This window comes from Rhizobium sp. L51/94, assembly GCF_019355555.1.
Lineage (GTDB): Bacteria > Pseudomonadota > Alphaproteobacteria > Rhizobiales > Rhizobiaceae > Rhizobium > Rhizobium rhododendri.
The window spans coordinates 2,320,855-2,375,616 of sequence record NZ_CP072141.1; the positions used below are offsets into that span (position 1 = coordinate 2,320,855).

The window sequence follows — 54,762 nt, forward strand, 5'->3', positions numbered from 1 at the left end:
GACCGTCGGGCCTGCCGATCAGGGTTTCAGGTAGGACCGCGCCGCATAGAGCGCGATGGCGGCGGCATTGGAGACGTTGAGCGACTTGATGGCGCCCGGCATGTCGAGGCGTGCGAGCACATTGACTGTCTCGCGCGTCTTCTGACGCAGGCCCTTGCCTTCGGCGCCGAGCACCAGCGCAACCTTGTCGCCGGAGAACGTGCCCTCGAGCGGTGCCGGCCCGTCCGAATCAAGGCCTATCGTCGTGAAGCCGAGTTTGTTCAGTTCGCCAAGCGTGTCGGAAAGGTTCGTCACCTGGATATAGGGAATAAGCTCGAGCGCACCGGATGCGGATTTGGCAAGGACGCCCGATTCGGTCGGGCTGTGGCGGATTGTGGTGATGACGGCACCGGCGGCGAAGGCAACGGCGGAGCGCATGACGGCGCCGACATTGTGCGGATCGGTGACCTGATCCAGCACCAGCAGCAGCGGACTGTCTGTCAGCGCCGAGAGCTTGCGCACAGGCAGCGGCCGGGTTTCCAGCATGACGCCCTGATGGATGGCATCCGGGCCAAGGATCTTGTCGAGGTCCTGCGGCGTGATCATCTCGACGGGGTAGGGCAACTGGTCGACAGGGCCGATATCGAGGCGCACCAGCGCGTTCTGGGTAACCGAAAGCTTCAGCAACTTGCGTTCGGGATTGTCGAGTGCAGCGCGCACGGTGTGCAGCCCGTAGAGCTGGACGAGATCGGGGGCGATCGGCGCAGGCTTCCAGTCGCCGCCGCCGGCGCGTTTGCGCTTCTGCGGCTGGGGCGTTGGAATTTCACCGCGTTCACGCTTGGCATCGCGATGGGCGCGGCGCAGCGTGGCGTAATGGGTATCCTTTTGCGAATGATCGCCGGACGTGGTTTCTGGGCCGGTAGGGCCGGGGGCTTTATCTTTGCTCATGCGGCTTTATACCCAGCGCTGCGATAAGCGCATAGTCCTTCTTTCATGTCTTGCTTTGATCGCGGGCCTTTCCGTTGGAGAGGAAATAATTTCGTCATTTTTGCACATTCCTCGTGTTGACAGACCGGAGCCGGGCGGTCATATACGCGGCGCAGTCACGGCGGCAACGTCGGGTCTGACAGACTTGGTAGCCAAGGTCCGGATGGAATCTGGAGGGATGCCCGAGTGGTTAAAGGGGACGGACTGTAAATCCGTTGGCTCAGCCTACGTTGGTTCAAATCCAACTCCCTCCACCATTCCGTCATTGGATCTTGCACCCGCGGGTATAGCTCAGTGGTAGAGCAGCAGCCTTCCAAGCTGAATATGCGGGTTCGATTCCCGCTACCCGCTCCAGGGTCTTGGAAATCCAAATCACAATTCCCATCTAACGAGTTGAACCGACAGGCGCTTATCGCTCTGTCCGGAACATCCGCTGCATTCCGTCAAACGGACTTCTGTCTAGCTGGCGGCGCGCGACAATCGCCGGTCGCGGGCGAAAATCCGGCTGTGCAATTAAGTCTTGCGCTCCCGCATCGAAAGCCTTAAACGGCGGCACTAAACCGGTTCGCCGGGGTCACCAATCCTACGTTCATCAGGAAGCATTCAAATGGCAAAGAGTAAGTTTGAGCGCAACAAGCCGCACGTTAACATCGGCACGATTGGCCACGTTGACCACGGCAAGACGTCTCTGACGGCAGCGATCACGAAGTATTTCGGCGAATACAAGCGTTACGACCAGATCGACGCTGCCCCGGAAGAAAAGGCACGCGGCATCACGATCTCGACGGCTCACGTCGAATACGAAACGCCTGCCCGTCACTATGCACACGTCGACTGCCCCGGCCACGCCGACTACGTCAAGAACATGATCACCGGTGCTGCCCAGATGGACGGCGCGATCCTGGTCTGCTCGGCAGCCGACGGCCCGATGCCCCAGACCCGCGAGCACATCCTGCTTGCCCGTCAGGTTGGCGTTCCCGCCATCGTGGTGTTCCTGAACAAGGTCGACCAGGTCGACGACGAAGAGCTGCTCGAACTCGTTGAGCTCGAAGTCCGCGAACTTCTGTCGTCCTACGACTTCCCGGGCGACGATATCCCGATCATCAAGGGCTCGGCTCTGGCCGCTCTCGAAGATTCGGACAAGAAGATCGGCGAAGACGCCATCCGCGCTCTGATGGAAGCCGTCGACTCGTACATCCCGACGCCTGAGCGTCCGATCAACCTGCCGTTCCTGCTGCCGATCGAAGACGTGTTCTCGATCTCCGGCCGTGGTACGGTTGTTACCGGTCGCGTCGAGCGCGGCATCGTCAAGGTTGGTGAAGAAGTCGAAATCGTCGGCATCCGCGCAACGACCAAGACGACGGTTACCGGCGTTGAAATGTTCCGCAAGCTGCTCGATCAGGGCCAGGCTGGCGACAACATCGGCGCGCTGATCCGCGGCGTCACCCGTGACGGCGTCGAGCGTGGCCAGATTCTCTGCAAGCCAGGTTCGGTCAAGCCACACAAGAAGTTCATGGCTGAAGCCTACATCCTGACGAAGGAAGAAGGCGGTCGTCATACTCCGTTCTTCACCAACTATCGTCCGCAGTTCTACTTCCGCACGACGGACGTGACCGGCATCGTCTCCCTGCCTGAAGGCACGGAAATGGTCATGCCTGGCGACAACGTCACCGTTGCTGTCGAACTGATCGTGCCGATCGCCATGGAAGAAAAGCTGCGCTTCGCTATCCGCGAAGGCGGCCGTACCGTCGGCGCCGGCATCGTAGCCTCGATCGTCGAGTAATAACGGACGATCTCTTGAATTGAACAAGGCCTCGCTGGCGACAGCGGGGCCTTTTCACGTCTGGAGTTTGCTGGACGTTCATGAGAAAGCCAGAGACGGTTACTGGCAGTCGATCCGGGTGACGATGCCGCCGTCCAGCGCGAATATCGCGTCCTGGGGCACATCCAGGCCCAGCGCATCCGCCTGCTCCAGGTCAGCGTAGATTCCCCGGATGACGCGTCCGGCGACGCCGTGCGAGACGATGATCTTGTTCGCGGCCGGGTGGCGCTTGACTTCCGCAAGCGCCTCCAGCAGGCGCTCCGCAAAGCCCGCGAAGCCCTCTCCGTCGGGCGAGTGGAAGAACCATTCGAAACGGCTGAGCCCGTCGAGGGCACCTGGCCATTCCATCTCGATTTCGTATGTTGTCAGTCCGTCCCAGCAGCCCATGCCGATTTCCATCAGACGCGGATCGAATACGATCTCGTCACCAAAGCCGGCGGCGCCTGCGATGATGGCGGCCGTGTCTGCGGCGCGCCCGAGCGGGCTTGAGAAGATGGCCGTGCTGTCGGGATCGATAAGACCCCGAAGCGTCGCGCCGACACGCTCGGCCTGCTGTCTGCCGAGCGTGGTGAGGCCGGAATCGACCTGGCCCTGCCAGCGGCCTGCAGCATTGAATTCGGTCTGGCCGTGTCTTACGAGATAAATCATTAGAGGTTATTGGCGAGGTAGTCCGGCATCTGTCAAGGGCGGCAATGGAGCGAAGGCGCGAAGCTCACGATACGCTCAACAACGCGAATGCGAATCGCATGCGCCGCCGACTTGTCCTGCCACGAAGCAGGCGGCTCAATCCTGGTCGCACCTCCTCTCCGTATGCGGCTGCCATCGCTTGCATCTCGTACCGCGCGTCTGAAAATATCCGGCAAGTTTCTCGCTTCCACAGGAGGCGTAGCTGGCGTCGCTCCTTGACGTCCCACAGCAAGGCGTCGTGGTGGCGGAAAAATCCAAAATCGGACTTGCCAATTTATGCCGCGCGCCGTAAAGGGAGCGCCATGCTTCCGAAGGGCATCCGGCGATATGCCGGCAGTGCCCGGAAAAAGCGTTTAGGGGTATAGCTCAGTTGGTAGAGCGGCGGTCTCCAAAACCGCAGGTCGTAGGTTCGAGCCCTGCTGCCCCTGCCATTTTCCAGAACTCTCGACCATAGCAAGTGCCTGGCAAATGCCAGGTCAGCATCGACATATGGCTCCTCACATCTTGATCTCGGCGCTGTAGCCTGCATCTGACGCGGCAAATATTTCGTCGGTATCTTGATCGGTATTCGATCGACCCACATCTGCTCCTCAGTATCCATGTCAGGCATTGACCGCGACGGTCCATGCCCGCCAATCTGCATTTGCATGGAAGCGTAGAGCCTTAAATGCCGGGTAATTGATCTTGGAGCCGAGACTGCCGTTGTGGCTCATCCCTGTCACCAACGCATAACCGTCAGGAAAATTGGATTGAAAACGGACTATGCCTTTCCAACTGCCGGTTCCCGTATTCGGGTCATAGATCTCGAAACCGGCGGCAACGGCCCCAATGATGTCTGCGAGATCGGCTGGCAGGATGTGAGGCTCGGGGTGGACGGTCTGTGGCATGTTGGAGAAGAGCGCGGCGGCCTGATGGTCAATCCCGGCCGCCCGATCTCAGCCGAGACGATGGCAATCCATCATATAATCGACGAGGACGTCTCGGACGCGCCATTGTGGAGGGATGTCGCCGGGCGTGTGCTGAGGCCGGAGGGCGGCGTGCTGGCCTTGGCGGCCCACCGTGCGTCTTTCGAGCAGCGCTACTGCACACCACGCCATAGCCGCGGCGCGGCTTGGATATGCACCTGGAAATGCTCTCTCCGCGTCTGGCCCCACCTTGCGAGCTTCTCGAACCAGATGCTGCGCTACCAGAGGATGCCGGAGGGCCTTGTCCGCGAGCTCGGCCTGCCAGCCCATCGGGCAACACCCGATGCCTATGTTACCGCTCACCATTTGCGTGACCTGTTGAACGCAGCCCCGCTTGAGCAGCTTCTTGCCTGGAGCATGGAGCCAGGGCTTTTGCCTCGGGTTCGCTCAGGACCCGACCGCGGCAAGGGCTGGGACCGTCTGAGCCCGGAAGCGCTGCGGGAATTTGCCAAAGACCGCGATGTCGATATCCGCTTCAGCGCCGAAACCGAATTGCGCCGCAGGGAAGGGACAGGTCCTCTGCCTATTGTTCCTCCAATAGGGCAGGGAAGCCTGTTTTGACGTACGGAGACGGTGATGATTCAAGGAGCGGAATCGCCGCAAATGGGCTGGACAAGCTTTCTTCGGGCACATGCATCTTTTTCGCGGGAATTGCGTTGTTAGGCTTTAGATTAAACCGAAAGGCAACGACCATGGATCCGATTACCAAAACCGCCGGCGCCGAAGACAAGCTGCAGTCGCATCTAGCCGAGATGGAAGCCCGGGCGATGGATGGCGGCCCAGCGCTGCTCGATGCTCCCCGCATCGACCGCCAGGCTCGCCTGCAGGCGCTCAAGGAGGAGGTTGCCGATCTGCAGCAGACGGTGGCCGGCATAAAGGCGAGGGTGGCCCGCACGCGGCAGCAAGCGGTATCGGTGGTGAAGTCGGGAGCGGAATGGGCGGATGCCAGCGCGCATGCGCAGCTCGGTTCCTACCCTTGGGCAAAGCTGGCTGGAGCCTCGGCCGCCACATTCGTCGGCACCAGGATTTTGCGCATGCTTCCCCTCGGCGGCATTCTCTCCATTGCAGCACCGCTGATCATCTCCCAGATCAAGGCAAGGAATGCCAAGCGCTAAATTTGAGTTCACCGATTTCCCGCCATGCGATCCCGTTTGAAATCGCATGGCGGGCGTGCCTCAGGCGAGAGGCCTTCACCTGCGGTGATCGCCCATCCGGACATAAAACGTTAATTATTACTCTTTGACGTTGACATCCCCGGTGGTTACGCCTATCTAGAGTTCATCGATCTTTTGCTTGCTGAACTTTGGTTGCCGCGCGATTAGCACCGCGCCTGACGAACTTCCCTTTCAAAATACATCGTTATCACCGCCTGCAGTGCTCATGGCATTGCGGTATTCTAAAAATGCTTTGAAAAGGGTTCATCATCATGACCACAGGCACAGTAAAATGGTTCAATTCCACTAAGGGCTTCGGCTTCATCCAGCCTGACAACGGCGGCGACGATGCTTTCGTCCATATCTCCGCTGTAGAGCGTGCTGGTATGCGCGAAATCGTTGAAGGCCAGAAGGTCAGCTACGACCTCGAGCGCGACAACAAGTCGGGCAAGATGTCTGCTTGCAACCTCCAGGCTGCATAATTTAAAGCTTTCTTCTTCGCCTTGACCACGGATGTACTGGCACTGCGACGAAAGAAATCTCTTTAAGGCCGGGTTTTCCCGGCCTTTTTCACGTTTTCTAATATTGCGATAGGACCCCGTCATGGCAAATGAAACATCGAAATCCCGCGAAGAAGCCGAAATCGCGTTCGCAGGGACGCAGACCCATTTCTATGCGCGCGGCCAAGCCGCTGAAGAACTCGACGCCATGGTCGCCGACCGCGAATCCAAGACCGCGCGCTTGCGCGAAGCCCGTCTCGCCAAGGATCGCCGCGATATGATTGCCGCGACCGCAGCAAGGCTTCAGAAGCGCTCTGCGAAAGCCTGAGCTCCCCAGTATACGATCTGCCGTCAACGTTATTTAGAGGCTGCGAAACCGTCGCAGCCTTTTTGCGTGAGACTGAATGCGTTGCAAGCGCGGTAGGTCCGCTGTGACGGCAGTTGACGCGATCCCGTCAGCGGCAACACTCCATCGCTGACAAAAGCTTCACTCAGCATTTCATTGAAATCTGTTCTACCGGTTCTGAAAATCGGTGTGGTCACAAGCAAACGCCGATATCTGAATTAACAGATACCGGCGCCGATAATGCTGACGGATTGTAGTCGGTCGGTGGCTCCGACTAGCGGGTGGCGCCCCAGATAAACGCCAATGCCGCGACGATCGAGACCGCCGTCAGTGGATTGCCAGTGACTGTGGTCTTCACATCGTCAAGGATACGGTTGAAGCTGGAACCGGTTGCAACGCTGGTCGGTTCGTCTTTCCAGTCGCGGACCCTTTCGGCCTCGCGCGAATCCGCCCGTCCCTGAGGGATCCCGCTGATGGACTGCGAGACCGGGTCGGACGCCGGAAACGTGTCTTCAAGTCCCTGTTCGAGAGAATCCTTGCCGAGCACGCGCTGGACATTCTGCTCCTTGAGCAGGGACGCAACTGCTGGCGAGATAGGGTCGTTCGGCATGATATTCCTCCTGGATTTAAAAACTCCCGCACTTATTGCAGGAGCCGAGCAAAGCTCTTTTCGTCTGGTACCTTGCCGTCTGGCGTCAGGTCATTGACAGCCTTGGGGAGATCCTGTGATAGGCGGCTCAGCAGTTCCTGCTCGCTCAATCCCGTCTTTTCCGTCAGTTCCCTGACGACATCCGGGCCGAGCGCCTGTGACAGCTGCTGGTTGTCGATCGGCGCGTTGTCGCCGGGCGATACCCATGAGTTTGCAGCATCGCCGTGACCGTTCTGTTGGAATTGCTCCAGCAATCCGCCAAGCCCACCGCTGAGGATGCCGCCCGCAGATCCACCGCCGAGCAAGCCTCCAAGGCCGCCTTGCGTCACACTGCCGAGCAAGCCACCGAGCCCGCCGGCCTGATCCTCGCTTTGTTGCGTTCCGGGCTGCTGGGGCGAGGGAGCCTGTCCGCTCTTGGTTAGGTTGCGCAGCACCTCCGCAATCTGGTCACGATGCTGATATCCTGCGACAGCGAGGACACCGAGGAGTGCTTTCATGGGGCCAAGGTTCATATTCATCTCCCAATGTTGATCGTAGTTAAGAATGCCGACGACGTCGGATTGTTCCGCCTGCCAGCCGCGCCGTCGCCGCAATCTCTAGTGCGGCAACGGGCATCTCGGTTGTATCCCTGAGAGGAGCGGTCAGGACATTTCATTGCGTGCGCTTTCACACGCAGTTCGCGGCCTGCCGGCGCTGCTCTAAAGCCTGTCCTCCCGGACCCAGACGCTGACGTTTCCGCCGTGCGTCGGAAACTGGCCCTTTCCGTCCTCGCCGACTTCTATCCTGTCGTCTCGTTGGCCAAGGAAATCCACGAACACGCCGCCGGCATGACCGGTGCCGAGCTCCACAGTCTTTTCGCCGGCCTCGCCATTCGAGAGGACCACCACGCAGCCCGGCGCATCGGCGGTACCGTGGCGCACAAAGCCGATGCAATTGGGATCGTCGAACAGGTCGGTCTGGGCGCCGTTGGCAAAGCGCTTCCTCGCTTCCACCAGTCGCGGCAGGCATTCGATCGCCGGCATGTCGACAGACCGCTCGTTGCCGTCCTTGTCATCCGTGTAGCTCGCGCCGTAGAGATCCGGATAGAAGACGCATGGTGTTCCCTGCTCACGAAGCAGGATGAGCGCGTAGGCAAGCGGCTTGAACCACGGCTCGACGGCCGCCTCGAGGGATTGCAGCGGCTGCGTATCGTGGTTGTCGACAAGGGTGACGGCGTGCTGGGGAAGGGCCGACACCAGCGATCCATCGAAGATCGTTCGCATGTCGAAATCGCCGCCCTGCTTCGACGCTTCGTGGAAGCGGTGGTGCAGCGCCACGTCGAACACCTGGAGTTGGTGGTCTACGAGCTCGAGATAGCTCTTCAGGACTTCCATGTCCGGATGCCAGTATTCGGCGACGACGAACAGGTCGCGGCCAGCGGTTTCCCTCATGTGCCCGACCCAGTCCCGGAAGAACCAGGCCGGAATGTGCTTCGCCGCATCCAGGCGGAACCCGTCTAGCGGTAGCTGCTCGGAGACCCAGCGGCCCCAGTATTTCAGCTCCTCATAGACGGCGTTGTTCCGGAATTCGACATTGGCGCCCATCAGGTAGTCGAAGTTGCCGTTTTCTTCGTCGACCTGCTCGTTCCATTCGCCGTCGCCATACTCGTTGACGAGCCGGAAGATGCCTTTTTCGTCAGGCTCCTCGGTGACATCGACGCCGCTGAAGCACTTCATATCCCAGATGAACTTGGAGTGCGCTCCATTGCGACCAGGGAAGGTGAAGCGTGTGTAGGCCAGCGCTTGGAATGCCTCGTCCTCGATCTGCGTTCTGTCCTCCGGATTGACGCGGCGAACCTTGACGCTTTCCTTTTCGTCGGCGCCCATCTTGTGGTTCAGCACGACGTCTAGGATGACGCAAACGCCGTTGGCTTTCAGGCTAGCGGCCGCGTTTTCGAGAGCGGCCCGGTCGCCGTATTTGGTCGCCACAGTGCCCTTTTGCTCGAACTCTCCCAGATCGAACAGATCGTAGGTGTCGTAACCGACAGAATAGCCGCCGGCGGCGCCCTTGTACGCTGGCGGCAACCAGACATCGGTAATGCCGATATTCGCAAGTCTTTCTGCCTTTTCAGCCACCTCGTTCCAGAGCCGGCCTCCGTCCGGATAGTACCAGTGAAAGAACTGCATCAGGGTGCGACCGGCCATGTTTTTCTATTTCCTCATGAATTGACGCGCCCATAACGGTCCGTCTCCAGATCTGTTCCGCTTCTTCGCGATGCAGGACGAAGTGCACCGCCCTGAAAGCGACCTCAGCGCGGCACAGTCTCGACATTCTTGCGGTCACCGGTCAGTGACAGCGCCAGCGCGGTGCAGATTGCGCCAGACAGCAGGTAGGCGCCGATTGCCCATATGCCGACATGGGTCGCCAGCGCGAGTACGATCAGGGGCGCAAACGCGGCACCCAGGAGCCAGGCGATATCGGAGGTGAACGCGGAGGCCGTGTAGCGAAATTGCGGTGCAAATCTGGTTGCAACGGCGCCGGACGATTGGCCGAAGGAAATGCCAAGCACGAAGAAACCGATCAGCAGGAAGACGTTCTGGCCGGCCTGCCCGAGTGTCAGCAGGAAGGGTGCTGCAAAAGCAAATATCGCGATTAGCAGCGCTCCCAGCAGCAGCTCGCGCGGCCGGCCGATCCGGTCGGCCAGCAAGCCGGAGAGGATGATGCCGACGACGGCAAACACCGATGCGCCAACCTGCCAGAGCAGCATATCGGCAGCACCGCGCCTGTCGGTGGCCACGCTCCAGCTCAGCGGAAAGATAGTCACGAGATAGATGGTCGCAAAAGCCGCGAGCGGCACGAAAGATCCGATCAGGATCTCGCGCCCTTGCGTGCGGATCGTCTCCAGCACCAGACGCGGCTGCAATTCACGCTCCAGCAGCGCCTGCTCGAAGGCCGGCGTCGCGACGATGCGAAGACGCGCAAAAAGGGCGACGACGTTGATGGCGAAGGCGACAAACAGCGGATAGCGCCATCCCCATGACAGGAAGTCATCGTCAGACAGGTTACCGACGAAATAGGCGAAGAGGACGGCGGCAAGAGCAAAGCCGATGGGCGCGCCGAGTTGCGGGATCATAGCGTACCATCCCCGCTGGTCTGCCGGTGCGTTCAAGGCGGAGAGCGAGGCCAGACCGTCCCAGGCTCCGCCGAGTGCGATCCCCTGAATAATCCGGAACGCCGCAAGCATGGCGATGACCGGCACGCCGAGCTCATCGTAGCTTGGCAGGAAGGCAACCGCTGCCGTCGATCCGCCAAGCAGGAATAGAGCAATGGTGAGTTTGGTGCCGCGACCATAGTTTCGGTCCACCCACATGAAGATGAGCGATCCGAACGGGCGGGCGATGAAGGCGAGCGAAAAGACGGCGAACGAGCAGAGGATCCTGTTCGTCTCGCCGTCGATGAAGGGGAACATCAGGCGGGGGAATACCAGAACCGATGCAATGCCGTAGACAAAGAAGTCGAAAAACTCAGACGTTCGCCCGATGATCACGCCGATGGAGACATTTGCCGGAGCGCTCGTCTCGCCGCGATGGAGGTCGCGGGCGTCTTCCTCCAGTGTCGATGACTTGGGGTTGGCATGATCTTGGCTCATCGTCGTCCCTCGCTCTTGCAGTCCGATATCAAGCCGCAACGCAGGCGGGCAAAATTGGTTGCGCACCATATCGAACAATATCTCTGCTTTTCACGCCAGCGCATCATTCGGTTCTACGAATGGAAGGCATCGCCGAGTAGGGGGCTTACGTGGGCGATCTGCAACCCAGGCTCTATTTCAGCGGGAAAGCACTTGAATGCCCGCAAGGTGGCGTGCTAAGGCACCCCAGCCGAAGCCGGCAGAGAATTCTCAAGGGGCTAATTTTAGCCGCGCCGGGGAGATCCTGCTGTTTAGGCCTGATAGATGCCGATCTGACCAGCGCGAAGGTTTCGCTGCTTCTCGGGTCGGTTTGCTGCATCTGCGGCAAAATTCGTGAGCGACTGATTCATCTCTTGTTAAAAAGGGAATCGGTCGTTATGTAAGGGTTCAACAGACACGCGGTGCGTGGGGCTGACTCGTTCAGCTTTACGCGCCGTAATTGCGTGGGCAGTCAATGGCATCCAAATCGAATCCGCTCGTGTTTCTCCGGCAGGTCCGCTCGGAGACAGCGAAAGTTACGTGGCCTTCGCGTCGTGAAACGGTGATCTCCACCGTCATGGTGCTGGTCATGGTGGTATTCGCGGCAATGTTTTTCTTTGCTGCCGACCAGCTTATTGGCTGGATTCTTGGTTACGTGCTGCAGGCCGGCAATTAATATCGAGTGGAGATGAAGATGGCGGCACGTTGGTACATCGTCCACGCTTATTCTAATTTTGAGAAGAAGGTTGCCGAGGATATCGAGAACAAGGCGCGTCAGAAGGGTCTGTCGCACCTGTTCGAGAAGATCCTCGTACCGACCGAAAAGGTGGTTGAAGTGCGCCGCGGCCGCAAGGTCGATGCAGAGCGCAAGTTCTTTCCGGGCTACGTCATGGTTCGGGCTAACCTGACCGACGAAGCCTATCACCTGATCAAGAATACGCCGAAGGTCACTGGCTTCCTCGGTTCCGACAACAAGCCGGTTCCGATCCCCGACAGCGAGGCTGATCGCATTCTCGGTCAGGTTCAGGAAGGTGTCGAGCGTCCGAAGGCCTCCATCTCGTTCGAGATCGGCGAGCAGGTTCGCGTTTCCGACGGTCCGTTCGCTTCTTTCAACGGCACGGTACAGGATGTCGATGAAGAGCGTTCGCGCCTCAAGGTGGAAGTCTCCATCTTCGGCCGCGCCACGCCGGTCGAACTCGAATACGCACAGGTCGAGAAGGTCTGAGTTTTTTAAATTCACCATCCGTCATTTGCGTGACGGATGGTGCGCGGCGTTTGCCGCAAGCGCGTGGAAGGGCAGGGCTCTAGCCGAACCTGACGTCCGTACCACGCAACCGCAGCCGCCGGAGCGATCCGGCATCAACGGCCGGGCAACCGGCCAACAGTGAAAGGCAGAGAGATATGGCTAAGAAAGTTGCAGGCCAGCTCAAGCTTCAGGTCAAGGCAGGATCGGCTAACCCGTCCCCGCCAATCGGCCCGGCGCTTGGTCAGCGTGGCGTAAACATCATGGAATTCTGCAAGGCGTTCAATGCCGCCACGCAGGAAATGGAAAAGGGCATGCCGATCCCGGTCGTCATCACCTACTACCAGGACAAGTCCTTCACCTTCATCATGAAGCAGCCGCCAGTCAGCTACTTCCTGAAGAAGGAAGCAAAGATCACTTCGGGATCGAAGCTGCCAGGCAAGACCAAGGCAGGCGAAATCTCCCGTGACCAGGTTCGCAGCATCGCTACGGCGAAGATGAAGGACCTGAACGCCGCGGATATCGAAGGTGCAATGGCCATGATCGAGGGCTCCGCCCGCGCTATGGGCCTGGAAGTGGTAGGTTAATCCGATGGTTGCGAAGCGCATCAAGAAAATCCGCGTCGGCGTCGATCCGACCCAGCTCTACGCTCTCGACCTCGCCATCGGCATGGTCAAGGAACGGGCTATCGCCAAGTTCGACGAAACTGTCGAAGTCTCCATGAACCTCGGCGTCGACCCACGTCACGCCGACCAGATGGTCCGTGGCGTCGTCAACCTGCCGAACGGCACCGGCCGTGACGTTCGCGTCGCCGTCTTCGCTCGTGGCGCAAAGGCTGACGAAGCTCGCGCAGCTGGCGCCGATGTCGTTGGCGCCGAAGACTTGGTCGAAATCGTCCAGGGCGGCAAGATCGACTTCGACCGTTGCATCGCAACGCCTGACATGATGCCGCTGGTCGGTCGTCTCGGCAAGGTTCTCGGCCCGCGCGGCATGATGCCTAACCCGAAGGTCGGCACCGTGACCATGGACGTCGCTGGCGCTGTCAAGGCATCCAAGGGCGGCGCTGTCGAGTTCCGCGTCGAGAAGGCTGGCATCGTCCACGCCGGCATCGGCAAGGCCTCGTTCGAGCCGAAGGCGCTGGAAGAAAACATCCGCGCATTCGCCGACGCCGTCATCAAGGCAAAGCCGGCTGGCGCCAAGGGCATTTATGTCAAGCGCGTCGCCATCTCTTCGACCATGGGCCCAGGCGTCCGTATCGAAGTTGCCTCGGTCACCGCACCGGTCTGATAATTCGGCCGGGCGCAAGTCCGGCCATCAAGAATTCCCGACCTCTCCGGAGGTTGGGATTTCCGGAGAAATCCGGAATTCCTGTCCGAGATTGCAGGTGGTTATCCCTTAATCACTGATGCCTGCATGAGACGGGTAAGACCCGAATTTGGATGAAGTTTTTGACTTCGATAAACTCGGTTCGAGCCTTGGATGCCTTGTGTTCTGCGATCCCCCGGGGTCCAGGCGCGAGGGGACAGGATCCTCAAGCGTCGCTTGGGATCTCATCGATCCCTTGAGGCAAAAGGCAACCCGGCAGGGCCGTCCTACACGGACCTGTCAACTGGAGAAAAGCAGTGGAAAAAGCGGAAAAGCGCGAATTCGTCACGGAACTGAACGGGGTCTTCCAGGCCGCCGGCTCAGTCGTCGTGGCCCACTATGCTGGTGTCACAGTCGCACAGATGAACGACTTCCGTTCGAAGATGCGCGCTGCTGGCGGCACCGTCAAAGTCGCGAAGAACCGCCTGGCCAAGATTGCTCTTCAGGGCACTGAGTCGGAAGGGATGTCTGATCTCTTCAAGGGTCAAACGCTGATCGCTTACAGCGCAGACCCGATTACGGCTCCTAAGGTACTCGTGGATTTTGCCAAGACCAATGACAAGATCATTGTTCTCGGTGGTTCCATGGGATCGACCACACTCAACGCGGACGCTGTCCGGTCGCTTGCGACCCTGCCTTCGCTTGATGAACTGCGTTCGAAGCTGCTGGCCATGATCCAGACCCCAGCTACCCGTATCGCAGGCGTCGTTGCAGCACCGGCAGCTCAGCTTGCTCGCGTGTTTGCCGCCTATGCCAAGAAGGACGAAGAAGCCGCTTGAGGCGGTTTTTCGCTGTTACATTAAACCAGATCGAACCGAATAAAAAAGGAACTATACCATGGCTGATCTCGCAAAGATCGTAGACGACCTTTCTGCTCTGACCGTTCTCGAAGCCGCTGAACTGTCGAAGCTCCTCGAAGAAAAGTGGGGCGTTTCCGCTGCTGCTCCGGTTGCTGCTGCAGCCGCTGCTGGCGGTGGCGCTGCTGCTGTCGTCGAAGAAGAAAAGACTGAGTTCGACGTCGTCCTCACGGACGTTGGCGCGAACAAGATCAACGTCATCAAGGAAGTCCGCGCAATCACAGGTCTCGGCCTGAAGGAAGCTAAGGACCTCGTTGAAGCCGCTCCTAAGGCTGTCAAGGAAGGCGTCAACAAGGCTGAAGCCGCTGACATCAAGAAGAAGCTCGAAGACGCCGGCGCTAAGGTCGACGTTAAGTAATCTTCAAACTGCGTTTGGGGGGTGGCTTCGTGCCGCCTCCCATTTGCCGTTTTTTCTGAACGCCTTACCTAAGGGCCGCATCTTCGGCTTTTCGGTAATGAGTTCTTCAAGAGGATAGTCTCCAGGCGAATACGACACGGCATCCGCGCCTGCGCATTCGAATGTGAGACGAGATTGAACCACTCATTGATAGACGGGATCGCCTGGCCAGCGGTTCCCGTCAGTTGCAGGCCCGGATGCAAGATTTTGAAGGAGCGACGATGGCTCAGACCCTTTCGTTCAACGGTCGTAGGCGCGTACGCAGATTTTTTGGTAAGATTCCTGAAGTTGCAGAGATGCCGAACCTCATTGAGGTTCAGAAGGCATCCTACGACCAGTTTTTGCTTGTTGATGAGCCCAAGGGCGGTCGCCCCGACGAGGGCCTTCAGTCGGTTTTCAAGTCGGTGTTCCCGATAACTGATTTTTCCGGCACCTCGATGCTTGAATTCGTCTCGTACGAATTCGAACCGCCGAAGTTCGACGTCGACGAATGCCGTCAGCGCGACCTGACCTACGCAGCGCCGCTGAAGGTGACGCTGCGCCTCATCGTGTTCGATATTGACGAAGATACGGGCGCGAAGTCCATCAAGGACATCAAGGAACAGTCGGTCTACATGGGCGACATGCCCCTGATGACCAATAACGGCACCTTTGTCGTCAACGGCACCGAGCGCGTCATCGTCTCGCAGATGCACCGTTCGCCAGGCGTGTTCTTCGACCATGACAAGGGCAAGAGCCACTCATCCGGCAAGCTGCTGTTTGCTGCCCGCGTCATCCCTTATCGCGGTTCCTGGCTCGATATCGAATTCGACGCCAAGGACATCGTCTACGCCCGTATCGACCGTCGCCGCAAGATCCCGGTAACGTCGCTGCTGATGGCGCTCGGCATGGACGGCGAAGAAATCCTCGAGACCTTCTACACCAAGTCGACCTATGAGCGCTCCGGCGACGGCTGGCGCATTCCGTTCATCGCCGAGACGCTGAAAGGCGCCAAGACGATCACCGACATGATCGATGCCGACACCGGCGAAGTCGTTGTCGAAGGCGGAAAGAAGCTGACCCCGCGCCTGCTCAAGCAGTTGACCGAGAAAGGCCTCAAGGCCCTCAAGGCGACCGACGAAGAGCTGTACGGCAACTTCCTCGCCGAAGACATCGTCAACTTCGAGACCGGCGAGATCTATCTCGAAGCCGGCGACGAACTCGACGAAAAGACGCTGCCGATCATCCTCAAGGCCGGTTTCAACGAGATCCCGGTTCTCGGTATCGACCACATCAACATCGGCGCCTACATCCGCAACACGCTCTCGGTCGACAAGAACGAGAACCGTCAGGATGCGCTGTTCGATATCTACCGCGTCATGCGTCCGGGCGAGCCGCCGACAATGGACTCGGCCGAAGCCATGTTCAACTCGCTGTTCTTCGACAGCGAGCGTTACGACCTGTCGGCTGTCGGCCGCGTCAAGATGAACATGCGTCTTGACCTCGAAGTCGAGGACACTGTCCGCACGCTGCGCAAGGAAGACATCCTCGCAGTCGTCAAGATGCTGGTCGAACTGCGCGACGGCAAGGGCGAAATCGACGACATCGACAACCTCGGTAACCGCCGTGTACGTTCGGTCGGCGAATTGATGGAAAATCAGTACCGCCTCGGCCTGCTTCGCATGGAGCGCGCTATCAAGGAACGCATGTCGTCGATCGAGATCGACACCGTCATGCCGCAGGACCTGATCAACGCCAAGCCAGCCGCTGCTGCCGTCCGCGAATTCTTCGGCTCCTCGCAGCTGTCGCAGTTCATGGACCAGGTGAACCCGCTCTCGGAAATCACCCACAAGCGCCGTCTCTCGGCTCTTGGACCGGGCGGTCTGACCCGCGAGCGCGCCGGCTTCGAAGTCCGCGACGTGCATCCGACCCACTACGGTCGTATTTGCCCGATCGAGACTCCGGAAGGCCCGAACATCGGTCTGATCAACTCGCTGGCCACCTTTGCCCGCGTCAACAAGTACGGCTTCATCGAAAGCCCTTACCGTAAGATCATCGACGGCAAGGTCACCTTCGAAGTGCTTTATCTCTCCGCCATGGAAGAGGCCAAGTACTACGTTGCCCAGGCCAACGCCGAAATGAACCCCGATGGCTCGTTTGCCGAAGAGTTCGTGGTTTGCCGTCATGCCGGCGAAGTCATGCTTGCTCCGCGCGACAACATCAACTTGATGGACGTCTCGCCGAAGCAGCTGGTTTCGGTCGCTGCCGCGCTGATCCCGTTCCTGGAAAACGACGACGCCAACCGCGCTCTGATGGGCTCGAACATGCAGCGTCAGGCCGTGCCTCTGCTGCGTGCCGAAGCTCCGTTCGTCGGCACCGGCATGGAGCCGATCGTTGCCCGTGACTCCGGCGCTGCCATCGGCGCCCGTCGTGGCGGCGTGGTCGACCAGGTGGATGCGACACGTATCGTTATCCGCGCTACGGAAGGCCTCGATGCTTCGAAGTCCGGCGTAGATATCTACCGCCTGATGAAGTTCCAGCGTTCGAACCAGAACACCTGCGTCAACCAGCGTCCGCTGGTCACCGTTGGTGACGTCGTCAACCGCGGCGACATCCTGGCCGACGGTCCTTCGACCGATCTCGGCGATCTGGCGCTCGGCCGGAACGTGCTCGTCGCGTTCATGCCATGGAACGGCTACAACTACGAAGACTCGATCCTGCTTTCCGAGCGTATCGTTGCTGACGACGTGTTCACCTCCATCCACATCGAAGAATTCGAAGTGATGGCGCGCGACACCAAGCTTGGTCCGGAAGAAATCACGCGCGACATTCCTAACGTATCGGAAGAAGCGCTGAAGAACCTCGACGAAGCCGGTATCGTCTACATCGGTGCCGAAGTGACGCCGGGCGACATTCTGGTCGGCAAGATCACACCGAAGGGCGAGAGCCCGATGACGCCGGAAGAAAAGCTTCTGCGCGCCATCTTCGGCGAGAAGGCCTCCGACGTTCGCGACACATCCATGCGGATGCCTCCGGGCACCTACGGTACCGTCGTTGAAGTTCGCGTTTTCAACCGCCACGGCGTTGAAAAGGACGAACGTGCGATGGCGATCGAGCGGGAAGAAATCGAACGTCTCGCCAAGGACCGCGACGACGAACAGGCGATCCTCGACCGTAACGTCTACGGCCGCCTGATAGAAAACCTGCGCGGTCAGGTGTCGGTTGCCGGTCCAAAGGGCTTCAAGAAGGGCGTCGAGCTCTCCAACGCCGTCATCTCCGAATATCCCCGCTCGCAGTGGTGGATGTTTGCAGTCGAGGACGAGCGGATCCAGGGCGAAGTCGAAGCGCTCCGTGGCCAGTACGACGAATCCAAGTCGCGCCTTGAACAGCGCTTCATGGACAAGGTCGAAAAGGTCCAGCGCGGCGACGAAATGCCTCCGGGCGTCATGAAGATGGTCAAGGTCTTCGTCGCTGTTAAGCGCAAGATCCAGCCAGGCGACAAGATGGCTGGCCGTCACGGCAACAAGGGCGTTGTTTCGCGCATCTTGCCGGTTGAGGACATGCCTTTCCTCGAAGACGGTACGCATGTCGACATCGTGCTGAACCCGCTCGGCGTTCCGTCGCGCATGAACGTTGGCCAGATCCTCGAAACCCATCTGGGTTGGGCCTGCGCCGGCATGGGTCGCCAGATCGGCGATCTTCTGGAAGCCTACAAGGCAGGTGGCGATATCGCGCCGCTGCGCAAGACGATCGACGACGTCGTCGGCTCTGGTCCGAAGGGCGACGAAGTCAGGGAGTACGACGACGAGTCCGTCGTTCGCCTGGCCGATCAGTGGAAGCGCGGCGTATCGATTGCAACGCCTGTATTCGACGGTGCCCATGAAGCCGACGTCAACGACATGCTGCGTCTTGCCGGTCTCAAGGAAAGCGGCCAGTCGACGCTTTACGACGGACGTACAGGTGAACAGTTCGACCGTCAGGTGACAGTCGGCTACATCTATATGTTGAAGCTGAACCACTTGGTCGACGACAAGATCCATGCCCGTTCGATCGGTCCTTACTCGCTCGTGACCCAGCAGCCGCTGGGTGGCAAGGCGCAGTTCGGCGGTCAGCGCTTCGGGGAAATGGAAGTCTGGGCACTGGAAGCATACGGTGCGGCATACACGCTGCAGGAAATGCTGACGGTGAAGTCGGACGACGTGGCCGGGCGTACCAAGGTTTACGAAGCGATCGTCCGTGGCGACGATACCTTCGAGGCCGGTATTCCGGAAAGCTTCAACGTTCTCGTCAAGGAAATGCGTTCGCTGGGTCTGAGCGTCGAGCTGGAGAATTCCAAGCTCGAGGATCTGCAGCCAGTGCAGTTGCCGGACGCGGCCGAATAACAATCGATAAGGTGCGCGCTGCCTTAGGCAGCGCGCATCGTCCCTCCGCCATCACGTTTTCGTTTGGCCTGGCAGGGACGATTCCGCCGCAATCTGCGGTTATTGTCGTTTTAAGGCGTCAGTCCGGTTCCCGGGAATTTTCCGGTACTGATCGCATTTGGGGGCGTTTCGCCCAAGAAGGAGACAGGCATGAACCAAGAGGTCATGAATCTTTTCAATCCGCAGGTGCCTGCACAGAACTTCGATTCAATTCGAATTTCCATCGCATCGCCGGAGAAGATCCTCTCCTGGTCGTACGGCGAGATCAAGAAGCCAGAAACAATCAACTATCGTACGTTCAAGCCTGAACGCGATGGTCTGTTCTGCGCGCGGATCTTCGGACCGATCAAGGACTACGAATGCTTGTGCGGCAAGTACAAGCGCATGAAGTACAAGGGCATCATCTGCGAAAAGTGCGGCGTCGAAGTCACGCTGTCGCGCGTTCGGCGCGAGCGCATGGGTCATATCGAACTGGCTGCACCCGTTGCCCACATCTGGTTCCTGAAGTCGCTGCCATCGCGCATCTCGACGCTGCTCGACATGACGTTGAAAGACGTTGAACGCGTCCTGTACTTCGAAAACTATATCGTCACCGAGCCAGGCCTGACTGCTCTGAAAGAGCATCACATGCTCTCGGAAGAAGAGTACATGCTTGCCGTTGACGAATACGGCGAAGACCAGTTCACTGCGATGATCGGCGCCGAAGCCATCTTCGAATTGCTGGCATCCATGGATCTCGAAAAGATCGCCGGCGATCTGCGCCAGGATCTTGCCGACACCACGTCGGACCTGAAGCAGAAGAAGCTGATGAAGCGTCTCAAGATCGTTGAGAACTTCATGGAATCCGGCAATCGCCCGGAATGGATGATCATGAAGATCGTTCCCGTGATCCCGCCGGACCTGCGTCCGCTGGTACCGCTGGACGGCGGTCGCTTTGCGACCTCCGACCTGAACGATCTGTATCGCCGCGTCATCAACCGCAACAACCGCCTGAAGCGCCTGATCGAGCTTCGTGCGCCTGGCATCATCATCCGCAACGAAAAGCGCATGCTGCAGGAATCCGTCGATGCGCTGTTCGACAACGGCCGTCGCGGTCGCGTCATCACGGGTGCCAACAAGCGTCCGCTGAAGTCGCTCTCCGACATGCTGAAGGGCAAGCAGGGTCGTTTCCGCCAGAACCTTCTCGGTAAGCGCGTCGACTATTCCGGCCGTTCGGTTATCGTCACCGGTCCGGAACTGAAGCTCCACCAGTGCGGCCTGCCGAAGAAGATGGCGCTCGAACTGTTCAAGCCGTTCATCTACGCCCGTCTCGACGCCAAGGGTTACTCCTCGACCGTCAAGCAGGCGAAGAAGCTGGTCGAGAAGGAAAAGCCGGAAGTCTGGGATATCCTCGACGAGGTCATCCGCGAGCACCCGGTTCTCTTGAACCGCGCTCCGACGCTTCACCGTCTCGGCATCCAGGCGTTTGAGCCCATGCTGGTCGAAGGCAAGGCCATCCAGCTGCATCCGCTCGTCTGCACGGCCTTCAACGCCGACTTCGACGGCGACCAGATGGCCGTTCACGTGCCGCTCTCGCTGGAAGCCCAGCTTGAAGCACGCGTCCTGATGATGTCGACCAACAACATCCTGCACCCTGCAAACGGCGCACCGATCATCGTGCCGTCGCAGGACATGGTTCTCGGCCTCTACTATCTGTCGATCATGAACCAGAACGAGCCGGGCGAAGGCATGGCCTTCTCGGATCTCGGCGAGCTGCATCATGCCCTTGAAAACAAGGTCGTCACGCTGCACTCCAAGGTGCGTGGCCGCTTCAAGTCGATCGACGAAGAGGGCAAGCCTTACTCTAAGATCTATGAAACGACGCCTGGCCGCATGCTCATCGGCGAACTTCTGCCAAAGGCATTCAAGGTTCCTTACGAAACCTGCAACCAGGAAATGACCAAGAAGAACATCTCCAAGATGATCGACACGGTCTATCGTCACTGCGGCCAGAAGGACACGGTCATTTTCTGCGACCGTATCATGCAGCTCGGCTTCGCTCACGCCTGCCGCGCCGGCATCTCGTTCGGCAAGGACGACATGGTCATTCCGGAAACCAAGGCCAAGATCGTCGGTGACACCGAAAGCCTGGTGAAGGAATACGAACAGCAGTACAATGACGGCCTGATTACCCAGGGCGAAAAGTACAACAAGGTCGTAGACGCATGGGGCAAGGCTACCGAAAAGGTCGCTGAAGACATGATGGCCCGGATCAAGGCCGTCGAGTTCGATGAGGCTACCGGTCGCCAGAAGCCGATGAACGCGATTTACATGATGTCCCACTCCGGTGCCCGCGGTTCTCCGAACCAGATGCGCCAGCTGGGTGGTATGCGCGGCCTGATGGCTAAGCCTTCGGGCGAAATCATCGAGACGCCGATCATCTCGAACTTCAAGGAAGGCCTGACCGTTAACGAGTACTTCAACTCGACCCACGGCGCCCGCAAGGGTCTTGCAGACACCGCCCTGAAGACAGCCAACTCCGGTTACCTGACGCGCCGTCTCGTTGACGTTGCGCAGGATTGCATCGTCACGCACGTCGATTGCGGTACAGAATCGGGCCTCACCATGACCGCCATCGTCGATGCCGGTCAGGTGGTTGCCTCCATCGGTGCCCGTATCCTCGGTCGTACGGCGCTGGACGATATCGATCACCCGGTCACGGGCGAGCGCATCGTCGATGCCGGCAAGATGATCCTCGAGCCAGATGTCATCGAGATCGAAAAGGCCGGCATCCAGTCGATCCGTATTCGTTCTGCCCTGACCTGCGAAATCCAGACGGGCGTTTGCGGCGTCTGCTACGGCCGAGATCTCGCCCGTGGTACGCCGGTCAACATCGGTGAAGCTGTCGGCGTCATCGCCGCGCAGTCGATCGGTGAACCAGGCACCCAGCTGACCATGCGTACCTTCCACTTGGGCGGCACGGCCACCGTGGTCGACCAGTCGTTCCTCGAAGCGTCCTACGAAGGTACGGCGCAGCTGAAGAACCGCAACATGCTGCGCAACTCTGACGGCGTTCTCGTCGCCATGGGCCGCAATATGACGATCCAGATCCTTGACGAACGCGGTGTCGAGCGCTCCTCGCAGCGCGTCGCCTACGGTTCGAAGATCTATGTGGATGACGGTGACAAGGTTCGTCGTGGACAGCGCCTCGCAGAGTGGGACCCCTACACACGTCCGATCATGACGGAACTGGCTGGTACGGTTCAGTTCGAAGACGTTGTCGACGGTCTGTCCGTTCTGGAAGCCACCGACGAAGCGACCGGCATCACCAAGCGTCAGGTCATCGACTGGCGTTCGACCCCACGCGGTTCGGACCTCAAGCCGGCGATCGTCATCAAGGACGCCAGCGGCAATGTTGCAAAACTGCCCCGCGGTACGGATGCCCGCTTCTTCCTCTCCGTCGATGCGATCCTTTCGGTCGAGCCCGGCCAGAAAGTATCCCAGGGTGACGTTCTTGCCCGCTCGCCGCTGGAAAGCGCCAAGACCAAGGACATCACCGGCGGTCTGCCGCGCGTCGCCGAATTGTTCGAAGCCCGTCGTCCGAAGGACCACGCTGTCATCGCCGAAATCGATGGCACGATCCGTCTCGGCCGCGACTACAAGAACAAGCGTCGCGTTATCATCGAGCCTGCGGAAGACGGCGTCGAGCCAGTCGAATACCTGATCCCGAAGGGCAAGCCCTTCCATCTTCAGGACGGCGACTACATCGAAAAGGGTGATTACATCCTCGACGGTAACCCGGCACCGCACGACATCCTGGCGATCAAGGGCGTCGAGGCACTTGCCTCGTACCTGGTCAACGAAATCCAGGAAGTCTATCGTCTGCAGGGCGTTGTCATCAACGACAAGCACATCGAAGTGATTGTTCGTCAGATGCTGCAGAAGGTGGAAATCACCGATGCGGGAGACAGCCACTATATCGTCGGCGACAACGTCGACCGTATCGAGCTGGAAGACAACAACGACCGCTTGATCGAGGAAGGCAAGAAGCCTGCTTACGGCGATCCGGTTCTGCTCGGCATCACAAAGGCGTCGCTGCAGACGCCGTCCTTCATCTCCGCCGCGTCCTTCCAGGAAACGACGAAGGTGCTGACGGAGGCTGCAATCGCCGGCAAGACCGATGGCCTGCAGGGCCTGAAGGAAAACGTCATCGTCGGCCGCCTCATCCCGGCCGGTACCGGTGGTACAATGACGCAGATCCGCCGCATCGCCACGGCGCGCGACGAACTGATCCTCGAAGAGCGCCGCAAGGGCTCCGGATCGGCCGTCGCCACGCCGATGCTGCAGAACCTCAACGAAAAGGCCCCAGCCGCCGAGTAATCGGCGACAGGGTCCAGACACAAAAACACCGCCCGGAGCGATCCGGGCGGTGTTTTGCGTTTTCGTGTTCGCTTAATGACGCGGCAGAGATTGGTAGCGTTGGGGTATCAGGCCAACTCCGCCGTCATCCTCGGGCTTGTCCCGAGGATCTGCAATGATTTGAAATCGCCGGTAGATTGGATCCTCGGGACAAGCCCGAGGATGACGGACGGTGCTGATGATAAAAGAAAGGGCTGCCCGGTTTGCCGGCGGCCCAATCACATAAACTTCGGCTATCTCACATGCCGAGCGCGGTACGCAACTCGGCCTTGGCCGCTTCGAATTCCGTCTTGTAGTCGTCATGAGTCATGATCGTCGATGCGATGACCGTGCCGGAGATGCGGCCGGCTTCGATATCGGTGGCGTAATGGATACCGCCAACCATGCGGTTATGGCCATATTCCCAGGCGCGGGCCATCAGCGCGGCTTTCTTTTCCGGCAGCATGTTGGAAAGCACGATCCCCATCAGGGTGCCGATTGTCGTATGGCCGGATGGATAGGAGCCGGACTTCGACAGCGGCACGACCGGGTGCACGAGATCGCTGTAGAGATGCGGGCGAGGGCGGTTCCAGACCTTCTTGGCGGGATCGGTGACAGCGCCTTCGGTTTCGACGATGCGATCGAAGAAGGCCGTGAACTTCGGCAGGTTTTCCTTGGTGAACTTCGGGCTGTCGATGACATCGGCAAAGCGCCAGACATTTTCCTCCGCGTCGGCAACGGCGCGAGCCGACTGCTCCGGTGTGCGGGTAACCTGAAGGGTCAGGATCTCGGCGAGCTCGGCCCTCATCTGGGCAGAGTCATTGGCCGGTGGCGGTGGTAGCAGCACCAGGAGGTTGACCTCAGTGGCGTCGGTAAACGGCTTGGCCTTGGCATCCTCGGCAAACGAGGGCAGGGCGATACCGATGGTGAAGGCAAGGCTGATGGCGCAGATCTTGGCAAAGTGTTGCATGGTGGCTCCCCTGATGCAGTGACACGCTGCGCAGGTATCAAGGGAGTGTTTTAGCTGTGTGACAGTTTTGTTGGGGGATGGTAGCGGGCAAGATAGATCGGACGCTAGGATACGCATAGCCCCTTAAATCAGGACCTTCAGCGCATCCGGCTCCATTGCATTCACCTGAATCGGATAATCGCCACTTCGCCTTCGAGCGCACCGTTGTAGGCCGATGCGTGGGGCTCCTCGGTGGGGACTTCCGTGAGCATGCCGATCTGGTCGAGATCGGCTTCGACGAAGCCTTCTTCGGAGAGGGCGTTCAGCGCCTCGCGCACGGCGGTGTCGTCGTCTGCTGCCCGCAGCATGACATGCAGTTCGACACCTTCGCCGCCATCGGTCTCGTAGCCCTTGCCGATGATGATGAAAACCATCGGGCCGTCATAGTTGTTGTCGTTGTCCGGATTGGTGATCATCGGGAAGTTCCTCAGGCGAGTCGATTCGATCTTGCGAATCTAGGGTTGCTGTAGCCCTGGCGTGCACGGCTGGTTGTCGATTCCTTATAGGCTTTCGATGCCATGCCAAAGTCTATCTTGTCACGGGAACCGCATTTCCCCTATAATTGGCCTCTAAAGCGCTGCTTTCCAGGGGTTTGGCGAGCGACGCGTCAAGATAATTTTGCGTCCGGCCTTGACGAAAGGCCTTGAAGCCAGTAGTACCCGCCCCATCAGAACAGATGTGAGGCATGGCTGTTCGGAGCGACACGCTCTGGAGATCACCTCAAACAAGGTTCTAAACGCACGTTGAATACAGGTTTTCCGCACGCATGACGCCATAGACTGGCGTCCTCTGCTTTGATGTGGTCCATCCGTGAAAGCGGGTCGGGCCACGCTTTGTGCATTACCGATACGTGTGGTGCTGCCGGAAACGGCGAATGTTATGCCCGCAAGGGTGTTGAGACAAGATTTTAAGGGATGGTTGAATGCCTACCGTAAACCAGCTGATCCGCAAGCCTCGCCAGGCACAGGTAAAGCGCAATAAGGTTCCTGCACTCCAGGAAAACCCGCAGAAGCGTGGCGTTTGCACACGCGTTTACACGACGACCCCGAAGAAGCCTAACTCGGCTCTGCGTAAGGTTGCCAAGATCCGCCTGACCAATGGCTTCGAAGTCATCGGCTACATTCCTGGTGAAGGCCATAACCTTCAGGAACACTCTGTCGTCATGATCCGTGGCGGCCGCGTAAAGGATTTGCCGGGCGTTCGTTACCACATCATCCGCGGCGTTCTCGATACCCAGGGTGTCAAGAACCGCAAGCAGCGCCGTTCCAAGTATGGCGCAAAGCGTCCGAAGTAATTTCGGGTTCAGAATTTAAGGTGCTGCGCGAGGTTCTCCGCGTGATAAGGCGCCGGCAACATTTGAAGAGACAAAACTATGTCAAGACGTCACAAAGCTGAAAAGCGCGAGATCAACCCGGACCCTAAGTTCGGCGATCTGATCGTTACGAAGTTCATGAATGCGATCATGCTGCACGGCAAGAAGTCGGTCGCTGAAACGATCGTTTACGGCGCGTTCGAAAACGTACAGGGCAAGTCCAAGCAGGACCCGCTCGTCGTGTTCCACTCTGCGCTCGACAACATCGCTCCGCACGTCGAAGTCCGTTCGCGCCGCGTCGGTGGTGCGACATACCAGGTTCCTGTTGACGTGCGCCCAGAGCGCCGCCAGGCACTTGCTATCCGCTGGCTGATCACTGCTGCCCGCAAGCGTAACGAAACCACCATGGTCGACCGTCTCTCGGGCGAACTGCTGGACGCCTCCAACAACCGTGGCAGCGCCGTCAAGAAGCGCGAAGACACGCACAAGATGGCTGATGCCAACCGTGCGTTCTCGCACTATCGCTGGTAATCTCGAACGGTATCCGAAAGGCAGTCCATTATGGCTCGCGAATATAAAATCGAAGACTACCGCAATTTCGGTATCATGGCGCATATCGACGCCGGCAAGACCACGACCACCGAGCGTATTCTTTATTACACCGGCAAGTCGCACAAGATCGGCGAAGTTCACGACGGCGCAGCCACGATGGACTGGATGGAGCAGGAACAGGAACGTGGGATCACGATCACCTCTGCTGCTACCACGACCTACTGGAAGGGTCGCGACGGCAAGACCCGCCGCTTCAACATCATCGATACTCCCGGCCACGTCGACTTCACGATTGAAGTCGAGCGTTCGCTGCGCGTACTCGACGGTGCGATTGCTCTTCTCGATGCCAACGCCGGTGTAGAGCCGCAGACGGAAACCGTCTGGCGTCAGGCTGAGAAGTACAATGTTCCGCGGATGATCTTCTGCAACAAGATGGACAAGACCGGCGCCGATTTCTATCGCTCGGTCGAGATGATCAAGACCCGTCTGGGTGCGATCGCTGTCGTCATGCAGCTGCCAATCGGCGCCGAAAGCGATTTCATCGGCGTTATCGATCTGGTCGAGATGAACGCCCTGATCTGGCGCGACGAGTCGCTCGGCGCCCAGTGGGATGTCACCGAGATTCCGGAAGACATGAAGGCCAAGGCGCAGGAATATCGCGAAAAGATGATCGAACAGGTCGTCGATATCGATGAAGCTGCTACGGAAGCCTATCTCGAAGGCATCATGCCTGACAACGAGAAGATCCGCGAACTCGTTCGTCGCGGCACCATCGACGTCAAGTTCCATCCGATGTTCTGCGGCACGGCCTTCAAGAACAAGGGCGTTCAGCCTTTGCTCGACGCCGTTGTCGACTACCTGCCTTCGCCGCTCGACATCCCGTCGATCGCCGGCATCGACGTGAAGACCGAAGCCGAAATCGCCCGTCATCCTTCGGATGAAGAGCCGCTTTCGATGCTCGCCTTCAAGATCATGAACGACCCCTTCGTCGGTTCGCTCACCTTCGCCCGTATCTACTCCGGCAAGCTCACTAAGGGCACCGCGGTCATGAACACGGTCAAGGAAAAGCGCGAGCGCATCGGCCGCATGCTGCAGATGCACTCGAATTCCCGTGAAGACATCGAAGAAGCTTTCGCTGGCGACATCGTTGCTCTCGCAGGCCTCAAGGAAACCACGACCGGCGACACGCTCTGCGATCCGCTGCACCAGGTTATCCTCGAGCGCATGGAATTCCCCGAGCCGGTCATCCAGATCGCCATCGAGCCGAAGACCAAGGGCGACCAGGAAAAGATGGGCCTCGCGCTCAACCGCCTGGCTGCTGAAGATCCTTCTTTCCGCGTCAAGACGGACGAAGAATCGGGCCAGACTATCATTGCCGGCATGGGCGAATTGCACCTCGACATCCTCGTCGACCGCATGCGCCGCGAATTCAAGGTAGAAGCCACCGTCGGCGCGCCGCAGGTTGCCTACCGCGAAACCATCACGAAGAAGCACGAGGAAGACTACACGCACAAGAAGCAGTCCGGCGGTACTGGCCAGTTCGCGCGCGTCAAGATCGTCTTCGAACCGAACCCTGATGGCGACGAATTCAAGTTCGAATCCAAGATCGTTGGTGGCTCTATTCCGAAGGAATACATCCCAGGCGTTCAGAAGGGCATCGAAAGCGTTATGTCGTCCGGTCCGCTGGCTGGCTTCCCGATGCTGGGCGTCAAGGCTACCCTCATCGACGGTGCCTTCCATGACGTCGACTCCTCGGTCCTCGCGTTCGAAATCGCCTCCCGCGCCTGCTTCCGTGAAGCAGCAAAGAAGGCCGGTGCTCAGCTTCTCGAGCCAATGATGAAGGTCGAAGTTGTTACGCCCGAAGATTATGTCGGCGACGTTATCGGCGACCTGAACTCGCGTCGTGGCCAGATCCAGGGCCAGGAAAGCCGCGGTATTGCCGTTGTCATCAATGCCAACGTGCCGCTCGCGAACATGTTCAAATACGTCGACAACCTGCGCTCCATGTCCCAGGGCCGTGCGCAGTACACGATGACCTTCGACCATTATTCGCCGGTTCCGTCGAACGTAGCCACTGAAATCCAGGCAAAGTATTCCGGTCAGAAATAACCGGAATACCAATTGACCGAAACAAGAATAATCCCGGTACGGGAAGAGATAACGGAGAGCCGAAATGGCAAAGAGTAAGTTTGAGCGCAACAAGCCGCACGTTAACATCGGCACGATTGGCCACGTTGACCACGGCAAGACGTCTCTGACGGCAGCGATCACGAAGTATTTCGGCGAATACAAGCGTTACGACCAGATCGACGCTGCCCCGGAAGAAAAGGCACGCGGCATCACGATCTCGACGGCTCACGTCGAATACGAAACGCCTGCCCGTCACTATGCACACGTCGACTGCCCCGGCCACGCCGACTACGTCAAGAACATGATCACCGGTGCTGCCCAGATGGACGGCGCGATCCTGGTCTGCTCGGCAGCCGACGGCCCGATGCCCCAGACCCGCGAGCACATCCTGCTTGCCCGTCAGGTTGGCGTTCCCGCCATCGTGGTGTTCCTGAACAAGGTCGACCAGGTCGACGACGAAGAGCTGCTCGAACTCGTTGAGCTCGAAGTCCGCGAACTTCTGTCGTCCTACGACTTCCCGGGCGACGATATCCCGATCATCAAGGGCTCGGCTCTGGCCGCTCTCGAAGATTCGGACAAGAAGATCGGCGAAGACGCCATCCGCGCTCTGATGGAAGCCGTCGACTCGTACATCCCGACGCCTGAGCGTCCGATCAACCTGCCGTTCCTGCTGCCGATCGAAGACGTGTTCTCGATCTCCGGCCGTGGTACGGTTGTTACCGGTCGCGTCGAGCGCGGCATCGTCAAGGTTGGTGAAGAAGTCGAAATCGTCGGCATCCGCGCAACGACCAAGACGACGGTTACCGGCGTTGAAATGTTCCGCAAGCTGCTCGATCAGGGCCAGGCTGGCGACAACATCGGCGCGCTGATCCGCGGCGTCACCCGTGACGGCGTCGAGCGTGGCCAGATTCTCTGCAAGCCAGGTTCGGTCAAGCCACACAAGAAGTTCATGGCTGAAGCCTACATCCTGACGAAGGAAGAAGGCGGTCGTCATACTCCGTTCTTCACCAACTATCGTCCGCAGTTCTACTTCCGCACGACGGACGTGACCGGCATCGTCTCCCTGCCTGAAGGCACGGAAATGGTCATGCCTGGCGACAACGTCACCGTTGCTGTCGAACTGATCGTGCCGATCGCCATGGAAGAAAAGCTGCGCTTCGCTATCCGCGAAGGCGGCCGTACCGTCGGCGCCGGCATCGTAGCCTCGATCGTCGAGTAATAACGGACGGCTGCCGCGCAAGCGGCAGCCGATACCGTGACAATAATATGAAGCAGGGGGCCTTGGCCGCTTGCTTATGACACGGAAATGTAGCAAATGGCGCGCAGGCGCGATTTGCGCGGTGCTTTGCATGTGGAATTCGCATGTCGAAGTGGCTTTTAAATAGAACAATAAGGTGGGCTAGGTAGCCCAAAGGCTGGATAGGGATGCCAAACACTGGTGTCCCTCTCGATCTTTGAAACCGGTGATCCGCCTTACGTCATAAGACAAACCGCATTCTCTCGAGGGCGCGGCGATAACAGACAACAAGGATAATGTCGAATGAACGGCCAGAATATCCGCATTCGCCTTAAGGCGTTCGATCATCGGATTCTCGACGCTTCTACGCGTGAGATCGTATCGACGGCTAAGCGCACCGGTGCAAGCGTCCGGGGCCCCGTTCCACTTCCGACCCGTATCGAGAAGTTTACGGTTAACCGCTCCCCGCACATCGACAAGAAGAGCCGCGAACAGTTCGAGATGCGCACGCATAAGCGCCTGCTCGACATCGTTGACCCGACCCCCCAGACAGTAGACGCGCTGATGAAGCTCGATCTCGCTGCTGGTGTCGATGTTGAGATCAAGCTCTGAGACTTACAGTCTTCGAGCTGAGTGAGAAGGATTGAACCGATGCGTTCAGGTGTGATTGCACAGAAGGTGGGAATGACGCGCGTCTATAATGACGCAGGCGAGCATGTCCCTGTTACGGTACTGCGTATGGAGAGCTGCCAGGTGGTGGCCCAGCGTACGGTCGAAAAGAATGGCTACGTCGCGGTCCAGGTTGGTTCTGGTGTGGCCAAGGTCAAGAATACCTCGAAGTCCCTGCGTGGCCACTTTGCCGCTGCAAACGTCGAACCGAAGACCAAGCTGCAGGAATTCCGGGTTTCGGAAGACAACCTGCTTGAAATCGGCGCCGAAATCACGGCTTCCCATTTCGCCGCTGGTCAGCTGGTCGATGTTACCGGCACCACGGTCGGTAAGGGCTTTGCCGGCGCTATCAAGCGTCACGGCTTCGGCGGCCTGCGCGCCACCCACGGCGTGTCCGTATCGCACCGTTCGCACGGTTCGACCGGTTCGCGCCAGGATCCGGGCAAGGTATTCAAGAACAAGAAGATGGCTGGCCACATGGGCCAGACGCGCGTCACGACGCAGAACCTTGTAGTGGTTTCGACCGATGAAGATCGCGGTCTTATCCTGATCAAGGGTGCCGTCCCGGGCTCCAAGGGTGCCTGGATCATCGTTCGCGACGCCGTCAAGTCAGCCGCGAAGTAAGGGAGCCGAACCAATGGAATTTAACGTCAAGACCCTCGAGGGGAAAGACGCCGGGAAGGTCTCCCTTTCTGATGCGATTTTCGGCCTCCAGCCGCGCGAGGACATTCTCGCTCGCGTCATCCGCTGGCAGCTGGCAAAGAAGCGCGCTGGCACGCACAAGTCCAAGGGCCGTGCTGAAATCTGGCGCACCGGTGCCAAGATGTACAAGCAGAAGGGTACGGGCCGCGCTCGTCACCACTCCGCACGTGCACCTCAGTTCCGTGGCGGTGGTAAGGCTCACGGTCCGGTTGTTCGCAGCCACGAACATGATCTGCCGAAGAAGGTTCGCGCCCTCGGCCTGCGTCATGCTCTGTCGACGAAGTTCAAGGCTGAAGACATCATCGTTATCGATGACTTCATCGCAACGGAAGCCAAGACGAAGGTCCTGGCAAATACGTTCAATGCAATGGGCCTGACCAACGCGTTGCTCATTGGCGGTGCCGAGCTCGACGCCAACTTCAAGCTCGCAGCCGCAAACATCCCGAACATCGACTTTCTGCCGATCCAGGGCATCAACGTTTACGACATTCTGCGTCGCGGTAAGCTCGTGCTTTCCAAGGCCGCTGTCGAGGCTCTAGAGGAGCGCTTCAAGTGACCGATATTCGCCATTACGACGTGATCGTCTCGCCGTCGATCACCGAAAAGTCCACCATGGTTTCCGAGTATAATCAGGTTGTCTTCAACGTCGCCCTGACGGCTACCAAGCCGCAGATCAAGGCAGCTGTTGAAGCCCTGTTCGGCGTCAAGGTGACTGCTGTTAACACTCTGCGCCGCCTCGGCAAGACCAAGCGTTTTCGCGGTTTTGTCGGCAAGCAGAAAGACGTGAAGAAGGCGATCGTGACGCTGGCCGAAGGCCAGACCATCGACGTCTCCACAGGTCTGTGAGGAATTAGAAAATGGCATTGAAATCATTCAATCCGACGACCCCGAGCCAGCGTCAGCTGGTCATCGTCGACCGCTCGGCCCTCTACAAGGGCAAGCCGGTCAAGGCGCTGACGGAAGGTCTGTCGAAGAAGGGCGGCCGCAACAACACCGGTCGTATCACCGTTCGCTTCCAGGGCGGCGGTCACAAGCGGACCTACCGCCTCATCGACTTCAAGCGTCGCAAGTTCGACATCGAAGGTACGGTTGAACGTATCGAATACGACCCGAACCGCTCTGCCTTCATCGCTCTCATCAACTATGCCGATGGCGAGCAGCGCTACATCATCGCACCGCAGCGCCTGGCGCCCGGTGACAAGGTTATCGCTTCCGACAAGGTCGTGGACATCAAGCCTGGCAACGCCATGCCGCTGCAGTTCATCCCGGTCGGCTCGATCATCCACAACGTTGAGATGAAGCCGGGCAAGGGCGGCCAGATCGCTCGCTCCGCCGGTGCTTATGCGCAGCTGGTCGGCCGCGATGCAGGCCTCGCGATCCTTCGCCTCAACTCCGGCGAACAGCGCCTCGTACCAGGCACCTGCCTGGCTTCGATCGGTGCCGTTTCCAACCCGGACCACGGCAACACCAACGACGGCAAGGCCGGTCGTTCCGTTTGGCGCGGCAAGCGTCCGCATGTTCGCGGCGTCGTCATGAACCCGGTCGACCATCCGCACGGCGGTGGTGAAGGCCGGACCTCCGGTGGTCGCCATCCGGTGACACCTTGGGGCAAGCCGACGAAGGGTGCGCGTACGCGCTCCAACAAGTCGACCGATAAGATGATCATGCGCTCGCGCCATCAGCGCAAGAAGTAAGAGAGGAAGTCTCCAATGGCTCGTTCAGTATGGAAAGGTCCGTTTGTTGACGGCTATCTTCTCAAGAAGGCTGAGAAGGTTCGCGAAGGTGGACGCAACGAAGTGATCAAGATGTGGAGCCGTCGCTCCACCATCATGCCGCAGTTCGTCGGTCTGGTCTTTGGTGTCTACAACGGCAGCAAGCATATCCCGGTCAATGTCAACGAAGACATGGTCGGTCACAAGTTCGGTGAGTTCGCACCCACCCGTACCTATTACGGTCACGGCGCGGACAAGAAGGCGAAGAGGAAGTAACGATGGGCAAGGCAAAAACAGAACGCCGGCTCAAGGACAACGAAGCGCAGGCAGTCGCCCGCACGCTTCGTGTCAGCCCGCAGAAACTCAACCTCGTTGCTGCGCTTATCCGCGGCATGAAGGTCGAGCGCGCCTTGGCCGAGCTTGAATTTTCGCGCAAGCGGATCTCCGGAGCGGTCAAGAAGACCCTCGAATCGGCGATCGCAAACGCTGAAAACAATCACGATCTCGACGTCGACGCTCTCGTCGTCGCCGAGGCCTACGTCGGCAAGTCGATTGTCATGAAGCGCTTCCACGCTCGTGGTCGTGGTCGTGCATCGCGCGTCGAAAAGCCCTTCGCACATTTGACGATCGTCGTTCGCGAAGTGCAGCCAGCACAAGAGGAGGCCGCATAATGGGTCAGAAGATCAATCCAATCGGTTTCCGCCTTGGCATTAACCGCACTTGGGACAGCCGTTGGTTTGCAGACAACGCCGAATACGGCCAGTTGCTGCATGAAGACATCAAGATGCGCAAATTCGTCATGACCGAGCTGAAGCAGGCCGGCATTTCGAAGGTGGTTATCGAGCGTCCGCACAAGAAGTGCCGCGTCACGATCCACTCGGCGCGTCCGGGCCTGATCATCGGCAAGAAGGGTGCAGACATCGACAAGCTTCGCAAGAAGCTGGCCGACATGACGAACTCCGAAACGCACCTGAACATCGTCGAAGTCCGCAAGCCGGAAATCGATGCTGTCCTGGTCGCCCAGGGCATCGCTCAGCAGCTGGAACGTCGTATCGCTTTCCGCCGCGCCATGAAGCGCGCCGTTCAGTCGGCAATGCGTCTCGGTGCCGAAGGCATCAAGATCACTTGTGCCGGCCGTCTCGGTGGTGCTGAAATCGCCCGTACGGAATGGTATCGCGAAGGTCGCGTGCCGTTGCACACGCTGCGCGCCGACATCGACTACGGTACGGCTGAAGCCACCACCGCTTTCGGTATCTGCGGCATCAAGGTCTGGATCTTCAAGGGCGAAATCCTTGAGCACGACCCGATGGCATCTGAACGCCGTCAGGCCGAAGGCGATAGCCAGGGCCCAGCCAGCAGAGAAAACCGTCGCCGCGATCACGCCTAAGGGCGCTCGAGGTAGTTAATTCGGAGAATAGATTATGTTGCAGCCAAAGCGTACGAAGTACCGCAAGCAATTCAAGGGCCGCATCAAGGGCGTAGCCAAGGGCGGTTCTGATCTCGCATTCGGTGAATTCGGCCTGAAGGCCCAGGAACCGAATCGTGTCAACGCTCGTGAGATCGAGGCGGCTCGCCGCGCGATCACGCGTTTCATGAAGCGTGCCGGCCGTGTATGGATCCGGGTTTTCCCGGACGTACCGGTCACCAAGAAGCCGACCGAAGTCCGCATGGGTAAGGGCAAGGGCGGCGTCGAATACTGGGCATGCAAGGTCAAGCCCGGTCGTATGATGTTCGAGATCGACGGTGTCAGCGAAGAAATCGCCCGTGAGGCGCTTCGTCTGGGTTCTGCCAAGCTCTCGGTCAAGACGCGCTTCGTGCAGCGCATTGCAGAGTAAGGAAGAACAGCTATGAAAGCCGCAGATGTTCGCGCGTTCACCGCCGACCAACTCAAGGAAGAGCTAGCCAAGCTGAAGAAGGAGCAGTTCAACCTGCGCTTTCAGAAGGCCACCGGCCAGCTTGAAAAAGCCTCTCGTGTGAACGAGGTCCGCAAGGACATCGCCCGCGTGAAAACCATTGCCCGCCAGAAGGCGGCAGAAGCCAAGGCCTAAAGGAAAAATAAGATGCCGAAACGCATTCTGCAGGGCGTCGTGGTCAGCGACAAGAACGAAAAGACCGTCGTGGTTCGGGTCGAGCGCCGCTTTGCGCATCCGCTCCTCCAGAAGACGGTTCGTCGTTCTAAGAAGTACAAGGCCCACGACGAGAACAACGCATACAAGACCGGCGATATGGTTTCTATCGAGGAATGCGCGCCGATCTCCAAGGACAAGACCTGGACGGTCGTTTCCGGTCAGGTTAAGTAAGAATTTGCGGCGAGGCCTTGCGTCTTGCCGTAATTTCTATATGAAGCAGCGACGGAACGCCTGAGACTCGGGCGTTCTTTTGCTTTTAGCGCACGGAAGGTCCCATTGGGGAAACCACCCTGGCAAGATCGATCCCGCGCTGGCTGAAGCTACTGCCTTGTTTTCACTCTTCCTTTTTGGAGGGGCGCAAGCGGGTAAACAATTCCATAAGCCGGGATAGGGGGCTCTGCCCAACCATTCCGGTATAACAAGAAGGCGACCTGATATGATTCAGATGCAAACAAACCTCGACGTCGCGGATAATTCCGGCGCACGTCGTGTCATGTGCATCAAGGTGCTGGGCGGTTCGAAGCGCAAGTATGCCTCGATTGGCGACATTATCGTCGTCTCGATCAAGGAAGCTATTCCGCGCGGCCGCGTAAAGAAGGGTGACGTGATGAAGGCTGTGGTCGTTCGCACAGCTGCCTCGATCCGCCGTGCGGATGGAAGCGTCATTCGTTTCGATACCAATGCAGCAGTACTTATCGACAACAAGAAAGAGCCGATCGGCACACGTATCTTCGGACCGGTTCCGCGCGAACTTCGCGCTAAGAACCACATGAAGATCATCTCGCTCGCTCCTGAAGTTCTGTAAGGGGAGCGGTTAAAGATGCAAAAGATCCGCAAGGGCGACAAGGTCGTCATTCTGGCTGGTAAGGACAAGGGTCGTACCGGCGAAGTCATTCAAGTGATGCCGAAGGAAGACCGCGCAGTCGTTCGCGGCGTGAACATGGTAAAGCGCCATACACGCCAGTCGCAGTCGCAGGAAGCCGGCATCATCAACAAGGAAGCCTCGCTTCACCTGTCCAACATCGCGATTGTCGACAAGGACGGCAAGCCGACCCGCGTCGGTTTCCAGGTCGTTGATGGTAAGAAGGTCCGCGTGGCCAAGCGTTCGGGAGATGTGATCGATGGCTGAGGCTAAATACGAACCGCGCCTGAAGACGGAATACGTAACCCGTATTCGCGCAGCGCTGCAGGAACAGTTCTCCTACACCAACGAGATGATGATCCCCAAGCTGGACAAGATCGTCATCAACATGGGTGTGGGCGAGGCGACAGCTGACTCCAAGAAGCCGACGATTGCTGCTGCCGACCTGGCCGCAATCGCTGGCCAGAAGCCGGTCATCACTTTCGCGCGCAATTCCATCGCTGGCTTCAAGGTCCGCGAAAATATGCCAATCGGTGCCAAGGTCACGCTCCGTGGCGCCCGCATGTATGAGTTCGTGGATCGCCTGATCAACATCGCGCTTCCGCGCGTTCGCGACTTTCGCGGCCTGAACCCGAAGAGCTTTGACGGTCGTGGCAACTTCGCCATGGGCATCAAGGAACACATTGTGTTCCCAGAGATCAACTACGACAAGGTTGATCAGATGTGGGGCATGGACATCATCGTTTGCACGACGGCGACCAAGGACGACGAAGCTAGGGCTCTGCTCACAGAGTTCAACTTCCCGTTCCGCACGTAACCGTAACGACGAGCGTAGAAAAGGAAATCAAATATGGCGAAGACAAGCGCAGTTGAAAAGAACAAGCGCCGCCGCAATACGGTTGCTAACAGTGCCGCAAAGCGTGCCGCGCTGAAGGCAACCATCATGAACCAGTCCCTTCCGATCGAAGAGCGGTTCAAGGCTACCCTGAAGCTCGCATCGCTGCCGCGCGATGGATCCAAGACTCGCGTCCGTAACCGTTGCGAGATCACCGGTCGTCCGCGCGCCTACTACCGCAAGCTGCGCATGTCGCGTATCGCACTGCGTGAATTTGGCAATTTCGGCAAGGTGCCGGGCATTGTCAAGTCGAGCTGGTAAGGAGTAGCCCACATGACAATGACAGATCCATTGGGCGATATGCTCACACGCATCCGTAACGGTGCCTCGCGTCGCAAGTCGTCGGTTTCGACGCCTGCTTCCAAGCTCCGTGCACGTGTTCTCGATGTCCTTCAGTCCGAAGGTTACATTCGTGGCTATTCCGTCGTCGATTTCGGCAACGGCAAGTCCGAGCTCAGCATCGAGCTGAAATATTATGAAGGCGCATCGGTCATCCGTGAGATCGGCCGTGTGTCTAAGCCGGGCCGCCGGGTTTATGTCTCGGTCAAGTCCATTCCGCAGGTCGCGAACGGTCTCGGCATCACTATCCTTTCTACTCCGAAGGGCGTGATGGCCGACCACCAGGCTCGTGAACAGAATGTTGGTGGCGAGGTTCTTTGCTCGGTCTTCTAAGGCTGGTCTAAAGAATTTCCCTCGAAACAGACAGGTTTGAAAAAATGTCTCGTATCGGCAAGAAGCCCGTTCAGGTGCCTGCAGGAATCACGGCCACGATTGATGGCCAAAAAGTGACTGCTAAGGGCCCCAAGGGTGAACTGTTTTTCGTCGCGAATGACGATATCGGTCTCAAGCTCGAAGATAATGCGATTGTTGTGACGCCGCTCAACGACAGCAAGAATGCTCGCTCAAAGTGGGGGATGTCCCGCACGATGGTCGAAAACATCCTGGTTGGCGTCAAGGACGGTTACGAGCGCAAGCTCGAAATCAACGGCGTTGGTTACCGCGCGGCCCTGCAGGGCAAGAACCTGCAGTTGGCGCTTGGTTTCTCCCACGACGTGATTTATGAACCGCCAGTCGGAATCACAATTGCTGTGCCGAAGCCGACGGAAATCGTCGTCACCGGTATCAACAAGCAGCAGGTCGGCCAGGTGGCCGCAGAAATCCGCGAATACCGTGGCCCCGAGCCTTACAAGGGCAAGGGCGTCAAGTATGCCGGTGAGCGGATCATCCGCAAAGAAGGCAAGAAGAAGTAAGGATCACGCGAAATGGCTAGCAGGAAAGAAGCACTTGCACGTCGTGCCAACCGCGTGCGTCGTCATCTTAAGTCGGTGGCTAACGGCCGTCCGCGCCTGTCGGTTCATCGCTCTTCGAAGAACATCTACGCCCAGGTCATCGACGATGTGGCCGGCAAGACGCTTGCGTCTGCCTCCACTCTCGACAAGGATCTGCGCGGTTCTCTGAAGACCGGTGCTGACACAGCAGCGGCAACGCTCGTCGGCAAGCTCGTTGCAGAGCGCGCCTCCAAGGCGGGCGTCAACGAGGTCGTGTTCGACCGCGGCGCCTTCATCTATCACGGTCGCATCAAGGCTCTGGCCGAAGCTGCCCGTGAAGGCGGTCTCACCTTCTAATATAAATTTCCGGCCGGTGGCGTAAAGCTCCCGGCCGGATTTCGGTCTTTTCAGACCATCACCGGACCACAGGGCAGCGAAAAGCCCGATGTGGTCTTGTTGCAGTTGCCGATTGCACCCGGAAAAGAAAAAGGAAAAGGACAATGGCACAAGAAAAAAGAGGTTCTCGCGACGATCGCCAGAACCGTGACGAGCGCGATAGCGAATTCGTCGACAAGCTGGTCGCGATCAATCGCGTTGCCAAGGTCGTCAAGGGCGGCCGTCGTTTCGGCTTTGCAGCTCTCGTCGTCGTCGGCGACCAGAAGGGCCGCGTTGGCTTCGGTCACGGCAAGGCGCGCGAAGTGCCTGAAGCTATCCGCAAGGCAACGGAAGCCGCCAAGCGCGAGCTGATCTTCGTTCCCCTGCGTGACGGCCGTACGCTGCATCACGACATCCATGGCCGTCATGGCGCCGGCAAGGTTCTGCTGCGCTCTGCCAAGGCTGGTACCGGCATCATCGCCGGTGGTCCGATGCGCGCCGTATTCGAAACGCTCGGCGTTCACGACGTCGTCGCCAAGTCGACCGGTTCGTCGAACCCATACAACATGGTTCGCGCAACGTTCGACGCTCTGAAGCAACAGATCCATCCGAAGGACATCGCAGCTCAGCGCGGCATCAAGTATGCCACTCTGCAGGCTCGTCGTATTGCCTCCGGTAATGCGTCTGAAGAATAAGGGAGTTTGACCTATGGCCAAGACGACCAAGAAGACCGAAGCAAAGACCGTTACGGTCGAGCAGATCGGTAGCCCAATTCGCCGTCCGGACGTTCAGGAAAAGACTCTGATCGGCCTCGGATTGAACAAGATGCACCGTCGCCGCACTCTGGAGGATACTCCTTCGGTTCGTGGAATGATCCGTGCTGTCCAGCATCTCGTTCGCGTCGTCGACGAGAAGTAAGCCGGAGGATTCGTTATGAAACTGAATGAAATCACCGACAACGAAGGTTCGACCCACTCCCGCAAGCGCCTCGGCCGCGGTATTGGTTCGGGCAAGGGCAAGACCGGTGGTCGCGGCGTCAAGGGGCAGAAGTCCCGTTCGGGCGTAGCGATCAACGGCTTTGAAGGCGGTCAGATGCCAATCTACCGTCGTCTGCCTAAGCGCGGCTTCAACAACATCTTCAAGTCCGACTACGTCGTCGTATCGGTTGCTCGCCTCCAGGCAGCAGTCGACGCCGGCAAGCTGGACGCGAAGACGACGATCGATGCCGTGGCTCTCAAGGCTGCCGGCGTTATCCGTCGCGTCAAGGACGGCGTCCGGATCCTGTCCGACGGCGAAATCTCGGCGAAGCTGACCCTCGAAGTCGCAGGCGCTTCCAAGTCTGCTGTCGAGAAGATCGAGAAGGCTGGCGGCTCCATCAAGCTTTTGGCTGCCGCACCTGTCGCAGCTTCGGAATAATACAGACGAATTAATCGCCCGGGGTGCTTCACACCGGGCGATTTTGCTCCCATATGTGAGCTTCGGATCCTGAGTCGTGCGTTCGCGCGGGGAGGGCGATGACGGGACCTTCGGCTGGCATGCGCTCTTGCATCGCAGTCCACCCAATGCTCGACTTTTTAAACAATTTGATTACACATTCCGGACTCGGCCGATTTAGCCGGAATTGGTAGTGCGGAGATTTGCATGGCGTCTGCAGCGGAACAATTGGCATCCAATCTCAACTTTTCAACCTTTGCCAAGGCAGAGGATCTGAAAAAGCGGCTTTGGTTCACGCTCGGTGCGTTGCTTGTCTATCGCCTCGGCACCCATATCCCCCTTCCAGGCCTTAATCCTGCTGCCTATGCCCAGGCTTTCCAGGGCCAGGCGGGCGGCATCCTCGGTCTTTTCAACATGTTTTCCGGTGGCGCTGTCCAGCGCATGGCGATCTTCGCTCTCGGCATCATGCCCTACATCTCCGCTTCGATTATCGTGCAGCTGATGACTTCGGTCGTTCCCGCGCTCGAAAACCTGAAGAAGGAAGGCGAACAGGGCCGCAAGATCATCAATCAATACACGCGCTACGGCACGGTGCTGCTCGGCACGCTGCAAGCCTATGGCATCGCGGTGGGGCTTGAGAGCGGTAACGGACTTGTCGTCCAGCCCGGCGTCTTCTTTATCGTCTCCACGGTCATCACGCTGCTCGGCGGCACGATGTTCCTGATGTGGCTCGGTGAACAGATCACCTCGCGCGGTATCGGCAACGGCATTTCGCTGATCATCTTCGCCGGCATTGCAGCTGGCCTGCCATCGGCCTTGGCTGGCACGCTGGAACTCGGACGCACCGGCGCACTTTCGACCGCACTCATTCTCCTGGTCCTCGTCGTTGCCGTTGCGGTTATCGCCCTCATCGTCTTCGTGGAGCGCGCCCAGCGTCGTCTTTTGATCCAGTATCCGAAGCGCCAGGTCGGCAACCGCATGTTCCAGGGCGATACCTCGCACCTGCCGCTGAAGCTCAATACATCGGGCGTCATCCCGGCTATCTTCGCTTCCTCGCTGCTGCTTCTGCCAGCGACGCTCGCAGGTTTTGCCAACACCGCCGGAATGCCTGTCTGGGCAACGTCGATCGTCGCAGCCCTCGGCCACGGTCGTCCGCTCTACATGGTGCTCTATGCGCTGATGATCGCCTTCTTCGCGTTCTTCTATACGGCCATCGTCTTCAATCCGAAGGACACGGCCGATAATCTCAAGAAGCACGGCGGGTTCATTCCCGGCATTCGCCCGGGTGAGCGCACGGCTGAATACATTGACTATGTGTTGACCCGCATCACCGTGGTCGGCGCCATCTACCTCGTGGTTGTCTGCATTCTGCCGGAAATCCTCGTTTCTCAGACAGGCATCCCGCTCGCCCTCGGCGGCACTTCACTCTTGATCGTCGTCAGTGTGACGCTTGACACGGTAGCGCAGATCCAGGGTCACCTGATCGCGCAGCAGTATGAAGGTCTGATCAAGAAGTCGAAGTTGCGCGGAGGAAAGCGGGGGAGATGAGACTTATCCTTTTGGGACCACCGGGCGCCGGCAAGGGTACCCAGGCTCAGCGTATAGTCGAAAAGTACGGTATCCCGCAGCTCTCCACCGGCGACATGCTGCGTGCGGCAGTCTCGGCGGGCACTGAAGTCGGCAAGCGCGCCAAGGCTGTCATGGATGCCGGCAAGCTGGTGTCCGACGAGATCGTCAATGCGATCATCTCGGAGCGCATTGACGCCGAAGATTGTGCCAAGGGCTTCATCCTGGACGGCTTTCCGCGCACGCTGGTGCAGGCCGATGCCACCGACAAGATGCTCGCAGCCAAGGGCATGCAGCTCTCGGGTGTCGTCGAGATCAAGGTCGATGACGTCGTGCTCGCGGACCGGGTTTCCGGACGCTATACCTGCGCCAACTGCGGTGCGGGTTATCACGACACCAACCTGAAGCCGAAGGTCGAGGGTGTCTGCGATCGCTGTGGTTCGACGCACTTCAAGCGCCGCCCTGACGATACGCGCGAAACCGTGGTGACGCGCATGCAGGCCTACTATAAGGAAACGGCGCCTTTGATTGGCTACTACTATGCCAAGAAAATGCTTCATTCGGTTGACGGCATGGCGGATATCGATCATGTCACAGCAGAAGTCGAAAAGATTCTCTCCAGCCTTTGAGCTTCGGAGAGTTGTTGTCGGGCCATTCAACGGCCTGACGACGATTTCGCAAAACAATTGCGGCGCATGAGTCGGTCGGACCGGTGGTCGGGGCGGGGATAAGCCAAAATAAAATTAGCGGAACAGTTGCCTTTTGGCAGTGATTCCGCTAAACACCGCGCCAACTCGCGACATAGCTGCGATCGGCGCGGACTTCCCTCGGGAATTCCGGGTTCGGTCGTTTTGACATGTTATCGACCTCGAATTGAACAGGCGGCCTCTACGGTCGCGTAACAGAGACCTTTGCCTGATGGCAAACGGAACGCAAGGAGAATAGGCGTGGCACGTATCGCTGGCGTCAACATCCCGACGGCAAAGCGCGTAGTAATTGCGCTGACCTATATTCACGGGATTGGACAGAAGTTTGCGCAGGAAATCGTTACCAAGGTTGGTATCCCGGCTGAGCGCCGCGTTCACCAGCTGACGGATGCCGAAGTCCTGCAGATCCGCGAAACAATCGACCGCGATTACCAGGTCGAAGGCGACCTGCGTCGCGAGACGTCGATGAACATCAAGCGTCTGATGGACCTGGGCTGCTACCGCGGTCTTCGTCATCGTCGCGGCCTGCCGGTTCGCGGTCAGCGCACGCACACCAATGCCCGCACCCGCAAGGGTCCGGCAAAGGCGATTGCTGGCAAGAAGAAGTAATCACCGGGCAACCGTGTGAGGGAGGCTGGCGGTTCCGCCGGCCTCTTTTGAGTTTGGCGAAGGGCCTTAGCGCCCTGCGCCGGTGTAGCCGCTGGCATTACGGCGGTGCAGAGATCCACGAAAGGGACTACTATGGGCAAGGAAGCCGTCCGCATTCGCCGTCGCGAACGCAAGAACATCTCGTCGGGCGTTGCGCACGTCAACTCGACGTTCAACAACACGATGATCACCATCACCGATGCGCAGGGCAATGCGATTGCCTGGTCGTCTGCTGGCGCCAAGGGCTTCAAGGGCTCGCGCAAGTCGACACCGTTCGCAGCGCAGATCGCCGCTGAAGATGCTGCCAAGAAGGCGCAGGAACATGGCATGAAGTCGCTTGAAGTCGAAGTTTGCGGTCCAGGTTCGGGTCGTGAGTCGGCTCTGCGCGCGCTCCAGGCTGCCGGTTTCATGATCACGTCGATCCGCGATGTGACCCCGATCCCGCACAACGGTTGCCGCCCACGCAAGAAGCGTCGCGTATAATCATCGCCAATCACACACCGGTGAGCGCCCAATAGGCGATCTCCGGTGCTTCTCAAGCTCGGTTGCCACGATTGGATGGTGGTAACGAACGGAAGGCAGGAATATGATTCAGAAGAATTGGCAGGAACTGATCAAGCCGAACAAGGTCGAGTTTTCCTCGGGCGGCCGCACAAAGGTCAACCTTGTCGCTGAACCGCTTGAGCGTGGCTTTGGCCTGACGCTCGGCAACGCGCTGCGTCGCGTGCTTCTGTCCTCGCTGCGCGGCGCCGCCGTCACGGCGGTACAGATCGACGGCGTACTGCATGAGTTCTCCTCGATCCCGGGCGTTCGCGAAGACGTTACGGATATCGTTCTGAACATCAAGGAAATCGCCATCAAGATGGACGGCGACGATGCCAAGCGCATGGTCGTTCGCAAGCAGGGTCCAGGCGTTGTCACCGCCGGCGACATCCAGACGGTCGGCGACATCGAGATCCTCAACCCGGATCACGTCATCTGCACGCTCGACGAAGGCGCTGAAATCCGCATGGAATTCACCGTCAACAACGGCAAGGGCTATGTTCCGGCAGAGCGCAATCGTGCGGAAGACGCACCGATTGGTCTCATCCCGGTAGACAGCCTCTACTCGCCGGTCAAGAAAGTGTCCTACAAGGTGGAAAACACCCGCGAAGGCCAGGTTCTCGATTACGACAAGTTGCTGATGGCCATCGAAACGGACGGCTCGATCTCCGGTGAAGATGCAGTCGCTTTCGCGGCCCGCATCTTGCAGGACCAGCTCGGCGTTTTCGTCAACTTCGACGAACCGCAGAAGGATGTCGAAGAAGAGACAGTCACCGAACTGGCCTTCAACCCGGCTCTCCTCAAGAAGGTGGACGAACTGGAACTGTCTGTCCGCTCGGCAAACTGCCTGAAGAACGACAACATCGTCTATATCGGCGACCTTATTCAGAAGACCGAAGCCGAAATGCTCCGCACTCCGAATTTCGGCCGCAAGTCGCTGAACGAAATCAAGGAAGTTCTCGCTTCCATGGGCCTGCATCTCGGCATGGAAGTGCCGGCCTGGCCCCCAGAGAACATCGAAGATCTCGCCAAGCGCTACGAAGATCAGTACTGAGCGGCGTGAGGCAAAGTGTGTCGCGGATTTCCGCCGGCACGCCGATCGCAGAGAACAATAAGTAAAGGCAGGATGACTGCCTTTCCCCGTCAAACAGCAGGCATATCGCCTGCATGTGCCAGGAAACGGCAGGCCCAAAATCAAAGGGCACCTGCGATTTAAGGAGAATAGCAATGCGCCATGGTATGGTAGGCCGCAAGCTGAATAGAACTGCAAGTCACCGCAAGGCAATGTTTGCCAACATGGCGGCTTCGCTCATCCTGCATGAGCAGATCACCACGACCTTGCCGAAGGCAAAGGAAATCCGCCCGATCGTTGAAAAGCTGGTCACGCTCGGCAAGCGCGGCGACCTGCACGCTCGTCGTCAGGCCATCTCGCAGATCCGCGACGTCGCTGTCGTATCGAAGCTGTTCGATGCAATCGCTACCCGTTACGCCACCCGCAACGGCGGCTACCTTCGCATCATGAAGGCTGGCTTCCGCATGGGTGACAACGCCGCCATGGCCGTCGTCGAGTTCGTCGACCGCGACATCGCTGCCAAGGGCGCCGGCGACAAGGCCCGCGTTGCAGCCGAAGAAGCTGCCGAAGCTGCTGCCGCTTAAGCGGTAAAAGCCTCATCAATCAAAAGGCCGGACGAGCAATCGTCCGGCTTTTTTGCGTTGTGGCGGGCGTGTGATGGAGAAGGCTATTCGGGTATGTGGATATCTTCCCTGATATGCCTGAGATAGACAACGATGGTGAACGTCATGATGACGACGAGCGACCATGAACTCCATATGCCAATGTTGACAGCGGACCACTCGCCGAGTTGGCTCGGATAGCGCCATATCCCGAAGAAGGTGCTGAAATTTTCGAAAAGCCAGACGAAGAAGCCGATCAGGGCAAAAGCCAACAGAAGGGGCATCCGCCGGTCCCGATCATACGGGCGGAACGTGACTGAAGTCCGCGAATAAAGTCCAATCGTACACGCGGCAATGTACCAGCGATAGTCGGCGATGTAGTGGTGTGTGAAGAAGTTCAGGTAAATTGCCAGCGAGAGCACAGCTGCCATCCAGTATGGTGGATGATGCCTAACTCGTAGTGCGAGGAGGCGCCACGCCTGTATTACGTAACTGCCTACGGCAGCGTACATGAATCCGGAAAACAATGGCACGCCGAACAGCTTGCTATAGGCAAAGTCCGGATATGCCCATGAATGGATGCTGCTCGATCTTTTGAAGACCTCGAGAGCGAAACCGATAACGTAAAAGAAGCAGATCGCCTTCAACTCATCAATGCTTTCCAGTTTGCTGGCGACCATCCAGAACTGGATGGACAAGGCAACCAGCAGCAGCACGTCATATCGGGGAATATGAAAAATGCCGCCGCGCGGGACTGTGAAGATGGCCAAGAAAAAGAGGCCAGCAAAGAGACATGCACGTGCTTCCTTGATACCAAAATAGACGAGTTCTATGAGAAAGCGCTTGGTTCCCCTCAGATGCGGCGCTGCACGTATTTCGATGAGATGCCTGTCGATGGCCGGAAGCAGTCTTCGGAGGGGCACGGCGTTTGAATTCCTGAAATTAACTCGATGGCTGTGAGCTGTTTCCGCAAATACGGTGAGCGGCAGACCAGCATGCGGCTGGGCTGTCGGCTTGCCAAATCGAAATGTGAGCTATAGGTGCGACGAACCCATTAACATCGCGGTGGAGCGGCCGAAGTGCTCGCATTTTTTCGAGGTCACTCACCAGGGAGCAGGGCAGCCCGTCTTGCAATGGGAATTGCCATCATTGCTGCAGGTCTGGCGTTGCGGCGATATGGCTATGGGCTTAACCTTCCGTTCGTGGTCGTGAAGTATGGCGGCTCGGCACTGTGGGGCGCGATGGTTTATTTCCTGATCGCAGTGCTTGCACCAAACTCGAGACGGGCAAGCATTGCTTGCGCGGCGATGGTGATCTCCACCGCCGTCGAGTTGTTCAGACTCTACCATACACCGCCTCTTGATGCGTTCAGGTTGACTGCTGGCGGTGCCCTGCTTCTCGGACGCGTGTTTTCCCTAACCAATATAATTGTCTACGGCATCGGCATCGTCGCCGCATCTGCGTTCGACAGATTTCTGGCAGCCCGCAGTCCTATCTTGCCAAAGTAGAGAAGCCTCTGCTGCCTCAGGCAGCCACCGCCCTCTGCCGCGTTCCGCGTCGTCGTTGCATCATGATTGGCCGGTAGGACCTGTAGAGGATCATCACTATCAGGAGGCCGATATAGACGTACTGCTCGAGCGAAAGCACCTTGGTCGATAGTGCGAAGTGGAGAGCGCCACAGACGGCGATGATGTAGACGAGCCGGTGCAGCCAGATCCAGTTCTTGCCCATCTGCCGTATCGAGTACCTGTTCGAGGTCACGGCCAGCGCGATCAGCATCACCAGCCCTGCCATGCCGAACATGATGAAGGGTCGCTTCAGGATGTCGCCGAGGATGGCGTCGAGCATCAGCGCCTGGTCGAGGATGGTGTAGACCAGAAAATGCATCACGACATAATAGAAGCAGAGCAGCCCCAGGGCGCGGCGGTAGCGCAGCCAGTTCCAGCCGACGAGGTCGCGGAGCGGGGTGATCGCGAGCGTCAGGATCAGGAAGCGGATGGCCCAGAGGCCGAGGAAAAGCTCGAAGGTCTTGGTCGGATCGGCGCCAAGATTGCCGGTGGCGCCAAGGTAGAATGCGTAGGCGGCGGGAAGAAGTCCGACGACGTAAAGCAGCCAGACGGAGGCTGGCTGGAAGCGTTTCGGCAGCGCGAGGGACAGGACCATTAGTAGTTCGCCTTAAGATCCATGCCGGCGTAGAGGCTTGCCACCTGGTCGGCATAGCCGTTGAAGGGCAGGGTGGGGTGGCGGCTGGAGGAGAAGAAGCCGCCTTCGCCGATCCTGCGCTCGGTCGCCTGGCTCCAGCGGGGGTGATCGACCGCCGGGTTGACGTTGGCATAAAAACCGTATTCGCCGGGGTTGGAGACCTGCCAGGTGTTCATCGGCTGCTTGTCGGTGAGCGTGATGCGGACGATCGACTTGATGCCCTTGAAGCCGTATTTCCACGGAACCACCAGGCGTATCGGCGCACCGTTCTGGTTGGGCAGCGTCTCGCCATAGAGCCCGACGGCAAGCAGCGCCAGCGGGTTGCGCGCTTCGTCCAGCCGCAGTCCTTCGACATAGGGCCAGTTCAGGGACTGGAAGCTGCCGGATTGGCCGGGCATCTCGGACGGCCGGACGATGGTCTCGAAGGCGACGTATTTCGCGCTGCCCAGCGGCTCCACCATGTCGAGCAGCTTGGATAGCTGGAAACCGTCCCAGGGTATGACCATGGACCATGCCTCGACGCACCGCATCCGGTACACACGCTCTTCTGGAGGAAAGGCCTTGATCAGCGCGTCGATGTCGAGGGTCTGCGGCTTGCCCACCATGCCATCGACGGTGATCGTCCACGGGCGCGGCTTGAATTTGCCGGAGTTGGCGGCGGGATCGGCCTTGTCCGTGCCGAATTCGTAGAAGTTGTTGTAGGTCGTGACATCCTTCTTCGGCGTCAGCTTTTCATCGACCTTGTAGTCGGTCTTCGACGCTGCCAGCGCTTCCGCCATGGCTGTGGTGCCACCGGCGATCGACAGGCCGGCGCCTGCTGCTGTCGCCAGGAAGGCGCGGCGGCCTAGATAGGTCTGGCGAGGCGTGATCTCGGAGGCGGCAATCTTGGGCGGTTGGTAGGTGGCCATGGGTAAAATCCTCGATGAGATGACGGTATCGATGGTGATACGCAGAAATACCGACGTAAGTTACAAATAGGCCCGCTTTTTTTTGGGAAAAGAAGCCAATTTATTGTGTTCGACCTAAATGTTGAGGTGTCATCGGCAAACGTCATGCATCTGTTCGATATTTTGGTCGCGGCCTCGTCCGGGAATAACCGGGATCGCTGATGGCGAGGATATTGCGAGGGGGCATGCCCTTGCAGCGTACCGGATTCGGCTTACCTGATAGTGACAGTCCGCACCGATTGATTTACGACAATTCTAAAAAGCAGGGGCTTGCCGGTCCGTCTGGCGGAATAGGTCTGCCGCAAGCAATGCCCGTAACTGCAGGACGTCGAGGATAACACCATGCCAGCCTACCGTTCGAGAACCACCACCCACGGCCGCAACATGGCCGGTGCCCGCGGCCTGTGGCGCGCAACAGGCATGAAGGACAGCGATTTCGGCAAGCCTATCATTGCCGTCGTCAACTCCTTCACGCAGTTCGTTCCCGGCCACGTGCACTTGAAGGATCTTGGCCAGCTGGTGGCGCGCGAAATCGAAGCGGCCGGCGGCGTAGCCAAGGAATTCAACACCATTGCCGTCGACGACGGGATCGCCATGGGCCATGACGGCATGCTCTATTCGCTGCCATCGCGTGAGCTGATCGCCGACAGCGTCGAATACATGGTCAACGCCCATTGCGCCGATGCCATGGTCTGCATTTCGAATTGCGACAAGATCACCCCGGGCATGCTGATGGCTTCGCTCCGCCTCAACATCCCAACCGTCTTCGTCTCCGGCGGCCCGATGGAAGCCGGCAAGGTCACCATGCATGGCAAGACCGTATCGCTCGACCTCGTCGATGCGATGGTGGCTGCAGCCGACGACAAGATCAGCGACGAAGACGTCGCCGTCATCGAGCGCTCGGCCTGTCCGACCTGCGGCTCGTGCTCGGGCATGTTCACCGCCAACTCGATGAACTGCCTGACGGAAGCGCTCGGTCTCTCGTTGCCGGGCAATGGCTCGACGTTGGCCACCCATTCAGACCGCAAGGAGCTGTTCCTGGAAGCCGGCCGTCGTATCGTCGATCTCGCCAAACGCTACTACGAGAAGGACGATGTCACGGCACTGCCGCGCACCATCGCCTCCAAGGGCGCCTTCGAGAACGCCATGGCGCTCGACATCGCCATGGGCGGATCTACCAACACGGTCCTTCACATCCTGGCCGCAGCCCACGAGGGCGAGGTCGACTTCACGATGGACGACATCGACCGTCTGTCGCGCAAGGTGCCCTGCCTGTCGAAGGTCGCGCCGGCCAAGTCCGACGTTCACATGGAAGATGTGCATCGTGCCGGCGGTATCATGGCAATCCTCGGCGAGCTGGAACGTGCCGGCCTGCTGAATTCCGACCTGCCGACCATCCACGCGCCGACGCTCGGTGATGCGATCGCACAATGGGATATTGCCATCACCGCCAACCCGGCAGCACTGAAGCTGTTCAGTGCGGCTCCGGGTGGCGTGCCGACGCAGGTTGCCTTCAGCCAGAGTTCGCGCTGGGACGACCTCGACGTCGACCGCGAGAAGGGTGTCATCCGCAGCGCCGAGCATCCGTTCTCCAAGGATGGCGGCCTGGCTGTTCTCAAGGGCAATCTCGCCGTAGACGGATGCATCGTCAAAACGGCAGGCGTCGATGAAAGCATTCTGAAGTTCTCCGGCCCGGCCCGCGTCTTCGAAAGCCAGGATTCGTCGGTCAAGGCGATCCTTGCCAACGAGGTCAAGGCCGGCGATGTCGTTGTCATCCGTTACGAAGGTCCGAAGGGCGGTCCTGGCATGCAGGAGATGCTCTACCCAACCAGCTATCTGAAATCGAAAGGTCTGGGCAAAGCCTGCGCTCTCATCACCGATGGTCGTTTTTCGGGCGGCACGTCCGGCCTGTCTATCGGTCATGCGTCGCCGGAAGCTGCCAATGGCGGTACGATTGGCCTGGTGCGCGAAGGCGACATGATCGACATCGATATCCCGAACCGCTCCATCAGCCTGCGCGTCAGCGACGAGGAGCTCGCAGCCCGCCGCGCCCAGCAGGATGCACAGGGCTGGTTCCCGGTCGAGAAGCGCAAGCGCAACGTGACGACGGCGCTCAAGGCCTATGCCGCCTTTGCCACAAGCGCCGACAAGGGCGCGGTGCGCGATCTCAGCGGCCGTTAGATAAACAATTGGCCGCAGTTTTCACCGCGGCCGACATTCTTCTATGGAGGCCCTGCCATCGAAAACCTGGCAAGGGCTCTTTTATTCAAGGCGTCACCGCAACCGTGACCGTGCCGGTCAGTTCGGACGGGCGAGGTTCTTGTAGGCGACATCCAGCTGCTTCAGGCGGTCCTCGTAGGAGGTCTTCAAGCATGCCGCATCCGCGCCGCAGGCCTGGCGCTTCTTCAGCCAGGCGCTCTGTTCGTCCTGCAGCGTGCCGCGCGATCCCATGGCGAGAAGGCCGGAGATCAGCTCGAAGGTCGTGGCCATCTTGACGTCCGCATCGTTCAGGCTGCGAGTGTCGCAGATCATTTTCTCATCCGGCTGAAGCGTCTTGCCGTCGCAATCGAAGCTGGCGGCCTTTGCCGAGCCTAGCGGCGACAGGATCGGCAGCAAGCCGACAAGCGCTGCGCAAACTAGGTTGGCAGACCGGCGGCGGGTGGTGAGTGTCAGAGGCGAATGATCCATCTTTTGATTCCGATTTCAGAAAGTTATGGCGCTTGGTTGATGATGCACTTCCGCTCGAGAATCAGCCAGATGTGCACACTGCTGCACTCCTAACCCATTCCGGGCCGTTTTGTTCAAACCGCGTATGCGCAAAGCCTCCGGCTGGCTTGAAGTTCCATGATTGTGCCCTCTTTCCTTTCTAGCGTTCGCGGTTACAACGTTGCCTCCACAGACACTTTATAAAGGGTTCCCCATGCAAGGTTTGCTCAAACGCGCTGCGATCCCTATGCTCGCGCTCGTCGTCACGCTTCCCGCCCCGGTCTACGCCGAGACGGCCAAGGCCGTGCCGGAAAACAAGATGGAAATGCAGCTTTCCTTCTCGCCGCTGGTCAAGCAGACGGCTGGCTCGGTCGTCAATGTCTACGCGGAACGCGTCGTGCACCAGCAGTCTCCTTTCGCCGGGGATCCCTTCTTCCAGCAGTTCTTCGGTCAGCGCATGCCGAACCGCACCGAAAAGCAGACATCGCTGGGCTCCGGCGTCATCGTCGAGGCGAACGGTACGATCATCACCAACAACCACGTGGTCGATGGCGCCGACGACATCAAGATCGCCCTTTCAGATGGCCGCGAATTCCCCTGCAAGGTGGTCCTCAAGGATGACCGGGTCGATCTCGCCGTGCTGAAGATCGACACGAAAGAGCAGTTGCCGATGCTGCCGATCGGCAATTCCGATACGCTCGAGGTCGGCGACCTCGTGCTTGCCATCGGCAACCCCTTCGGCGTGGGCCAGACAGTAACCAGCGGTATCGTTTCGGCGCTTGCTCGCAACCAGGTGAAGAACGAGGTCGGGTTTTTCATCCAGACTGACGCTGCCATCAACCCCGGAAATTCCGGTGGGGCGCTGATAAACATGAAAGGCGAACTGATCGGCCTCAACACGGCGATCTTCTCGCAGAGCGGCGGGTCGAACGGCATCGGCTTCGCCATTCCCGCCAATCTCGTGCGCGTCTTCCTTGCTGCCGCCGATCGCGGTGACAAGAGTTTCGAGCGCCCTTACATCGGAGCCACCTTTGAGCCGGTGACCTCCGAAGTCGCCGATGCGCTCGGCCTGAAGCGGGTTCGCGGAGCCCTGATCACCAAGGTCACCGACAACGGTCCCGCCGCCGAGGCCGGTCTCAAGGCTGGCGAAGTCGTCACCGCCCTCAACGGCGTATCCGTCGAGCATCCCGATGCTCTCGGCTACCGTCTGACAACCGCCGGGCTCGGCGCGACGGTATCGCTGACCGTGCTCGACAACGGCAATGAGCGGGAAGCGAAAATGACGCTGGCAAGCGCTCCCGAAACGCAGCCGCGCGAGGAGAAGCTGATTACTGGCAGCAATCCCTTCTCCGGTGCGACAGTGGCCAACCTGTCGCCGCGCGTGGCGGATGAGTTGCACATGCCGACCGATACGGCCGCAGGCGTCGTTGTCGAAAAGCTGAAGGATGATTCCGCTGCTGCGCGTCTCGGCTTCCAGCCGAAGGACATCATTATCTCCGTCAATGGCACGCCGATCACCAACACAAAGAGCCTCGCGGCGATTGCTGCCAGCGAACCCGATATCTGGCGCGTGGAGATCGAGCGGGACGGTCAGCGCATCCGGCAATTCTTCCGATGAGCAATGACCTGTTTGCTCCGCAGATCCCGGCAGAGGTTGCCAGCAAGCGACCCTTGGCGGACCGTCTGCGGCCGCAGACGCTGGCCGAGGTCACCGGCCAGCAGCATCTGACGGGCGACGATGGCGTGCTCCGGCGGATGATCGAGAGCGGTTCGCTCGGATCGATGATTTTCTGGGGCCCGCCTGGCACCGGCAAAACCACGGTCGCAAGGCTGCTGTCGGGTGAGGCGGGTCTCGCCTTCGAGCAGATCTCGGCCATCTTCTCCGGCGTCGCAGATCTCAAGAAGATGTTCGAGACCGCCCGTATGAGGCGCATGGATGGCCGCCAGACCTTGCTGTTCGTCGACGAGATCCACCGTTTCAACCGTGCCCAGCAGGATAGCTTTCTGCCGGTCATGGAGGACGGCACCGTCATCCTGGTCGGTGCGACGACGGAAAACCCTTCCTTCGAACTGAACGCCGCTCTGCTGTCGCGCGCCCGCGTGCTGACGTTCCGTGCCCATGACGAGGACAGCCTGCGTGAACTGCTGCAGCGTGCCGAGCGGGTGGAGGCAAAGCCGCTACCGTTGACCGATGACGCCCGTGACAGCCTGATCAGGATGGCGGATGGCGATGGTCGTGCGGTGCTGACACTTGCCGAAGAAGTATGGCGGGCAGCGCGGGCGGACGAGGTCTTCGACACCGCAGCCCTGACAGAAATTGTCCAGCGCAGGGCGCCCGTCTACGACAAGGCGCAGGATGGGCATTACAATCTGATTTCAGCGCTGCACAAGTCGGTGCGTGGGTCGGACCCGGATGCGGCGCTCTATTACCTGGCACGAATGTTCGACGCCGGTGAGGATCCGCTCTATCTCGGACGACGCCTCGTGCGCATGGCGGTCGAGGATATCGGGCTGGCCGATCCGCAGGCTCTGGTCATCTGCAACGCCGCCAAGGACGCCTACGACTATCTGGGCTCGCCCGAGGGCGAACTGGCCTTCGCGCAGGCCTGCGTCTATCTGGCAACCGCACCGAAATCGAACGCGGTCTATACGGCTTTCAAGGCGGCGACGCGGGCAGCCAAGGAGAATGGTTCGCTGCTGCCGCCCAAGCATATCCTCAACGCCCCCACCAAGCTGATGCGCGGCGAGGGATATGGCGACGGCTATCGCTACGATCACGACGAGCCGGATGCCTTTTCAGGCCAGGATTACTTTCCCGAAAAACTCGGACGTCAGAAATTCTACGATCCACCCGAGCGGGGTTTTGAGCGCGATATCAAGAAGCGTCTGGAATGGTGGGCAAAGCTTCGCAAGGAGCGGGCCGGCGAGTGAACCGGGCGCCGTCGGCTACCCCGCTGCAGCCCTCTGAATGCGCGGCGCCAACGCCTTCTCGATGAGCTTGACGCTCGATTCGGCGAGGCCCTTGTGGCCTTCCATATCGACCACCAGATGCCAGTGGCCGGTCTCGGGAACGGTGAGGCGGATCGGTGACTTCTTGGCGACGCCACCGACGAACTGATGCTTGAGCGTCTCCTTGAAACGCTGGAAATTTCCACCTGTCATCAGCCTGACATTGGCGACGGCAGAGAGGGTGATTTCAATCGTCGTCTCTGCGCGCTGGTCGCCCAGATCGTAATGGGTGTAACGGAAGGCTGGCTTTGGCATCTCGGTCATCTCATGTCGCGTCCGACACCAAAATATCCACCAGGTGGTTAAGGAAGAATGGAGTCGGACGCGTTTCGAACCTATCAACGCAACTTAATGGCTAGTGAAGGACTTGATTTCCAACCCGTCGAAACCGAGCACGATATTTTCGGGCAACTGGCAGACTTCGGCAGGATTGCGGTCACATTCCTCGCGGGCAAAGTGAAGCGCTGCAGTCTCGTTGGCGAAGAGACCGCCGATACGTCCGAGGCGGTCCTGCACGATCCAGCCGCCGTGACCGTCGCGCCCGACCAGGAAGCGGGCAGCGGACGAAGCGGCAAGCGAGCCGGTCGAGCGACGTTGGAGCGGTTCGGCTTCGTCGCGTTGGGTATTGGAGCGGGGCATTGACATTCCTTTCAGGCATTTTTGTCTGGCATCGGCCGGTATTCTACCGGCGCTGCGCCACGGTTATGAATGTATGCCGGCAGGCATAGGGTTTCCATTTCGGGCGACAGCCCGGAATATTAAAATCTCATATCCTCATAGACCTGCCCTGGAGGTCGTGGACAACAGTGCAGGGCTTGTGCTCGAGGCCATGGAGCAGGGTCAGCGCGTCGCGGATAGCAGTCTCCGTCTCTGGCTCGACCGAGACCAGCGGCAAGCGTACCGCCGTGCTGACAGGCCTGCCGTCCAGATGCATCGCCTGTTTAAGGGTCGCGGGGATACTCTCGGCAGCAAGGGCCTGCCACAGCGGAAGCAAGCGCTGCTGCAGGCTGAGAGCGGCCGCGAGGTTACCGGCGGCGGCTTGGTGCTGGACAGCCGCGCTCATCTGCGGCGCGACGTTGGCAGCGTCAGAAAAGCAACCG

At 59.0% G+C, this 54,762-nt stretch carries 63 protein-coding genes and 3 tRNA genes (1 of these 66 only partly in view); 51 read left to right on the plus strand and 15 right to left on the minus strand.

Features of this window, described 5'->3' with window-relative positions; genetic code table 11:
• Positions 1-18 precede the first annotated feature (18 nt).
• A complete protein-coding gene (locus tag J5274_RS11405; protein WP_142828910.1) occupies positions 19-927 on the minus strand; it encodes an RNA methyltransferase in 909 nt (302 codons plus the stop codon).
• Positions 928-1,138: 211 nt separating this feature from the next.
• On the opposite strand from J5274_RS11405, the gene J5274_RS11410 reads away from it, so the two are divergent.
• The 3 genes from J5274_RS11410 to tuf (J5274_RS11420) all read left to right on the plus strand — a co-directional run bounded on the left by J5274_RS11410 (position 1,139) and on the right by tuf (J5274_RS11420) (position 2,749).
• Positions 1,139-1,223 (plus strand) — tRNA-Tyr (locus J5274_RS11410).
• A gap of 23 nt (positions 1,224-1,246) precedes the next feature.
• A tRNA-Gly gene (locus tag J5274_RS11415) sits at positions 1,247-1,320 on the plus strand.
• A 253-nt stretch (positions 1,321-1,573) separates the two neighbouring features.
• Positions 1,574-2,749, plus strand: coding sequence for an elongation factor Tu (gene tuf / locus J5274_RS11420; protein ID WP_142822264.1), 1,176 nt, complete (start codon positions 1,574-1,576; stop codon positions 2,747-2,749).
• Between the two features lie 99 nt (positions 2,750-2,848).
• On the opposite strand, the gene J5274_RS11425 is transcribed toward tuf (J5274_RS11420), so the two are convergent.
• Positions 2,849-3,436, minus strand: coding sequence for a histidine phosphatase family protein (locus J5274_RS11425; RefSeq protein WP_142822265.1), 588 nt, complete (start codon positions 3,434-3,436; stop codon positions 2,849-2,851).
• Between the two features lie 394 nt (positions 3,437-3,830).
• On the opposite strand from J5274_RS11425, the gene J5274_RS11430 reads away from it, so the two are divergent.
• The 5 genes from J5274_RS11430 to J5274_RS11450 all read left to right on the plus strand — a co-directional run bounded on the left by J5274_RS11430 (position 3,831) and on the right by J5274_RS11450 (position 6,422).
• Positions 3,831-3,906: transfer RNA gene (locus tag J5274_RS11430), tRNA-Trp, on the plus strand.
• 318 nt (positions 3,907-4,224) lie between these two features.
• On the plus strand, positions 4,225-5,001 hold the full coding sequence (locus tag J5274_RS11435; RefSeq protein WP_142822266.1) for a DNA polymerase III subunit epsilon: 777 nt from the start codon (positions 4,225-4,227) through the stop codon (positions 4,999-5,001).
• A 131-nt stretch (positions 5,002-5,132) separates the two neighbouring features.
• On the plus strand, positions 5,133-5,555 hold the full coding sequence (locus tag J5274_RS11440) for a hypothetical protein (RefSeq protein WP_142822267.1): 423 nt from the start codon (positions 5,133-5,135) through the stop codon (positions 5,553-5,555).
• Between the two features lie 311 nt (positions 5,556-5,866).
• Positions 5,867-6,076, plus strand: a complete 210-nt coding sequence (locus J5274_RS11445; RefSeq protein WP_111220660.1) for a cold-shock protein — start codon at positions 5,867-5,869, stop codon at positions 6,074-6,076.
• A gap of 121 nt (positions 6,077-6,197) precedes the next feature.
• The gene (locus tag J5274_RS11450) at positions 6,198-6,422 is read left to right on the plus strand and encodes a hypothetical protein (protein ID WP_111220661.1); all 225 of its coding nucleotides are present in this window, start codon (positions 6,198-6,200) and stop codon (positions 6,420-6,422) included.
• Between the two features lie 292 nt (positions 6,423-6,714).
• Here J5274_RS11450 and J5274_RS11455 read toward each other — a convergent pair whose 3' ends face one another.
• The 4 genes from J5274_RS11455 to J5274_RS11470 all read right to left on the minus strand — a co-directional run bounded on the left by J5274_RS11455 (position 6,715) and on the right by J5274_RS11470 (position 10,717).
• A complete protein-coding gene (locus J5274_RS11455) occupies positions 6,715-7,050 on the minus strand; it encodes a hypothetical protein (RefSeq protein WP_142822268.1) in 336 nt (111 codons plus the stop codon).
• 32 nt (positions 7,051-7,082) lie between these two features.
• Entirely contained in the window at positions 7,083-7,601 is a 519-nt protein-coding gene (locus J5274_RS11460) for a YidB family protein (protein WP_142822269.1), read from the minus strand.
• Positions 7,602-7,787: 186 nt separating this feature from the next.
• A complete protein-coding gene (amyA, locus tag J5274_RS11465; protein WP_142822270.1) occupies positions 7,788-9,272 on the minus strand; it encodes an alpha-amylase in 1,485 nt (494 codons plus the stop codon).
• A gap of 104 nt (positions 9,273-9,376) precedes the next feature.
• Positions 9,377-10,717, minus strand: coding sequence for an MFS transporter (locus J5274_RS11470; protein ID WP_142822271.1), 1,341 nt, complete (start codon positions 10,715-10,717; stop codon positions 9,377-9,379).
• 493 nt (positions 10,718-11,210) lie between these two features.
• On the opposite strand from J5274_RS11470, the gene secE reads away from it, so the two are divergent.
• The 8 genes from secE (at position 11,211) to rpoC (ending at position 23,356) form a co-directional block, all read left to right on the plus strand.
• Positions 11,211-11,411, plus strand: a complete 201-nt coding sequence (secE, locus tag J5274_RS11475) for a preprotein translocase subunit SecE (protein WP_111220666.1) — start codon at positions 11,211-11,213, stop codon at positions 11,409-11,411.
• Positions 11,412-11,429: 18 nt separating this feature from the next.
• Complete coding sequence (gene nusG, locus J5274_RS11480) at positions 11,430-11,960, plus strand: transcription termination/antitermination protein NusG (RefSeq protein WP_142822272.1); 531 nt, start codon at positions 11,430-11,432, stop codon at positions 11,958-11,960.
• A 176-nt stretch (positions 11,961-12,136) separates the two neighbouring features.
• The gene (gene rplK, locus J5274_RS11485) at positions 12,137-12,565 is read left to right on the plus strand and encodes a 50S ribosomal protein L11 (RefSeq protein WP_111220668.1); all 429 of its coding nucleotides are present in this window, start codon (positions 12,137-12,139) and stop codon (positions 12,563-12,565) included.
• A gap of 4 nt (positions 12,566-12,569) precedes the next feature.
• The gene (gene rplA, locus J5274_RS11490) at positions 12,570-13,265 is read left to right on the plus strand and encodes a 50S ribosomal protein L1 (protein WP_142822273.1); all 696 of its coding nucleotides are present in this window, start codon (positions 12,570-12,572) and stop codon (positions 13,263-13,265) included.
• Positions 13,266-13,600: 335 nt separating this feature from the next.
• Complete coding sequence (rplJ, locus tag J5274_RS11495) at positions 13,601-14,122, plus strand: 50S ribosomal protein L10 (protein ID WP_142822274.1); 522 nt, start codon at positions 13,601-13,603, stop codon at positions 14,120-14,122.
• 58 nt (positions 14,123-14,180) lie between these two features.
• Positions 14,181-14,558 (plus strand): 50S ribosomal protein L7/L12, encoded by a 378-nt coding sequence (gene rplL / locus J5274_RS11500; RefSeq protein ID WP_142822275.1) that lies wholly within the window; start codon positions 14,181-14,183, stop codon positions 14,556-14,558.
• A gap of 260 nt (positions 14,559-14,818) precedes the next feature.
• Positions 14,819-18,958: a DNA-directed RNA polymerase subunit beta gene (gene rpoB / locus J5274_RS11505; protein WP_142822276.1), complete on the plus strand. Its 4,140-nt coding sequence runs from the start codon at positions 14,819-14,821 to the stop codon at positions 18,956-18,958.
• 189 nt (positions 18,959-19,147) lie between these two features.
• Positions 19,148-23,356, plus strand: a complete 4,209-nt coding sequence (gene rpoC / locus J5274_RS11510; protein WP_142822277.1) for a DNA-directed RNA polymerase subunit beta' — start codon at positions 19,148-19,150, stop codon at positions 23,354-23,356.
• Between the two features lie 277 nt (positions 23,357-23,633).
• On the opposite strand, the gene J5274_RS11515 is transcribed toward rpoC, so the two are convergent.
• Positions 23,634-24,344, minus strand: a complete 711-nt coding sequence (locus tag J5274_RS11515) for a phosphatase PAP2 family protein (RefSeq protein WP_142822279.1) — start codon at positions 24,342-24,344, stop codon at positions 23,634-23,636.
• Between the two features lie 161 nt (positions 24,345-24,505).
• Positions 24,506-24,799, minus strand: a complete 294-nt coding sequence (locus J5274_RS11520) for a transcriptional regulator (RefSeq protein WP_142822280.1) — start codon at positions 24,797-24,799, stop codon at positions 24,506-24,508.
• 506 nt (positions 24,800-25,305) lie between these two features.
• Here J5274_RS11520 and rpsL point away from each other — a divergent pair.
• From rpsL to rplQ, 31 genes are all read left to right on the plus strand, one after another.
• Complete coding sequence (gene rpsL, locus J5274_RS11525) at positions 25,306-25,677, plus strand: 30S ribosomal protein S12 (RefSeq protein ID WP_003507760.1); 372 nt, start codon at positions 25,306-25,308, stop codon at positions 25,675-25,677.
• A gap of 78 nt (positions 25,678-25,755) precedes the next feature.
• On the plus strand, positions 25,756-26,226 hold the full coding sequence (gene rpsG, locus J5274_RS11530; RefSeq protein WP_111220676.1) for a 30S ribosomal protein S7: 471 nt from the start codon (positions 25,756-25,758) through the stop codon (positions 26,224-26,226).
• Between the two features lie 30 nt (positions 26,227-26,256).
• Entirely contained in the window at positions 26,257-28,356 is a 2,100-nt protein-coding gene (gene fusA / locus J5274_RS11535) for an elongation factor G (RefSeq protein ID WP_142822281.1), read from the plus strand.
• A gap of 64 nt (positions 28,357-28,420) precedes the next feature.
• Positions 28,421-29,596: an elongation factor Tu gene (gene tuf / locus J5274_RS11540; protein ID WP_142822264.1), complete on the plus strand. Its 1,176-nt coding sequence runs from the start codon at positions 28,421-28,423 to the stop codon at positions 29,594-29,596.
• A 321-nt stretch (positions 29,597-29,917) separates the two neighbouring features.
• Positions 29,918-30,226 carry a 30S ribosomal protein S10 gene (rpsJ, locus tag J5274_RS11545; RefSeq protein WP_003547547.1) on the plus strand — a complete coding sequence of 103 codons (309 nt, stop codon included), beginning with the start codon at positions 29,918-29,920 and terminating at the stop codon, positions 30,224-30,226.
• Positions 30,227-30,265: 39 nt separating this feature from the next.
• Complete coding sequence (gene rplC / locus J5274_RS11550; protein WP_142822282.1) at positions 30,266-30,907, plus strand: 50S ribosomal protein L3; 642 nt, start codon at positions 30,266-30,268, stop codon at positions 30,905-30,907.
• A 13-nt stretch (positions 30,908-30,920) separates the two neighbouring features.
• Positions 30,921-31,541, plus strand: a complete 621-nt coding sequence (rplD, locus tag J5274_RS11555; protein WP_142822283.1) for a 50S ribosomal protein L4 — start codon at positions 30,921-30,923, stop codon at positions 31,539-31,541.
• The gene (locus J5274_RS11560; RefSeq protein ID WP_111220680.1) at positions 31,538-31,831 is read left to right on the plus strand and encodes a 50S ribosomal protein L23; all 294 of its coding nucleotides are present in this window, start codon (positions 31,538-31,540) and stop codon (positions 31,829-31,831) included. The genes rplD and J5274_RS11560 overlap by 4 nt, the downstream gene beginning before the upstream one ends.
• Before the next feature lie 11 nt (positions 31,832-31,842).
• Complete coding sequence (rplB, locus tag J5274_RS11565) at positions 31,843-32,679, plus strand: 50S ribosomal protein L2 (protein ID WP_142822284.1); 837 nt, start codon at positions 31,843-31,845, stop codon at positions 32,677-32,679.
• A gap of 15 nt (positions 32,680-32,694) precedes the next feature.
• Positions 32,695-32,973: a 30S ribosomal protein S19 gene (gene rpsS, locus J5274_RS11570; RefSeq protein WP_111220682.1), complete on the plus strand. Its 279-nt coding sequence runs from the start codon at positions 32,695-32,697 to the stop codon at positions 32,971-32,973.
• A 2-nt stretch (positions 32,974-32,975) separates the two neighbouring features.
• On the plus strand, positions 32,976-33,368 hold the full coding sequence (gene rplV / locus J5274_RS11575; RefSeq protein WP_111220683.1) for a 50S ribosomal protein L22: 393 nt from the start codon (positions 32,976-32,978) through the stop codon (positions 33,366-33,368).
• Positions 33,368-34,084, plus strand: coding sequence for a 30S ribosomal protein S3 (gene rpsC / locus J5274_RS11580; RefSeq protein ID WP_111220684.1), 717 nt, complete (start codon positions 33,368-33,370; stop codon positions 34,082-34,084). The genes rplV and rpsC overlap by 1 nt, the downstream gene beginning before the upstream one ends.
• A 34-nt stretch (positions 34,085-34,118) precedes the next feature.
• On the plus strand, positions 34,119-34,532 hold the full coding sequence (rplP, locus tag J5274_RS11585; protein WP_111158089.1) for a 50S ribosomal protein L16: 414 nt from the start codon (positions 34,119-34,121) through the stop codon (positions 34,530-34,532).
• Between the two features lie 12 nt (positions 34,533-34,544).
• Positions 34,545-34,745 carry a 50S ribosomal protein L29 gene (gene rpmC / locus J5274_RS11590; RefSeq protein WP_111220685.1) on the plus strand — a complete coding sequence of 67 codons (201 nt, stop codon included), beginning with the start codon at positions 34,545-34,547 and terminating at the stop codon, positions 34,743-34,745.
• Between the two features lie 12 nt (positions 34,746-34,757).
• Positions 34,758-34,997 (plus strand): 30S ribosomal protein S17, encoded by a 240-nt coding sequence (gene rpsQ, locus J5274_RS11595; protein ID WP_142822285.1) that lies wholly within the window; start codon positions 34,758-34,760, stop codon positions 34,995-34,997.
• A gap of 265 nt (positions 34,998-35,262) precedes the next feature.
• Positions 35,263-35,631 carry a 50S ribosomal protein L14 gene (rplN, locus tag J5274_RS11600; RefSeq protein WP_111158087.1) on the plus strand — a complete coding sequence of 123 codons (369 nt, stop codon included), beginning with the start codon at positions 35,263-35,265 and terminating at the stop codon, positions 35,629-35,631.
• 15 nt (positions 35,632-35,646) lie between these two features.
• The gene (gene rplX / locus J5274_RS11605; RefSeq protein ID WP_111220688.1) at positions 35,647-35,955 is read left to right on the plus strand and encodes a 50S ribosomal protein L24; all 309 of its coding nucleotides are present in this window, start codon (positions 35,647-35,649) and stop codon (positions 35,953-35,955) included.
• Positions 35,948-36,505: a 50S ribosomal protein L5 gene (gene rplE / locus J5274_RS11610; RefSeq protein WP_142822286.1), complete on the plus strand. Its 558-nt coding sequence runs from the start codon at positions 35,948-35,950 to the stop codon at positions 36,503-36,505. Before rplX ends, rplE begins: the two co-directional genes overlap by 8 nt.
• A gap of 33 nt (positions 36,506-36,538) precedes the next feature.
• Positions 36,539-36,844, plus strand: a complete 306-nt coding sequence (rpsN, locus tag J5274_RS11615) for a 30S ribosomal protein S14 (RefSeq protein WP_111220690.1) — start codon at positions 36,539-36,541, stop codon at positions 36,842-36,844.
• Positions 36,845-36,856: 12 nt separating this feature from the next.
• Positions 36,857-37,255, plus strand: a complete 399-nt coding sequence (gene rpsH, locus J5274_RS11620) for a 30S ribosomal protein S8 (protein WP_003547562.1) — start codon at positions 36,857-36,859, stop codon at positions 37,253-37,255.
• 44 nt (positions 37,256-37,299) lie between these two features.
• Positions 37,300-37,833 (plus strand): 50S ribosomal protein L6, encoded by a 534-nt coding sequence (gene rplF, locus J5274_RS11625; protein ID WP_111220691.1) that lies wholly within the window; start codon positions 37,300-37,302, stop codon positions 37,831-37,833.
• Between the two features lie 12 nt (positions 37,834-37,845).
• Entirely contained in the window at positions 37,846-38,208 is a 363-nt protein-coding gene (gene rplR / locus J5274_RS11630) for a 50S ribosomal protein L18 (RefSeq protein WP_142822287.1), read from the plus strand.
• Positions 38,209-38,351: 143 nt separating this feature from the next.
• Positions 38,352-38,921 carry a 30S ribosomal protein S5 gene (gene rpsE / locus J5274_RS11635; protein WP_111220693.1) on the plus strand — a complete coding sequence of 190 codons (570 nt, stop codon included), beginning with the start codon at positions 38,352-38,354 and terminating at the stop codon, positions 38,919-38,921.
• A 13-nt stretch (positions 38,922-38,934) separates the two neighbouring features.
• Entirely contained in the window at positions 38,935-39,144 is a 210-nt protein-coding gene (rpmD, locus tag J5274_RS11640) for a 50S ribosomal protein L30 (protein ID WP_142822288.1), read from the plus strand.
• Positions 39,145-39,159: 15 nt separating this feature from the next.
• Positions 39,160-39,642 carry a 50S ribosomal protein L15 gene (gene rplO, locus J5274_RS11645; RefSeq protein ID WP_111220695.1) on the plus strand — a complete coding sequence of 161 codons (483 nt, stop codon included), beginning with the start codon at positions 39,160-39,162 and terminating at the stop codon, positions 39,640-39,642.
• A gap of 225 nt (positions 39,643-39,867) precedes the next feature.
• Positions 39,868-41,208, plus strand: coding sequence for a preprotein translocase subunit SecY (gene secY / locus J5274_RS11650; protein WP_142822289.1), 1,341 nt, complete (start codon positions 39,868-39,870; stop codon positions 41,206-41,208).
• Positions 41,205-41,855: an adenylate kinase gene (locus J5274_RS11655; protein ID WP_219274597.1), complete on the plus strand. Its 651-nt coding sequence runs from the start codon at positions 41,205-41,207 to the stop codon at positions 41,853-41,855. The genes secY and J5274_RS11655 overlap by 4 nt, the downstream gene beginning before the upstream one ends.
• Positions 41,856-42,173: 318 nt before the next feature.
• Positions 42,174-42,542: a 30S ribosomal protein S13 gene (gene rpsM, locus J5274_RS11660; protein ID WP_142822290.1), complete on the plus strand. Its 369-nt coding sequence runs from the start codon at positions 42,174-42,176 to the stop codon at positions 42,540-42,542.
• Between the two features lie 132 nt (positions 42,543-42,674).
• On the plus strand, positions 42,675-43,064 hold the full coding sequence (gene rpsK, locus J5274_RS11665) for a 30S ribosomal protein S11 (RefSeq protein ID WP_111220699.1): 390 nt from the start codon (positions 42,675-42,677) through the stop codon (positions 43,062-43,064).
• 103 nt (positions 43,065-43,167) lie between these two features.
• Positions 43,168-44,178, plus strand: coding sequence for a DNA-directed RNA polymerase subunit alpha (locus J5274_RS11670; RefSeq protein WP_111220700.1), 1,011 nt, complete (start codon positions 43,168-43,170; stop codon positions 44,176-44,178).
• A gap of 173 nt (positions 44,179-44,351) precedes the next feature.
• Entirely contained in the window at positions 44,352-44,780 is a 429-nt protein-coding gene (gene rplQ / locus J5274_RS11675) for a 50S ribosomal protein L17 (protein WP_111220701.1), read from the plus strand.
• Positions 44,781-44,863: 83 nt separating this feature from the next.
• Here the strand turns inward: rplQ and J5274_RS11680 are convergent, their stop codons facing one another.
• Positions 44,864-45,706, minus strand: a complete 843-nt coding sequence (locus J5274_RS11680) for a DUF817 domain-containing protein (protein ID WP_219274952.1) — start codon at positions 45,704-45,706, stop codon at positions 44,864-44,866.
• Positions 45,707-45,931: 225 nt separating this feature from the next.
• Between J5274_RS11680 and J5274_RS11685 the strand changes: the two genes are divergently transcribed.
• Positions 45,932-46,306, plus strand: coding sequence for a DUF2809 domain-containing protein (locus J5274_RS11685; protein ID WP_142822291.1), 375 nt, complete (start codon positions 45,932-45,934; stop codon positions 46,304-46,306).
• Positions 46,307-46,322: 16 nt separating this feature from the next.
• Here J5274_RS11685 and msrQ read toward each other — a convergent pair whose 3' ends face one another.
• Together msrQ and msrP are read right to left on the minus strand one after the other, a co-directional pair.
• Positions 46,323-46,961 carry a protein-methionine-sulfoxide reductase heme-binding subunit MsrQ gene (gene msrQ, locus J5274_RS11690; protein WP_142822292.1) on the minus strand — a complete coding sequence of 213 codons (639 nt, stop codon included), beginning with the start codon at positions 46,959-46,961 and terminating at the stop codon, positions 46,323-46,325.
• Positions 46,961-47,908, minus strand: coding sequence for a protein-methionine-sulfoxide reductase catalytic subunit MsrP (gene msrP, locus J5274_RS11695; RefSeq protein ID WP_142822293.1), 948 nt, complete (start codon positions 47,906-47,908; stop codon positions 46,961-46,963). Before msrP ends, msrQ begins: the two co-directional genes overlap by 1 nt.
• Before the next feature lie 381 nt (positions 47,909-48,289).
• Here msrP and ilvD point away from each other — a divergent pair, with 381 nt between their 5' ends.
• On the plus strand, positions 48,290-50,128 hold the full coding sequence (ilvD, locus tag J5274_RS11700) for a dihydroxy-acid dehydratase (RefSeq protein WP_142822294.1): 1,839 nt from the start codon (positions 48,290-48,292) through the stop codon (positions 50,126-50,128).
• A gap of 117 nt (positions 50,129-50,245) precedes the next feature.
• Here the strand turns inward: ilvD and J5274_RS11705 are convergent, their stop codons facing one another.
• The gene (locus J5274_RS11705; RefSeq protein ID WP_142822295.1) at positions 50,246-50,635 is read right to left on the minus strand and encodes a lysozyme inhibitor LprI family protein; all 390 of its coding nucleotides are present in this window, start codon (positions 50,633-50,635) and stop codon (positions 50,246-50,248) included.
• Positions 50,636-50,867: 232 nt separating this feature from the next.
• Here J5274_RS11705 and J5274_RS11710 point away from each other — a divergent pair, with 232 nt between their 5' ends.
• Both J5274_RS11710 and J5274_RS11715 read left to right on the plus strand, forming a co-directional pair.
• Positions 50,868-52,271 carry a DegQ family serine endoprotease gene (locus J5274_RS11710; RefSeq protein WP_142822296.1) on the plus strand — a complete coding sequence of 468 codons (1,404 nt, stop codon included), beginning with the start codon at positions 50,868-50,870 and terminating at the stop codon, positions 52,269-52,271.
• Positions 52,268-53,584 (plus strand): replication-associated recombination protein A, encoded by a 1,317-nt coding sequence (locus tag J5274_RS11715; protein WP_142822297.1) that lies wholly within the window; start codon positions 52,268-52,270, stop codon positions 53,582-53,584. Before J5274_RS11710 ends, J5274_RS11715 begins: the two co-directional genes overlap by 4 nt.
• Before the next feature lie 15 nt (positions 53,585-53,599).
• Here the strand turns inward: J5274_RS11715 and J5274_RS11720 are convergent, their stop codons facing one another.
• From J5274_RS11720 to dapA, 3 genes are all read right to left on the minus strand, one after another.
• On the minus strand, positions 53,600-53,917 hold the full coding sequence (locus J5274_RS11720) for a DUF1883 domain-containing protein (protein WP_142823567.1): 318 nt from the start codon (positions 53,915-53,917) through the stop codon (positions 53,600-53,602).
• Positions 53,918-54,010: 93 nt separating this feature from the next.
• Positions 54,011-54,301, minus strand: a complete 291-nt coding sequence (locus J5274_RS11725; RefSeq protein ID WP_111220708.1) for a hypothetical protein — start codon at positions 54,299-54,301, stop codon at positions 54,011-54,013.
• Positions 54,302-54,428: 127 nt separating this feature from the next.
• A protein-coding gene (gene dapA / locus J5274_RS11730; RefSeq protein ID WP_142822298.1) for a 4-hydroxy-tetrahydrodipicolinate synthase crosses the window boundary here: on the minus strand, positions 54,429-54,762 show its 3' end. The gene runs 635 nt beyond the window's last position; only the last 334 of its 969 coding nucleotides appear in the window; its start codon lies off the right edge, out of view; the stop codon is at positions 54,429-54,431.

Coding starts and splice junctions, on each gene's coding strand:
- J5274_RS11515 (WP_142822279.1), bottom strand. CDS start 24,344: ATGCAACACTTTGCCAAGATCTGCGCCATCAGCCTTGCCTTCACCATC.
- rpsE (WP_111220693.1), top strand. CDS start 38,352: ATGGCACAAGAAAAAAGAGGTTCTCGCGACGATCGCCAGAACCGTGAC.
- J5274_RS11655 (WP_219274597.1), top strand. CDS start 41,205: ATGAGACTTATCCTTTTGGGACCACCGGGCGCCGGCAAGGGTACCCAG.
- rpoB (WP_142822276.1), top strand. CDS start 14,819: ATGGCTCAGACCCTTTCGTTCAACGGTCGTAGGCGCGTACGCAGATTT.
- J5274_RS11705 (WP_142822295.1), bottom strand. CDS start 50,635: ATGGATCATTCGCCTCTGACACTCACCACCCGCCGCCGGTCTGCCAAC.
- J5274_RS11520 (WP_142822280.1), bottom strand. CDS start 24,799: ATGATCACCAATCCGGACAACGACAACAACTATGACGGCCCGATGGTT.
- rplQ (WP_111220701.1), top strand. CDS start 44,352: ATGCGCCATGGTATGGTAGGCCGCAAGCTGAATAGAACTGCAAGTCAC.
- rpsG (WP_111220676.1), top strand. CDS start 25,756: ATGTCAAGACGTCACAAAGCTGAAAAGCGCGAGATCAACCCGGACCCT.
- tuf (WP_142822264.1), top strand. CDS start 28,421: ATGGCAAAGAGTAAGTTTGAGCGCAACAAGCCGCACGTTAACATCGGC.
- J5274_RS11720 (WP_142823567.1), bottom strand. CDS start 53,917: ATGCCAAAGCCAGCCTTCCGTTACACCCATTACGATCTGGGCGACCAG.
- J5274_RS11445 (WP_111220660.1), top strand. CDS start 5,867: ATGACCACAGGCACAGTAAAATGGTTCAATTCCACTAAGGGCTTCGGC.
- fusA (WP_142822281.1), top strand. CDS start 26,257: ATGGCTCGCGAATATAAAATCGAAGACTACCGCAATTTCGGTATCATG.
- msrP (WP_142822293.1), bottom strand. CDS start 47,908: ATGGCCACCTACCAACCGCCCAAGATTGCCGCCTCCGAGATCACGCCT.
- rplK (WP_111220668.1), top strand. CDS start 12,137: ATGGCTAAGAAAGTTGCAGGCCAGCTCAAGCTTCAGGTCAAGGCAGGA.
- J5274_RS11425 (WP_142822265.1), bottom strand. CDS start 3,436: ATGATTTATCTCGTAAGACACGGCCAGACCGAATTCAATGCTGCAGGC.
- rplD (WP_142822283.1), top strand. CDS start 30,921: ATGGAATTTAACGTCAAGACCCTCGAGGGGAAAGACGCCGGGAAGGTC.
- rpsN (WP_111220690.1), top strand. CDS start 36,539: ATGGCGAAGACAAGCGCAGTTGAAAAGAACAAGCGCCGCCGCAATACG.
- amyA (WP_142822270.1), bottom strand. CDS start 9,272: ATGGCCGGTCGCACCCTGATGCAGTTCTTTCACTGGTACTATCCGGAC.
- secY (WP_142822289.1), top strand. CDS start 39,868: ATGGCGTCTGCAGCGGAACAATTGGCATCCAATCTCAACTTTTCAACC.
- rplP (WP_111158089.1), top strand. CDS start 34,119: ATGTTGCAGCCAAAGCGTACGAAGTACCGCAAGCAATTCAAGGGCCGC.
- rplC (WP_142822282.1), top strand. CDS start 30,266: ATGCGTTCAGGTGTGATTGCACAGAAGGTGGGAATGACGCGCGTCTAT.
- rplB (WP_142822284.1), top strand. CDS start 31,843: ATGGCATTGAAATCATTCAATCCGACGACCCCGAGCCAGCGTCAGCTG.
- J5274_RS11710 (WP_142822296.1), top strand. CDS start 50,868: ATGCAAGGTTTGCTCAAACGCGCTGCGATCCCTATGCTCGCGCTCGTC.
- rpsJ (WP_003547547.1), top strand. CDS start 29,918: ATGAACGGCCAGAATATCCGCATTCGCCTTAAGGCGTTCGATCATCGG.
- rpsS (WP_111220682.1), top strand. CDS start 32,695: ATGGCTCGTTCAGTATGGAAAGGTCCGTTTGTTGACGGCTATCTTCTC.
- rpmD (WP_142822288.1), top strand. CDS start 38,935: ATGGCCAAGACGACCAAGAAGACCGAAGCAAAGACCGTTACGGTCGAG.
- ilvD (WP_142822294.1), top strand. CDS start 48,290: ATGCCAGCCTACCGTTCGAGAACCACCACCCACGGCCGCAACATGGCC.
- rpsL (WP_003507760.1), top strand. CDS start 25,306: ATGCCTACCGTAAACCAGCTGATCCGCAAGCCTCGCCAGGCACAGGTA.
- J5274_RS11450 (WP_111220661.1), top strand. CDS start 6,198: ATGGCAAATGAAACATCGAAATCCCGCGAAGAAGCCGAAATCGCGTTC.
- J5274_RS11460 (WP_142822269.1), bottom strand. CDS start 7,601: ATGAACCTTGGCCCCATGAAAGCACTCCTCGGTGTCCTCGCTGTCGCA.
- rpsK (WP_111220699.1), top strand. CDS start 42,675: ATGGGCAAGGAAGCCGTCCGCATTCGCCGTCGCGAACGCAAGAACATC.
- rpmC (WP_111220685.1), top strand. CDS start 34,545: ATGAAAGCCGCAGATGTTCGCGCGTTCACCGCCGACCAACTCAAGGAA.
- rplA (WP_142822273.1), top strand. CDS start 12,570: ATGGTTGCGAAGCGCATCAAGAAAATCCGCGTCGGCGTCGATCCGACC.
- rplO (WP_111220695.1), top strand. CDS start 39,160: ATGAAACTGAATGAAATCACCGACAACGAAGGTTCGACCCACTCCCGC.
- rpsQ (WP_142822285.1), top strand. CDS start 34,758: ATGCCGAAACGCATTCTGCAGGGCGTCGTGGTCAGCGACAAGAACGAA.
- J5274_RS11725 (WP_111220708.1), bottom strand. CDS start 54,301: ATGCCCCGCTCCAATACCCAACGCGACGAAGCCGAACCGCTCCAACGT.
- rpsC (WP_111220684.1), top strand. CDS start 33,368: ATGGGTCAGAAGATCAATCCAATCGGTTTCCGCCTTGGCATTAACCGC.
- J5274_RS11470 (WP_142822271.1), bottom strand. CDS start 10,717: ATGAGCCAAGATCATGCCAACCCCAAGTCATCGACACTGGAGGAAGAC.
- tuf (WP_142822264.1), top strand. CDS start 1,574: ATGGCAAAGAGTAAGTTTGAGCGCAACAAGCCGCACGTTAACATCGGC.
- rpoC (WP_142822277.1), top strand. CDS start 19,148: ATGAACCAAGAGGTCATGAATCTTTTCAATCCGCAGGTGCCTGCACAG.
- rplF (WP_111220691.1), top strand. CDS start 37,300: ATGTCTCGTATCGGCAAGAAGCCCGTTCAGGTGCCTGCAGGAATCACG.
- msrQ (WP_142822292.1), bottom strand. CDS start 46,961: ATGGTCCTGTCCCTCGCGCTGCCGAAACGCTTCCAGCCAGCCTCCGTC.
- nusG (WP_142822272.1), top strand. CDS start 11,430: ATGGCGGCACGTTGGTACATCGTCCACGCTTATTCTAATTTTGAGAAG.
- rplR (WP_142822287.1), top strand. CDS start 37,846: ATGGCTAGCAGGAAAGAAGCACTTGCACGTCGTGCCAACCGCGTGCGT.
- J5274_RS11405 (WP_142828910.1), bottom strand. CDS start 927: ATGAGCAAAGATAAAGCCCCCGGCCCTACCGGCCCAGAAACCACGTCC.
- J5274_RS11670 (WP_111220700.1), top strand. CDS start 43,168: ATGATTCAGAAGAATTGGCAGGAACTGATCAAGCCGAACAAGGTCGAG.
- J5274_RS11440 (WP_142822267.1), top strand. CDS start 5,133: ATGGATCCGATTACCAAAACCGCCGGCGCCGAAGACAAGCTGCAGTCG.
- secE (WP_111220666.1), top strand. CDS start 11,211: ATGGCATCCAAATCGAATCCGCTCGTGTTTCTCCGGCAGGTCCGCTCG.
- rpsH (WP_003547562.1), top strand. CDS start 36,857: ATGACAATGACAGATCCATTGGGCGATATGCTCACACGCATCCGTAAC.
- J5274_RS11715 (WP_142822297.1), top strand. CDS start 52,268: ATGAGCAATGACCTGTTTGCTCCGCAGATCCCGGCAGAGGTTGCCAGC.
- rplV (WP_111220683.1), top strand. CDS start 32,976: ATGGGCAAGGCAAAAACAGAACGCCGGCTCAAGGACAACGAAGCGCAG.
- J5274_RS11455 (WP_142822268.1), bottom strand. CDS start 7,050: ATGCCGAACGACCCTATCTCGCCAGCAGTTGCGTCCCTGCTCAAGGAG.
- rplE (WP_142822286.1), top strand. CDS start 35,948: ATGGCTGAGGCTAAATACGAACCGCGCCTGAAGACGGAATACGTAACC.
- J5274_RS11685 (WP_142822291.1), top strand. CDS start 45,932: ATGGGAATTGCCATCATTGCTGCAGGTCTGGCGTTGCGGCGATATGGC.
- rplX (WP_111220688.1), top strand. CDS start 35,647: ATGCAAAAGATCCGCAAGGGCGACAAGGTCGTCATTCTGGCTGGTAAG.
- rplN (WP_111158087.1), top strand. CDS start 35,263: ATGATTCAGATGCAAACAAACCTCGACGTCGCGGATAATTCCGGCGCA.
- rplL (WP_142822275.1), top strand. CDS start 14,181: ATGGCTGATCTCGCAAAGATCGTAGACGACCTTTCTGCTCTGACCGTT.